At 41.1% G+C, this 48,451-nt stretch carries 76 protein-coding genes; 68 read left to right on the top strand and 8 right to left on the bottom strand.

The genetic code is table 11. The features are described 5' to 3' along the window. Positions 1-37: 37 nt before the first annotated feature. The 6 genes from LOSG293_RS04265 to LOSG293_RS04240 all read right to left on the bottom strand — a co-directional run bounded on the left by LOSG293_RS04265 (position 38) and on the right by LOSG293_RS04240 (position 4,137). On the bottom strand, positions 38-1,186 hold the full coding sequence (locus LOSG293_RS04265; protein WP_034527395.1) for a tyrosine-type recombinase/integrase: 1,149 nt from the start codon (positions 1,184-1,186) through the stop codon (positions 38-40). 226 nt (positions 1,187-1,412) lie between these two features. Further along, entirely contained in the window at positions 1,413-2,297 is an 885-nt protein-coding gene (locus tag LOSG293_RS04260; RefSeq protein ID WP_034527391.1) for a type II toxin-antitoxin system PemK/MazF family toxin, read from the bottom strand. 84 nt (positions 2,298-2,381) lie between these two features. Then, a complete protein-coding gene (locus LOSG293_RS04255) occupies positions 2,382-2,723 on the bottom strand; it encodes a hypothetical protein (protein WP_034527390.1) in 342 nt (113 codons plus the stop codon). Positions 2,724-2,747: 24 nt separating this feature from the next. Next, complete coding sequence (locus LOSG293_RS04250) at positions 2,748-3,206, bottom strand: zinc ribbon domain-containing protein (RefSeq protein ID WP_051907214.1); 459 nt, start codon at positions 3,204-3,206, stop codon at positions 2,748-2,750. A gap of 96 nt (positions 3,207-3,302) precedes the next feature. Next, complete coding sequence (locus tag LOSG293_RS04245; RefSeq protein WP_034527388.1) at positions 3,303-3,719, bottom strand: ImmA/IrrE family metallo-endopeptidase; 417 nt, start codon at positions 3,717-3,719, stop codon at positions 3,303-3,305. Further along, complete coding sequence (locus LOSG293_RS04240; RefSeq protein ID WP_034527384.1) at positions 3,712-4,137, bottom strand: helix-turn-helix domain-containing protein; 426 nt, start codon at positions 4,135-4,137, stop codon at positions 3,712-3,714. The genes LOSG293_RS04245 and LOSG293_RS04240 overlap by 8 nt, the downstream gene beginning before the upstream one ends. Positions 4,138-4,283: 146 nt before the next feature. On the opposite strand from LOSG293_RS04240, the gene LOSG293_RS04235 reads away from it, so the two are divergent. Beyond that, positions 4,284-4,556: a helix-turn-helix domain-containing protein gene (locus tag LOSG293_RS04235; RefSeq protein WP_235786805.1), complete on the top strand. Its 273-nt coding sequence runs from the start codon at positions 4,284-4,286 to the stop codon at positions 4,554-4,556. A gap of 128 nt (positions 4,557-4,684) precedes the next feature. Here the strand turns inward: LOSG293_RS04235 and LOSG293_RS04225 are convergent, their stop codons facing one another. Beyond that, the gene (locus LOSG293_RS04225; protein WP_034527382.1) at positions 4,685-4,954 is read right to left on the bottom strand and encodes a hypothetical protein; all 270 of its coding nucleotides are present in this window, start codon (positions 4,952-4,954) and stop codon (positions 4,685-4,687) included. A gap of 89 nt (positions 4,955-5,043) precedes the next feature. On the opposite strand from LOSG293_RS04225, the gene LOSG293_RS09955 reads away from it, so the two are divergent. The 25 genes from LOSG293_RS09955 (at position 5,044) to LOSG293_RS04120 (ending at position 17,847) form a co-directional block, all read left to right on the top strand. Further along, positions 5,044-5,214 (top strand): hypothetical protein, encoded by a 171-nt coding sequence (locus LOSG293_RS09955; protein ID WP_160171703.1) that lies wholly within the window; start codon positions 5,044-5,046, stop codon positions 5,212-5,214. 54 nt (positions 5,215-5,268) lie between these two features. Next, on the top strand, positions 5,269-5,820 hold the full coding sequence (locus tag LOSG293_RS04220) for a hypothetical protein (protein WP_034527380.1): 552 nt from the start codon (positions 5,269-5,271) through the stop codon (positions 5,818-5,820). Next, positions 5,813-6,076, top strand: a complete 264-nt coding sequence (locus LOSG293_RS04215; RefSeq protein ID WP_152551097.1) for a helix-turn-helix domain-containing protein — start codon at positions 5,813-5,815, stop codon at positions 6,074-6,076. Before LOSG293_RS04220 ends, LOSG293_RS04215 begins: the two co-directional genes overlap by 8 nt. 130 nt (positions 6,077-6,206) lie before the next feature. After that, on the top strand, positions 6,207-6,374 hold the full coding sequence (locus LOSG293_RS09950; protein WP_160171702.1) for a hypothetical protein: 168 nt from the start codon (positions 6,207-6,209) through the stop codon (positions 6,372-6,374). 4 nt (positions 6,375-6,378) lie between these two features. Further along, complete coding sequence (locus tag LOSG293_RS04210) at positions 6,379-6,681, top strand: hypothetical protein (RefSeq protein WP_034527375.1); 303 nt, start codon at positions 6,379-6,381, stop codon at positions 6,679-6,681. Between the two features lie 17 nt (positions 6,682-6,698). After that, positions 6,699-7,574, top strand: coding sequence for a DUF1351 domain-containing protein (locus tag LOSG293_RS04205; RefSeq protein ID WP_051907212.1), 876 nt, complete (start codon positions 6,699-6,701; stop codon positions 7,572-7,574). A gap of 18 nt (positions 7,575-7,592) precedes the next feature. Next, positions 7,593-8,387: a phage recombination protein Bet gene (gene bet, locus LOSG293_RS04200; RefSeq protein ID WP_034527372.1), complete on the top strand. Its 795-nt coding sequence runs from the start codon at positions 7,593-7,595 to the stop codon at positions 8,385-8,387. After that, positions 8,329-9,171: a PD-(D/E)XK nuclease-like domain-containing protein gene (locus tag LOSG293_RS04195; protein ID WP_034527370.1), complete on the top strand. Its 843-nt coding sequence runs from the start codon at positions 8,329-8,331 to the stop codon at positions 9,169-9,171. The genes bet and LOSG293_RS04195 overlap by 59 nt, the downstream gene beginning before the upstream one ends. Before the next feature lie 14 nt (positions 9,172-9,185). Then, the gene (locus tag LOSG293_RS04190; RefSeq protein WP_034527368.1) at positions 9,186-9,761 is read left to right on the top strand and encodes a DUF559 domain-containing protein; all 576 of its coding nucleotides are present in this window, start codon (positions 9,186-9,188) and stop codon (positions 9,759-9,761) included. Positions 9,762-9,775: 14 nt separating this feature from the next. After that, the gene (locus LOSG293_RS04185) at positions 9,776-10,678 is read left to right on the top strand and encodes a conserved phage C-terminal domain-containing protein (RefSeq protein ID WP_051907211.1); all 903 of its coding nucleotides are present in this window, start codon (positions 9,776-9,778) and stop codon (positions 10,676-10,678) included. Between the two features lie 4 nt (positions 10,679-10,682). Next, on the top strand, positions 10,683-11,441 hold the full coding sequence (locus LOSG293_RS04180) for a Rha family transcriptional regulator (protein WP_034527366.1): 759 nt from the start codon (positions 10,683-10,685) through the stop codon (positions 11,439-11,441). Between the two features lie 83 nt (positions 11,442-11,524). Beyond that, a complete protein-coding gene (locus tag LOSG293_RS04175; protein WP_051907210.1) occupies positions 11,525-12,166 on the top strand; it encodes a hypothetical protein in 642 nt (213 codons plus the stop codon). Further along, entirely contained in the window at positions 12,159-12,614 is a 456-nt protein-coding gene (ssb, locus tag LOSG293_RS04170; protein WP_034527364.1) for a single-stranded DNA-binding protein, read from the top strand. Before LOSG293_RS04175 ends, ssb begins: the two co-directional genes overlap by 8 nt. Positions 12,615-12,761: 147 nt before the next feature. Next, the gene (locus LOSG293_RS04165; RefSeq protein WP_034527362.1) at positions 12,762-13,043 is read left to right on the top strand and encodes a hypothetical protein; all 282 of its coding nucleotides are present in this window, start codon (positions 12,762-12,764) and stop codon (positions 13,041-13,043) included. A 96-nt stretch (positions 13,044-13,139) separates the two neighbouring features. Further along, positions 13,140-13,826 (top strand): putative HNHc nuclease, encoded by a 687-nt coding sequence (locus LOSG293_RS04160; RefSeq protein ID WP_034527360.1) that lies wholly within the window; start codon positions 13,140-13,142, stop codon positions 13,824-13,826. After that, entirely contained in the window at positions 13,813-14,061 is a 249-nt protein-coding gene (locus tag LOSG293_RS04155; protein WP_034527359.1) for a hypothetical protein, read from the top strand. The genes LOSG293_RS04160 and LOSG293_RS04155 overlap by 14 nt, the downstream gene beginning before the upstream one ends. A 3-nt stretch (positions 14,062-14,064) precedes the next feature. Further along, complete coding sequence (locus LOSG293_RS04150) at positions 14,065-14,499, top strand: RusA family crossover junction endodeoxyribonuclease (RefSeq protein ID WP_034527357.1); 435 nt, start codon at positions 14,065-14,067, stop codon at positions 14,497-14,499. Beyond that, the gene (locus tag LOSG293_RS04145) at positions 14,496-14,693 is read left to right on the top strand and encodes a hypothetical protein (protein ID WP_034527355.1); all 198 of its coding nucleotides are present in this window, start codon (positions 14,496-14,498) and stop codon (positions 14,691-14,693) included. The genes LOSG293_RS04150 and LOSG293_RS04145 overlap by 4 nt, the downstream gene beginning before the upstream one ends. Continuing rightward, positions 14,690-15,202, top strand: a complete 513-nt coding sequence (locus tag LOSG293_RS04140; protein WP_034527353.1) for a hypothetical protein — start codon at positions 14,690-14,692, stop codon at positions 15,200-15,202. Before LOSG293_RS04145 ends, LOSG293_RS04140 begins: the two co-directional genes overlap by 4 nt. Then, entirely contained in the window at positions 15,195-15,665 is a 471-nt protein-coding gene (locus tag LOSG293_RS04135; RefSeq protein WP_051907209.1) for a DUF1642 domain-containing protein, read from the top strand. Before LOSG293_RS04140 ends, LOSG293_RS04135 begins: the two co-directional genes overlap by 8 nt. Then, positions 15,658-15,894 (top strand): hypothetical protein, encoded by a 237-nt coding sequence (locus LOSG293_RS04130; protein ID WP_034527351.1) that lies wholly within the window; start codon positions 15,658-15,660, stop codon positions 15,892-15,894. Before LOSG293_RS04135 ends, LOSG293_RS04130 begins: the two co-directional genes overlap by 8 nt. Before the next feature lie 171 nt (positions 15,895-16,065). Beyond that, positions 16,066-16,230, top strand: coding sequence for a hypothetical protein (locus LOSG293_RS09945; RefSeq protein WP_160171701.1), 165 nt, complete (start codon positions 16,066-16,068; stop codon positions 16,228-16,230). 35 nt (positions 16,231-16,265) lie between these two features. Then, a complete protein-coding gene (locus tag LOSG293_RS09940) occupies positions 16,266-16,439 on the top strand; it encodes a hypothetical protein (protein WP_160171700.1) in 174 nt (57 codons plus the stop codon). 93 nt (positions 16,440-16,532) lie between these two features. Further along, entirely contained in the window at positions 16,533-17,009 is a 477-nt protein-coding gene (locus tag LOSG293_RS04125; protein ID WP_235786804.1) for an ArpU family phage packaging/lysis transcriptional regulator, read from the top strand. Between the two features lie 670 nt (positions 17,010-17,679). Then, positions 17,680-17,847 carry a BC1881 family protein gene (locus LOSG293_RS04120; protein WP_152551101.1) on the top strand — a complete coding sequence of 56 codons (168 nt, stop codon included), beginning with the start codon at positions 17,680-17,682 and terminating at the stop codon, positions 17,845-17,847. On the opposite strand, the gene LOSG293_RS04115 is transcribed toward LOSG293_RS04120, so the two are convergent. Then, entirely contained in the window at positions 17,844-18,053 is a 210-nt protein-coding gene (locus tag LOSG293_RS04115) for a KTSC domain-containing protein (RefSeq protein WP_034527347.1), read from the bottom strand. The two genes, LOSG293_RS04120 and LOSG293_RS04115, sit on opposite strands and share 4 nt — an antisense overlap. A gap of 147 nt (positions 18,054-18,200) precedes the next feature. On the opposite strand from LOSG293_RS04115, the gene LOSG293_RS04110 reads away from it, so the two are divergent. From LOSG293_RS04110 to LOSG293_RS03925, 42 genes are all read left to right on the top strand, one after another. Next, the gene (locus LOSG293_RS04110; protein ID WP_034527345.1) at positions 18,201-18,434 is read left to right on the top strand and encodes a hypothetical protein; all 234 of its coding nucleotides are present in this window, start codon (positions 18,201-18,203) and stop codon (positions 18,432-18,434) included. Positions 18,435-18,530: 96 nt separating this feature from the next. Beyond that, on the top strand, positions 18,531-18,686 hold the full coding sequence (locus LOSG293_RS09935; RefSeq protein ID WP_160171699.1) for a hypothetical protein: 156 nt from the start codon (positions 18,531-18,533) through the stop codon (positions 18,684-18,686). Continuing rightward, positions 18,676-18,918 carry a hypothetical protein gene (locus tag LOSG293_RS04105; RefSeq protein WP_034527343.1) on the top strand — a complete coding sequence of 81 codons (243 nt, stop codon included), beginning with the start codon at positions 18,676-18,678 and terminating at the stop codon, positions 18,916-18,918. The genes LOSG293_RS09935 and LOSG293_RS04105 overlap by 11 nt, the downstream gene beginning before the upstream one ends. A gap of 14 nt (positions 18,919-18,932) precedes the next feature. Next, positions 18,933-19,169 (top strand): hypothetical protein, encoded by a 237-nt coding sequence (locus LOSG293_RS04100; protein WP_034527341.1) that lies wholly within the window; start codon positions 18,933-18,935, stop codon positions 19,167-19,169. Between the two features lie 43 nt (positions 19,170-19,212). Next, the gene (locus LOSG293_RS04095; RefSeq protein WP_034527339.1) at positions 19,213-20,013 is read left to right on the top strand and encodes a terminase small subunit; all 801 of its coding nucleotides are present in this window, start codon (positions 19,213-19,215) and stop codon (positions 20,011-20,013) included. Next, on the top strand, positions 20,010-21,356 hold the full coding sequence (locus LOSG293_RS04090; protein ID WP_051907208.1) for a PBSX family phage terminase large subunit: 1,347 nt from the start codon (positions 20,010-20,012) through the stop codon (positions 21,354-21,356). Before LOSG293_RS04095 ends, LOSG293_RS04090 begins: the two co-directional genes overlap by 4 nt. Positions 21,357-21,369: 13 nt before the next feature. Further along, entirely contained in the window at positions 21,370-22,974 is a 1,605-nt protein-coding gene (locus tag LOSG293_RS04085; protein WP_034527337.1) for a phage portal protein, read from the top strand. Then, positions 22,916-23,869 carry a structural protein gene (locus LOSG293_RS04080; protein WP_034527335.1) on the top strand — a complete coding sequence of 318 codons (954 nt, stop codon included), beginning with the start codon at positions 22,916-22,918 and terminating at the stop codon, positions 23,867-23,869. Before LOSG293_RS04085 ends, LOSG293_RS04080 begins: the two co-directional genes overlap by 59 nt. A 127-nt stretch (positions 23,870-23,996) precedes the next feature. Further along, entirely contained in the window at positions 23,997-24,656 is a 660-nt protein-coding gene (locus LOSG293_RS04075) for a capsid assembly scaffolding protein Gp46 family protein (RefSeq protein ID WP_034527333.1), read from the top strand. A 19-nt stretch (positions 24,657-24,675) separates the two neighbouring features. Next, positions 24,676-25,068, top strand: a complete 393-nt coding sequence (locus tag LOSG293_RS04070; RefSeq protein ID WP_034527331.1) for a hypothetical protein — start codon at positions 24,676-24,678, stop codon at positions 25,066-25,068. Positions 25,069-25,082: 14 nt separating this feature from the next. Next, positions 25,083-26,117 carry a major capsid protein gene (locus LOSG293_RS04065; protein WP_034527329.1) on the top strand — a complete coding sequence of 345 codons (1,035 nt, stop codon included), beginning with the start codon at positions 25,083-25,085 and terminating at the stop codon, positions 26,115-26,117. Continuing rightward, positions 26,114-26,413, top strand: coding sequence for an Ig-like domain-containing protein (locus LOSG293_RS04060; protein WP_081919891.1), 300 nt, complete (start codon positions 26,114-26,116; stop codon positions 26,411-26,413). The genes LOSG293_RS04065 and LOSG293_RS04060 overlap by 4 nt, the downstream gene beginning before the upstream one ends. A 49-nt stretch (positions 26,414-26,462) precedes the next feature. After that, positions 26,463-26,645: a LysM peptidoglycan-binding domain-containing protein gene (locus LOSG293_RS04055; RefSeq protein WP_034527327.1), complete on the top strand. Its 183-nt coding sequence runs from the start codon at positions 26,463-26,465 to the stop codon at positions 26,643-26,645. A gap of 14 nt (positions 26,646-26,659) precedes the next feature. Further along, on the top strand, positions 26,660-27,010 hold the full coding sequence (locus LOSG293_RS04050) for a DUF4054 domain-containing protein (RefSeq protein ID WP_034527325.1): 351 nt from the start codon (positions 26,660-26,662) through the stop codon (positions 27,008-27,010). Next, positions 27,007-27,618, top strand: a complete 612-nt coding sequence (locus LOSG293_RS04045; protein ID WP_034527323.1) for a hypothetical protein — start codon at positions 27,007-27,009, stop codon at positions 27,616-27,618. The genes LOSG293_RS04050 and LOSG293_RS04045 overlap by 4 nt, the downstream gene beginning before the upstream one ends. After that, entirely contained in the window at positions 27,618-28,013 is a 396-nt protein-coding gene (locus LOSG293_RS04040) for a hypothetical protein (protein WP_034527321.1), read from the top strand. Before LOSG293_RS04045 ends, LOSG293_RS04040 begins: the two co-directional genes overlap by 1 nt. Beyond that, entirely contained in the window at positions 27,988-28,470 is a 483-nt protein-coding gene (locus LOSG293_RS04035) for a phage neck terminator protein (protein ID WP_034527319.1), read from the top strand. Before LOSG293_RS04040 ends, LOSG293_RS04035 begins: the two co-directional genes overlap by 26 nt. Then, entirely contained in the window at positions 28,463-29,560 is a 1,098-nt protein-coding gene (locus LOSG293_RS04030) for a DUF3383 family protein (RefSeq protein WP_034527317.1), read from the top strand. Before LOSG293_RS04035 ends, LOSG293_RS04030 begins: the two co-directional genes overlap by 8 nt. 16 nt (positions 29,561-29,576) lie before the next feature. Then, positions 29,577-30,002 carry a hypothetical protein gene (locus LOSG293_RS04025; protein WP_034527315.1) on the top strand — a complete coding sequence of 142 codons (426 nt, stop codon included), beginning with the start codon at positions 29,577-29,579 and terminating at the stop codon, positions 30,000-30,002. A 13-nt stretch (positions 30,003-30,015) separates the two neighbouring features. After that, on the top strand, positions 30,016-30,429 hold the full coding sequence (locus LOSG293_RS04020) for a hypothetical protein (RefSeq protein ID WP_034527314.1): 414 nt from the start codon (positions 30,016-30,018) through the stop codon (positions 30,427-30,429). A 64-nt stretch (positions 30,430-30,493) separates the two neighbouring features. Then, the gene (locus LOSG293_RS09930) at positions 30,494-30,634 is read left to right on the top strand and encodes a hypothetical protein (RefSeq protein ID WP_160171698.1); all 141 of its coding nucleotides are present in this window, start codon (positions 30,494-30,496) and stop codon (positions 30,632-30,634) included. Beyond that, a complete protein-coding gene (locus LOSG293_RS04015) occupies positions 30,634-35,391 on the top strand; it encodes a phage tail tip lysozyme (protein ID WP_051907207.1) in 4,758 nt (1,585 codons plus the stop codon). The genes LOSG293_RS09930 and LOSG293_RS04015 overlap by 1 nt, the downstream gene beginning before the upstream one ends. Positions 35,392-35,452: 61 nt before the next feature. Next, positions 35,453-36,364 carry a hypothetical protein gene (locus tag LOSG293_RS04010; protein WP_034527313.1) on the top strand — a complete coding sequence of 304 codons (912 nt, stop codon included), beginning with the start codon at positions 35,453-35,455 and terminating at the stop codon, positions 36,362-36,364. Positions 36,365-36,376: 12 nt separating this feature from the next. Then, positions 36,377-36,838, top strand: a complete 462-nt coding sequence (locus LOSG293_RS04005; RefSeq protein ID WP_051907206.1) for a phage baseplate plug family protein — start codon at positions 36,377-36,379, stop codon at positions 36,836-36,838. A 5-nt stretch (positions 36,839-36,843) separates the two neighbouring features. Further along, positions 36,844-38,082: a hypothetical protein gene (locus LOSG293_RS04000; RefSeq protein WP_152551095.1), complete on the top strand. Its 1,239-nt coding sequence runs from the start codon at positions 36,844-36,846 to the stop codon at positions 38,080-38,082. Then, positions 38,082-38,471, top strand: coding sequence for a hypothetical protein (locus tag LOSG293_RS03995; protein ID WP_034527311.1), 390 nt, complete (start codon positions 38,082-38,084; stop codon positions 38,469-38,471). The genes LOSG293_RS04000 and LOSG293_RS03995 overlap by 1 nt, the downstream gene beginning before the upstream one ends. Beyond that, the gene (locus tag LOSG293_RS03990; RefSeq protein ID WP_034527309.1) at positions 38,472-38,837 is read left to right on the top strand and encodes a contractile injection system sheath initiator; all 366 of its coding nucleotides are present in this window, start codon (positions 38,472-38,474) and stop codon (positions 38,835-38,837) included. Next, positions 38,824-39,981 carry a baseplate J/gp47 family protein gene (locus LOSG293_RS03985; RefSeq protein ID WP_051907205.1) on the top strand — a complete coding sequence of 386 codons (1,158 nt, stop codon included), beginning with the start codon at positions 38,824-38,826 and terminating at the stop codon, positions 39,979-39,981. Before LOSG293_RS03990 ends, LOSG293_RS03985 begins: the two co-directional genes overlap by 14 nt. Further along, entirely contained in the window at positions 39,974-40,675 is a 702-nt protein-coding gene (locus LOSG293_RS03980) for a hypothetical protein (RefSeq protein ID WP_051907204.1), read from the top strand. The genes LOSG293_RS03985 and LOSG293_RS03980 overlap by 8 nt, the downstream gene beginning before the upstream one ends. 52 nt (positions 40,676-40,727) lie before the next feature. Beyond that, positions 40,728-42,317: a hypothetical protein gene (locus LOSG293_RS10115; RefSeq protein WP_235786803.1), complete on the top strand. Its 1,590-nt coding sequence runs from the start codon at positions 40,728-40,730 to the stop codon at positions 42,315-42,317. Next, a complete protein-coding gene (locus LOSG293_RS03970) occupies positions 42,317-42,667 on the top strand; it encodes a hypothetical protein (RefSeq protein ID WP_034527304.1) in 351 nt (116 codons plus the stop codon). The genes LOSG293_RS10115 and LOSG293_RS03970 overlap by 1 nt, the downstream gene beginning before the upstream one ends. A gap of 125 nt (positions 42,668-42,792) precedes the next feature. After that, positions 42,793-43,248 carry a hypothetical protein gene (locus tag LOSG293_RS03965; RefSeq protein WP_034527301.1) on the top strand — a complete coding sequence of 152 codons (456 nt, stop codon included), beginning with the start codon at positions 42,793-42,795 and terminating at the stop codon, positions 43,246-43,248. Positions 43,249-43,250: 2 nt separating this feature from the next. Next, complete coding sequence (locus tag LOSG293_RS10325) at positions 43,251-43,418, top strand: XkdX family protein (protein ID WP_152551094.1); 168 nt, start codon at positions 43,251-43,253, stop codon at positions 43,416-43,418. Positions 43,419-43,520: 102 nt separating this feature from the next. After that, positions 43,521-43,625: a CD1375 family protein gene (locus LOSG293_RS10260; RefSeq protein WP_252903771.1), complete on the top strand. Its 105-nt coding sequence runs from the start codon at positions 43,521-43,523 to the stop codon at positions 43,623-43,625. A gap of 29 nt (positions 43,626-43,654) precedes the next feature. After that, positions 43,655-43,804 carry a hypothetical protein gene (locus LOSG293_RS10035; protein WP_191976213.1) on the top strand — a complete coding sequence of 50 codons (150 nt, stop codon included), beginning with the start codon at positions 43,655-43,657 and terminating at the stop codon, positions 43,802-43,804. A 76-nt stretch (positions 43,805-43,880) separates the two neighbouring features. Then, positions 43,881-44,255 carry a hypothetical protein gene (locus LOSG293_RS03955; protein ID WP_034527299.1) on the top strand — a complete coding sequence of 125 codons (375 nt, stop codon included), beginning with the start codon at positions 43,881-43,883 and terminating at the stop codon, positions 44,253-44,255. After that, positions 44,248-44,487 (top strand): hypothetical protein, encoded by a 240-nt coding sequence (locus LOSG293_RS03950; protein ID WP_034527296.1) that lies wholly within the window; start codon positions 44,248-44,250, stop codon positions 44,485-44,487. Before LOSG293_RS03955 ends, LOSG293_RS03950 begins: the two co-directional genes overlap by 8 nt. After that, positions 44,484-44,756 carry a phage holin gene (locus LOSG293_RS03945; RefSeq protein WP_034527293.1) on the top strand — a complete coding sequence of 91 codons (273 nt, stop codon included), beginning with the start codon at positions 44,484-44,486 and terminating at the stop codon, positions 44,754-44,756. The genes LOSG293_RS03950 and LOSG293_RS03945 overlap by 4 nt, the downstream gene beginning before the upstream one ends. Then, entirely contained in the window at positions 44,740-45,840 is a 1,101-nt protein-coding gene (locus tag LOSG293_RS03940) for a GH25 family lysozyme (RefSeq protein ID WP_051907203.1), read from the top strand. Before LOSG293_RS03945 ends, LOSG293_RS03940 begins: the two co-directional genes overlap by 17 nt. A gap of 86 nt (positions 45,841-45,926) precedes the next feature. After that, the gene (locus LOSG293_RS03935; RefSeq protein ID WP_051907202.1) at positions 45,927-46,583 is read left to right on the top strand and encodes a type II toxin-antitoxin system death-on-curing family toxin; all 657 of its coding nucleotides are present in this window, start codon (positions 45,927-45,929) and stop codon (positions 46,581-46,583) included. Between the two features lie 639 nt (positions 46,584-47,222). After that, positions 47,223-47,729, top strand: coding sequence for a hypothetical protein (locus LOSG293_RS03930; protein ID WP_034527290.1), 507 nt, complete (start codon positions 47,223-47,225; stop codon positions 47,727-47,729). Between the two features lie 55 nt (positions 47,730-47,784). Continuing rightward, on the top strand, positions 47,785-48,147 hold the full coding sequence (locus tag LOSG293_RS03925; protein WP_051907201.1) for a hypothetical protein: 363 nt from the start codon (positions 47,785-47,787) through the stop codon (positions 48,145-48,147). The last annotated feature ends 304 nt before the right edge of the window (positions 48,148-48,451 follow it).

The following is a 48,451-nucleotide window of genomic DNA, read 5'->3' as shown; positions in this document are numbered from 1 at the left end:
CGCCAATCTTCCGCCCGAAAAATAAAATGGCGGAAGTTTACTGATTTTTTCTCAGCATTTCTTCGAAGATGTTCACCGTTGCGGTGGACATCTTTTTTGTTACATGCGAATAAGTGTCCATAGTAGTTGCAATACGAGAGTGCCCCAAACGAACTTGAATATCTTTTATGTTAGCACCATTTTCCAATAACATTGTTGCGTGGGTATGACGCAAGGAATGGAAGTTAAATGGAAAGCCCAGCTTTTTTTCAATTCGATAGCAGGCGTACTTGATTGCATTAGGGGTAACGGGTTTTCCGTTTTCTTTTGTACAAACAAAATTTGAATCAATATAAAATTGGCCGTAGCGTATTTTTTCTTCCAGTTGATGCTTGCGATGAGCCCGAAGTATTTCCATTAGCGATTCGCCCACTAGCATCTTGCGATAACTAGATTTTGTTTTTGGGGTGCCAATTCGATAATTGCCGTTTTTTGCCTGCAGCATGTTTTGCTTAACCTCGATGGTATTATCTTCAAAGCTCACTGCGTCCCATTCGAGTCCACAGACTTCACCACGACGCAATCCAGTATTAAATGCAATCTGCAAGGGGATGTTGAACGGATCAGATGGCGGGGTGATGGCTAATATTTGTTTGTACTGCGCCATAGAAATTATTTTAAGCGATTCTCGCGTGACACGATCGTCCTGATCGTATCGGGGAAGTTGGACGTAGTGTGCAGGATTCTCTTTAATCAACTGATAAGGGAACACGGCCATTCTAAAAGCACCTTTAACAACAGTCATAATAATCTCTACTGAATGTTTTGCTAAAGGCATTTCTCCAAGCTGGTTGGCAAAATCTTGCAAAGCTGACGGGCCGATGTTTTTCATTCGGTAAATACCGAGTTTTGGAACTACGTACTTATTGATGACATTAAGGTAATTGACCTGTGTGTTTTCTTTCAAGTTTTTCATTACATAATTGTCATACCAGTATCTAAAATATTCCTCGACGTTCATATCGGTTAGCTTCATCACGTTACCGACACTGTCATATTCAGTAAGCGCGTCTCTTAGCGCTTTTTCTGCCTCAGCCCTGGTTGAGCCACCAGCACGTTCAATTCGCTTTCTGTGGCCATCTATATAGCCTACATCGAAAGCATAATACCATTTATTTCCACGTTTTCTTATTGAACCTCTTGCCATAATTATCAATCCTTTCATAGTTACATATTGATTATGATAGAAACGTATGTTCTTTTTTGAGTCTAAATAAAAGCCCAATAGGGCAATTAAAAAAGGTAGTTATCAATAAGATAACTACCTTACTCAGGTTGGCGTAAAGCCGAATCTAAGAAATATATTGGTGAGGCGCATACGTCCTCTCGATAGTTAAATTATCATATTATTTGTATACAATGTCAAGAATAACTTACTTGGTAAACTGTTTTCTAATTTCTTTATCGATCGTATTTAATACGCTAGGAGAAACTTTTATTTTACCGATAGGATCTGCTGAATTAATTCTAATTAATCGGGTTTTACTGACCGTTTGTATGTCGGAAATTTTTGCCCAAGTTTCTTTATTGTAAGACTTATATTTATTCATTGCTTCACTCACTAGGTTAACGTCGTGAATGATTTTATTAGATATATTATTATTTATAATATAATCCAGAATATTATCAGAATGTTCTGTAAGTGGAGGATAATTCTTAAGAGTCGCAATAGCAGAGTCGTTGTCAGGAATATCTTTGTTAAGCGAGTCGGCTAATCCTTGAATAACCATTTTTTCTTCATCAGTTTCTTGCTTATTAGCATTTAATAAAAATTGTTCGTAAGGTGTTTTCGTGTCTGGATTAATTTTTTTTGCTGCAGTATATAGGACATATATTAAAGCATAGTTTATCGTAGAAAGGCGAACGGCAGCTTGAATAAATTCTTCTAGGGATAAGTTTAAGATTGTCTTATCTAATTTAACCGTATTGGGATGTTCATGGGAGGTAAGCGGGATAACGGTCAATTTGTCGTTTCTTGAATTATCGTGTTTGTTAAGTATGATTGCGAAATGATTCCCAGTTAATTCCTGACCTACATTAACGCCAAAATCTACGTTGACGATGGATCCTCGTTTATAAACCTTTTTATTTCTATTTTGTGGATCGTGCTCGTGCAACAAATAGTTACTTTTATTTAGTGTCCAATCCGGTAACCATTTATATTTATTTGGCTTATTTTTGCGTTCTCTTTGTTTGCCCGCGTAATAGATTGATTTAAAGTTATGGTTAGCCTGGTTGAATTTATCAGTAGGTGACATAGTATGATCTCCTTTCATGTGCTTTAGTTATTCCCACCGCAGGAGTCGAACCCGCGCAAGCCGGGGTGGGAGAGTGAAGCAAAGTTATTTGGTGTAAGTGTGCCACATCGAATTCGATGTGAGTTTATGGTGATTAAAGTAGTGGACTAGGATGGTTCCTTGGTTACTCTTGAGATAATAGAAGTTGTTACCACGGTATTTCCACTTCACATTTTTACAAGTAGATTCACCAGAATATTTAAACGCGTGTTTAGTAATCTTGAAACTATAGCCGTAGTTTTGTTTTGCACGCCAATGAGCACGTAATTTAGCGGGGATAGCTGACGAATGCCACGAAGCGGCGTTAGCTTTGGTGTAACCCGTGAACAAGACAGTACCAAACGATAGCGTGACCAATCCTGCATACATAATTTTATTGAATTTCATTTTGATTCCTCCTGTAAAAAAATCTTAAGATCCTCTTACTCCATTCATAAAACCTGCGCCGAATCCGGTAAAGCCAAGCCACATAAAAATAATTGAAAAAATAAGTAATAGAATTCCGGCACTTTTTGCCTTGGACCCATTAATCAATGCGATACTAAATCCAATTCCTCCAAGACCGATTATTGGGATGAAGAGAGCGACCAGCGCACATGCCCAGCCAAAAAAGATAATTCCTGCAGGACTATCGTTTTCCGATTCTTTGACAGGTGTAGTTTGCGTAGAGGCTGATTGAACAGTGCTTGATGTTTCACCAGAGCTGGTTGAAGCTTTCGAATCTGCCTCATTCAAGTCAGAGGATTCGTTGCCATTCACAGTTGCTTCGCTTTTAGTATAATTCTGTTTTGCACCACAAAAACTACAGAATTCAGCTACAGCTGGTATTTCTTTTCCACATTTAATACAAAACTTTGTTTCGTTTTCCACTTTACTCACTCCCAATACAGGTACAGCTTTTAAAGTCATCAGATTCTTGGACTTAGTTATTTATAGATAATTGAAACTATTTCACATTTATAAAAATTACTCTCCAATGATAGGGAAGCCATATTCATGCACCAAATCAAACCAGTTTCTAGGCATCTCATCATGCTGTTCTACATAAAGTTCGCTGAGTAATGCGACGGCAAACTTGTCTGCTTCGACTTCTAATTCACGTTTCCAGTGATCACGTGCCGTGTAATAAGCGCTTAAGTCAGCTTGTTCAACGGCGTGTCCTAGCTCGTGCGCAACGACAAAATATCGTTGATTAGATTCTTTTATTTCATTAGATAATGCTATCACTGGTTGGTCTCCATAATTGAACGTCATGCCTTTTGGTTCTTGCTTGAATGGTGCATATACAACATCAATGTTCAATTTATCAGCTATAGCAAAAGGGTCGGCCGTATGATATCTATTAATGATCGTGTTGATATCGTTCTTTATCTTGTCATTCATCTGTGTCATCTCGCTTGCTTTGTCGTTCTGAATTACGGCGTTGCCAGAAATATCCACGAAGAAACCCTAGAGTAGCCTGAATGGCCTCATCATCTAAAACAGCACCCTCAAAGTTTTTCTTGGTATTATCATTTAAGTATTTCTCTAAATCTGCAAAATCTTTTTCCGTTGCCCATTCGGGAGCATCATTACCGTTAGATATTCCGGCCATTAAAAATATATCTTCTTTGGGGACGTGCATTCCTTTAGCAATCTTTTCAAGTGTTGCAGGCTTCGGAATGCTTCTTTTGCCATTTTCAACTTGTGATAGGTAGGAATTAGATATTCCCGCTTGAAGTGCAAGCTGGCGAACGGTAAAGCCCTTCTTATTTCTTAATTCTTTTAATTTGGACCCAAATTCAGCATTGCTGTTATCCATTGAAAACACAGCCTTTCCATGCATTCAGTATAACAAAAATGAAACACATGTATATAAAAAGTGAAACAAATTTAAGAAAAATGGTTGCAAAAGTGAAACAGATAGTTTATAGTTATATTTGTAATCGAGGAGGTGATCATTTGAAAATGAGATTGAAGAGCCCTGATTATGTAAGAAATCAGATTGCCTTAAGCGGATATTCACAGAACCTTTTTGCCCGTCATATTGGCATTACGAGTGGATATTTATCTTTGATATTAAACCAAGAAGTTGATCCGTCTCCAACTATTGCAAAGAAAATTTCTGATGGTATTGGAGAAAATATAAAGGATATTTTTTTTGCTTTAGGTGGGCTCAAAAGTGAAACAAAAGAAAAAGTTCAATTGAAGGGAGGTGAGCGGAATGAGAAAGCTAAATAAAAATGTACCAGGTAGCGATATGGACGCTAGAAAGTACATTTTTAAAGGTATTTCGTTTGATGGACCTGCTGTGAGCAAGGAAGAATACACCAAACATTATGAAGAATATGTTGCTAGAGCTAGTCAGATTAAAACAAGCGAGTCATTAAGTTCTCGCTTCGGCTTTCATTCGAAGCCCACTGACTGAATTTAAAGATTGAAATTCGTGTTTGCTTTGCTTCTTCCGCTAGGACATTGGCTACTTCTTGAATGGATAAGCTCGTTTGAATAGCTATCTGTTGTGGGAAAACTTGTAACCATTTACCGGAGCTCAAGTCTTCTAGTTTTGATTTTATGCTGACACCCAATTCTGAATTAGGCTCGTGGACGTCAGCAAACGTGATAACAAAATTATTCATACTATTTCACCTCCTTAGTAGTAATTATCCCACTAGGAAAGGTGATAGGGTATCAGATTTTCAAAGAGCAAATAAAGGAGGTGAATCACATGACTATCGAAGAGAAAATCAAGTATTTAGCCGCAACGACTCGTTGGAATGTCCAGCAATTACAACAACTACGCACAATCCATAATGATGAGTTCATCAACAATATGTTCATTGTCAAGACCAGCGAAACAGAGCAAGAGATGGAAGAACTGGCTTATGAACTATCTTAAATTTACCTTTTATGGCCGTCATAAAAAATCGGTTCATATGAAAGAAGTGGAAGTATGTCAGAAACCATTGTTTATCGTTCTTTCGCAGTCAATAGCACGCTGCCCAAGGTTATGAAGCTAAATCATAAGACTGCAACTGCTGTTGGCAAAGGGATGAACTACACTCAGTCATTTATTTCGAAGCTAGCACATGGAGATTCAAATCTTCAATTTGAACAAATTAAAAGTTTGCTTGAGCAGTTTCCAGACCAATCAGAATTGTTGGTTTTGGATATTTGCCATCATTTATCAGGCGGTTTGATTCCGCCGGTTGCAGACGGAGAAGCCATCAAATCAGATTCAGAAGCGATTGGACGTCGAGCGGTTCGGGAACTTAGCCAAGCAATAGATGCCTTAGCTAAAGCAGAAGACGAGTTCGATACCAATGCCAGTGCTGTACACGACACTACTGATCCGAAAGAGGCAGTTTGGCAGATTTGGGATGCGATTTTTATTGGTATTAATGCTGCAATATGTATCTGTCACGAATACGACTATTCATTACAAGATTTAGCGCTAAAACGTCTGAAAGTTTGGAAAAAATACAGATTAATTAGAGGTGATTGAAATGTTGAAAACTTTCGTTGTTAAACGCCAGCCAAAACCTAAAGTGTTTTCTCAAGCCGAAACGGCGCGCATGCTTAAAACTAGTGCTGGAAATATTCCTAAGTTAATTCAGATGGGGAAATTGAAACCTTTAATTTTAGGAGCTAAGACGATTCCTGAAGTAGAAATTGATCGTTTTATTTCTGAAAACCTAGGCTTGGACTTAAACCAAATGATTGAAGATTGGGAAGCAAATGGAAAGAAGGTAATCGTATGATTTGGGTATTACCACAATGGCTAGATTGGTTGATTTTTGGAGCCGTATGTTTTGGCACAGGATATGTAATTGAGTATTTCAGAGCCTATCCGGATAAGTTAAAAGAATGGTTTGACTAGGAGGTGTCTCAATGGATATTAAGCCAATTTCAATTATAGATTTAGTTTTTACATCACAAACGGAGCACAAAAAAATAGCCCTAGACGGCCATCTAGAGCTAAAAGATAAATTGCTTAATTCAAATTTTTTCACTTTTAATACTATCCCAAAAAGAAAAAAGTTGCAATGGTGGAGATGATTACATGTCGAAATTAGGATTTTGGCAAATGAAAGAACCTGTTAAAACAGATCGTCGCCAAGCAATCAAGACGGTTGCACCTGATACTACTGATTATGAGGGTGAGGAGCTTGTCCACAGTCAAAATTACTGGTGGGATGAACTATCTGACACGTTCATAATTGATGAGGACGAAGCTGTAATTAATTACATGGTCACAATGTACAACAATGCGCATCCAGCGGATTACTACGATGCAATCGATATGCTGGAAAATGAAGGATTAAAATTGGTCTTCTACCTATACAACACTATCTACAAACCATAACTACGGAGGAAAATCATATGAGCGAAACAGTCGAATTAGTAGAGTTACCTAAGTTTGGGATTCAATATTCACCTACCGAAATTGTTATTAACGGCAAGGAAGAACTAGAAGAGGCTATTAAGGCTTACGCACAAAAATACAAAGACATTGCCGTTTCCAACGAAACGGAAAGTGAAAGTAAAAAGATTCTTGCTGAGTTACGCAAGGTAAATAACGAACTAGATAGTAAGCGCAAATCGGTTAAGCGGGCATACTCTGAACCATTGAAGGATTTTGAAGCGGAAGTCAAAGACCTTCAAAGTAATCTAACTGCAGTTATTAGTCCAATCAATGACGGTTTGAAAGAACTTGAAGAACAGCACCGACTTGACCGTGAACGTGGCGTAGAGCTTCTTATTTCGGGGATGGCTAAGGAATTGGATATTGACCCTAACCGAGTTCGGATTGCTCCAAATTGGCTTAATAAGTCGATTACACAATCTAAGTTGAAGGATGAAATTACAGCCACCTTAACCGAATTGAAGAACGCAGATGACTTATTGAAAGCTAATAAGAAGCAAGTCACTGATTATGCAAAACAAAAGCAAGTTGAGCCAGACGGTTGGATTGCACAGCTAGAACAAGGACAAGAATTGGAGTACATTTTTAAGGCTATTGATAACGTAGCCGCTAAGCATTCGGTCGAAGCGATTAAAAAAACGGTTGCTCACGAATCCATTCCAGAAACTCCAGAGATTCCTCAAGCAACCGCTAATACAGAGTCTACTAAAGTAGAAGCTTCCCAACGTTCAGCAGTTCAAAGCTACACATTGAAGATTACCGGAACTATTGATCAGTTATTCGCTCTCAAGAATTACATGGTCAATAACGGATTGAAATTCGAAAAGGCATAGACGACGGAGGAAAAAGTAATGGCTAAAGAAAATACAGTAATGACAACCAATATTGAATACGAAGTTAATGGAGAAGCTGTTAAGTTAAATGGTAATACCGTACGTGAATATCTAGTAAGTGGTAATGGGGCGGTTTCAGACCAAGAAGTTGTGATGTTCATGCAACTATGCCGATTCCAAAAGCTTAACCCGTTCTTACACGAAGCTTACTTGGTTAAGTTCGGTAACAATCCAGCTCAAATCATCGTTTCTAAAGAAGCATTTATGAAACGCGCAAATTCAAATCCACATTTTAAAGGTGTTAAGGCAGGAATCATGGTTGCTCGTGATGACAAGATTGAACAACTAGACGGAGCGGTGAAGCTCCCTAAAGACGTTTTGATTGGTGGTTGGGCAACTGTCCAACGTGACGATCGTGAGGAAACCCACGTTGAATTGGCCCTCGACGAATTTAGTAAAGGACAATCAACTTGGAAGTCAATGCCCAACAATATGATTCGAAAGACGGCAATGGTTAACGCTTTGCGTGAAGCCTTTCCTGAATCACTTGGCGATATGTATACCGAGGATGATAAGAATCCAGCAGACAATACCAGAGTTGAAGTTAGCGGTAAAGAGGCACCTCACGATATTGCCGACTTAATTCCAGATAACAAGACAGAGAAAGAACCTATTGTAGAGGTAGACAAGCCAGTTGAAGCTGAATCAAAGCCAGCAGAACAGGATGCACCTGTAGAAGAAAAGGGTGAAGAAAATGCAAGATTTACGGAAGAAGACATCGACATCTTCGCTAACCCGGTTAACGGCAGATAACTATTATGACGTCGCTACTGACTGGCAGTATCTATCGCCAACCGTATATAAGCGGTTTTTGAAGTGTGAGGCTGAGGCGCTGGCTGAGTTAAAAGGGGAATGGAACCCTAATCAAGATCAGACGCCATTGCTTGTTGGAAATTACTTGCATAGCTACTTCGAGTCACACGAAGCTCACTCAGACTTCGTAGAAGCCCACAAAGACGATTTAATTGCTAAGTCAGGAAAGTATAAGGGCCAGCTCAAGAATGACTACAGAGTCGCTCAAGCGATGATTGATGCGCTTGATAATGATGAGAAATTCAACGACTTGTATGTGGGTGCCAAGGAACAGATTGTAACAGGCGAAATTGATGGAGTGGATTGGAAAGGTAAGATTGATTGCTTAAACCTTGAACGTGGCTACTTTGTTGATTTAAAGACCACCCAAGACCTGCACAAGCGTTACTACAACGTTGACTTACGTTCTTACGTACCATTCGTTACTCAATACAACTATCAGCTTCAAATGGCTGTTTATCAAGAATTAATTGAACAACAATACGGTGTGCAGTGCACGCCGATTATCATCGCAGTAACTAAGCAGGATCCACCTGATAAGGCGGCATTGATGATTCCGCCTGAGGAATTGTCTTATGCCTATTCAGAGCTAGAACGTTATCAAGACCATGTCTTAGCCGTCATTAACGGTCAGGTTAAGCCCGCTAGATGTGAAAATTGCGATTACTGTCGCGCTACTAAGTCACTTGGTCAGATTATCAACATCAACGATTTAATTAGTTAGGGAGGTGCAGGATTATGACAAAAGTTCCTATTGCACAAGCCGTTTTCGATAACGTTAGCCACACTAGTGATGATTTGATTACTGCTAACGGAATGCCAACCAATTTGCTAGACGTTTGGCAAGTTGATTTACATTACTTAAACGAGTTATTAATAAATGATTTATCAGAAACCAAAAGCCCAATAGAAAAGATATTCTTGCTGACCTATAACTACTTGAAGTTAACTGATCACTTGGACGAATTAACAAAGTTGCCTTTATCTAGTGCTTTTACGAACCTAGTTTGTCAGTATCAAGTTCCTAACAAGAAAAGTAGCTATTATGTGGATTTCATGCTTTGTGCGAGTGATCCGATAACTTCGGCGGAGCCTGTGAAAGTCTTTATAGAATTAGATGGGCATGCTTTTCATGAAAAGACAAAAGAACAAGTGACATACGATAAACAACGGGAGCGATTCTTATCCACTAAATGTGATGCTTTACTACGCTTTTCAGGTTCTGAGGTATTCAATGATACTTATGGATGCGTGAGAGAAGCCACTAAAACGTTGATGGAGAAATGGATATCCAGATATGGCAAGGATGGTTAGGGGGTGAATCCATTTTGAACAACGGCTGGATAAAGGTGCCTCGTAATCTGATGAACGAAAAGCTTTGGCTTAACGCTGAGCGTTTGAAGTTCTACTTGATGCTGCTAATGATGGTTAACCACGAAGCCGCTGACGTATACGGAGAGCACCTTGAACCGGGACAATTATTAACGAGTCGAGACAAGTTGGAGGAAAAATATAACTGCAGAAATTCACGACGAAATAAAAATTACGTTACAGCAAACACCATCTATTCGTGGCTTAGGTGGTTAAAAGATAACAACCTAATTGGATTGAAAGCAAGCAACGAATACACCGTCATTACAGTGTTTAACTGGAATTTAGATTTAAACGAAAAAGCAAAACTCAACACCGATTCAACATCGGTTCAACATCAACTCAACAACGGTTCAACATCGGTTCAACACAAACAAGAACTTAGAGACTTAGAGAACTTAGAGAATAAAGAAAAAGATAATGTCGCGCGGCAGAGCAACGACCAACTCAACGGACAAGTCTTAGAGATTATCCTTTACCTGAATTCTCAAACCGGAAAGCACTTCAAAGCCAAATCCAAGGATACGGTTAAGTTAGTGCAAGCTAGAATCCATGAAGGTTACACACTTGAAGATTTTAAGTCGGTTATCGATAACAAAGCTAGTTCTTGGCTGAACGATTCGAAGATGAATAAGTTTTTGAGACCGTCAACGCTGTTTAAGGCTGACAAGTTTGAGAATTACTTAAACGAAGGGCCGGTTAGGTCCACTAAAAAATCAGTCGAAACCTTACCCGGATGGGCAAAGGACGACTATAAGCCCGATGACAGTGCTAAGCAGACGTTGTCTGCTGACGAGTTGAGTAAGCTTAACCAACAACTGGCCGAGTTGGAAGCTAGGAATGCCAAGAAAGAGGGATGAAAGCATGGATGATCTAGTAATCATGAAAGATAAGCAAGCGGTAACTAGTAGTTTGCAAGTAGCAGAAACATTTGGTAAGCAGCATAAGGATGTTTTAGAAGCGATCAATACAAAAATTAGTACAGCGGAAAATTCCGCTCTACTAGAAAACATGTTTGTAGAAGGGCAATATACAGCTTCAAACGGCAAGGCGAATCCAATGTACTACATGAATCGTGATGGATTCGCATTTATCGTAATGGGCTTCACGGGACACAAAGCTGACGGTTTCAAGCTGCAATATATCAAAGCGTTTAACGAGATGGAACAGCAAATCAAGTTGGACGTCTCACAGTTAAGTCCTGGGCTACAAATGGTCAATGGTCTGTTACAAGAAATGGCTCAACAAGAGTTAGCAACTAAGCAACTGGATTCAAAGGTTGATGGTATTGCTGAAATCGTTGGCACGTCCACAATGGACTGGCAAAACGAAACCACACACCTGATAAACAAAATCGCTCATTTGTTGGGTGGTGGGATTGAGCGATACAAAGAAGTTCGCAATGAAATCTATGCTGAGGTAGACCGGCGAGCCGGCGTTTCACTCAAGACTAGGTTAACCAACCTAAGGAATCGCATGGCTGGTGAAGGTGCTTCTAAATCGCAACGGGACAAGATGACCAAGGTTGATGTTATCGGCAATGATAAAAAGCTAATTGAGATCTATCTGGCTGTGGCAAAAGAGTTTGCAATTAAATATAAAACCTGGAATCAGGAATATTAGGAGGCGCCGACTATGATTAATCGAGTGGTATTGACAGGGCGACTCACAAGAGATGTTGAGTTGCGATAGTGGGGGTGAATGCCTTGAAACAAAAAGAATTACAGGGAATTAGATTCGGACGACTTGTTGCAACTGAGTGGATTCCAGGAAATAAAAATAAGCAAACCAAAGGAAAATGGCACTGTATTTGCGACTGCGGAAATAACTGCTATGTCAGCACGACGGATTTAACTTCTGGTAAAACTAGATCTTGTGGTTGTCTACGTAAAGAGACGACGTCAATTCGTTTTAAAAAATATGCATACAAAGATAAACGTCTCTATGCCATTTGGCTGGGAATGAAATCAAGATGCCAAGACTTACACAATAGTTCGTTTGGTAATTATGGTGGCAGAGGAATTTCTGTTTGTGATGAGTGGAAGGACGATTTTATCGAATTTCAGACTTGGTCTGTAAAAAATGGATATTCGGATAAATTGACAATAGACAGAGTTGATGTTGACAAGGGATACTCCCCTGAAAATTGTCGATGGGCAACGATTCTAGAACAAAGCAGAAATAAAACGAACAGTAAATGGGTTGTAATTGGCCAGGCAAAACGAACCTTTTCGGAATGGTGCGAGATATTTCAAATTAAATATGACGTTGCTTACGGAAGAGTTAGATGGGGATGGACTCCATTGAAGGCATTAACAACTCCCGAGGGGGAAAGAAAACATGCTTAATAACGTAACACTGACAGGTAGGCTTGGAAAAGATGTGGAATTAAAATACACCGAGAGTGGTTTAGCTGTTGCTTCGGGAACTTTGGCAGTTAGTAGACGGTTCCAAACAAAAAATGGCGAACGTGAGGTTGATTGGATTAATTTCGTCATTTGGCGAAAAGCTGCAGAAAACTTCGCTAACTTCACCCACAAAGGGTCACTAGTTGGACTAGAAGGACGTATTCAGACTCGAAACTATGAGAATCAAGAAGGCACACGTGTTTACGTGACTGAGGTTGTCGTTGAGAACTTCTCATTCCTTGAGCCAAAGGGGGCTGTAAGCAACTCACAAGCGCAAAGCAGTGCACCACAATCTACTGGCACTGCAAAGCAGACGAATCCGAAAAACGATCCTTTTGCTAATGGCAACTCGTCGATAGACATTAGCAATGAGGATTTACCTTTCTAAAAATAAAAACGGAATATTTGGGAAATCATTGTGAAAAATCTTAAACAACAAGAGAAGACGATTACGGATTTAGCATGATGTGCAAAATTGCAGACACGTTAAACATTAGCTTAGACACATTTAGAAAATAAGTCGGAAGGTGACAGTATGAATCAAGCAGTATTAGATAAAATCCAAGAACTAGAAAACCAATATGGCAGTGTGGCCGAAGCGCCTGCAGAGAAAGTTAAGCAATTAAACAAGCTAGCTAACTCGGTCCCCAGGCGTGAAGACAGCATTGAACATGAACAATCTTTAGCAAGAGTTAAGGAACTTTGGGAACAAGGATTGTCACAGAAACGGATTGCGAAGCTGACTAAGCATACTCACTCGACCATCCACAACATGGTTGAGGAAATTAAGCAGTTGGAACAGGAGGGCAAAGCATGAATCCAGATTACTACCAGCAAAACGGAAAAGACTTATTTTCCCGATTTGAGGACGGACTGCTCACAGAAGATGAGTACCGGGCAAAGAGGCGGGCAGATGCAACGGGCAATGGCGAAAATACTAGACAACGGCGATATTCTGATTAGGCCAAAGACGGCAGTCAGCCTTGATCACATTGAAACGCTATACGGCTCTGATGAGCTAATGTGGTTGGACTTCGAACTAGTCGATAAACGAAAGGCTAGAGCACAACAACGGCGTTTGTTCTTCGCCTTGCTACACGATATCGAGGAGCATTTCATTGTCCCACAGGATTTTTTAAAGCAGATGTTCTACACGCAATACAGCATTTACACTGCCGGCAAAGAAATCAGCCTGTCAGACAGCACGAAATCGACTGTGAGCGATGCAAATGTATTACTCGACCTAGTTATCGATTTCATGTTTGAGTGGCATGTGCCGTTTAAGGCAGGCTATGAGTTGTTGCCACGTGACCAGGAGTACTACGCGTTTCAATGTTGTCGCCACCGAGTGTGCACAATTTGCGGTAGAGAGCGTGCAGACATTCATCATGTGGACGTCCTTGGATCGGGTATGAATCGTAATCACGTTGACCATACTAAGCGACATGTAATGTCTCTCTGCCGGGCTCACCATTCGGAAATCGAGCAGATTGGACCACAGGCGTTTAGCGAAAAGTATCATGTGCCAGTTAACGGCATCAAGCTAGACGTTGAGACACTCAAAAAGATTGGAGTGATAGGAAACTATGACGGAGATTAAATCTGGACTTGTTTTCTGGGTTCACAACGCATATCCCATCTACGACAAGCTATTTGGCGTGAGAATGCTGCAAATTTACGTTGCCTATCACGTTGAAGAAGTTCTGAATATGACAGTTAAAGTGAGTTATTCAAACGGTGGGCTAGAGCATTATATGTATTTTGATGCAGATAGTTTGCAAGAGGTTTTTAATTCCCCCAACACAGTAGTTTTTACAAAGGAGCATGGTATTTAGAAAATGACGAATAGTATCAACATAGTAATTAATGGCGAGCCAGTGCCTCAACCAAGACCAAGATTTGCAAGGCGTGGTAAGCATGTGACCGCGTATGACCCGATTAATTCAAAAGGTTACAAAGTACTGGTAAGAGTTAGTGTACGCAATCAATATCACGATGAACCCCTTACTGGCCCACTTCACGTCGAGCTGGATGTCTACCGGCCGATTCAAAAATCCCTAAGTAAAAAGGAACGTGCTAAACGGCTGTCAGGAGCCCATAGACCAGTTGTTAAAGGTGATATAGATAATTACTTTAAAGCAGTTACAGACGCCTGCACAGGGCTCCTGTGGGTAGATGACGCCCAGATAGTGAGCACGCGAAGCAACAAATATTACTCGGACAAGCCCAGGGTGGAGTTGTCAGTGACCGAAATTAAGGAGATTACGCGATGAGTATGTGGATTCTAGATGTGATTCTGGTGTTACTGATTGTGTTAATCATCCTGACCGTACTGTTTGGTTTTCTGGAATGGAAAAGTGATCCAGTAGAATTTTTCGAGCCAGAGAAAAAAGTGAAATATGATGTGCCAATTTTTACAACTGATGTACCTAGCAAATTAGACAAATTATTGGGGTGTTTTGAATGACAACGAATGTAAAAGAAGGACTTGTGTTTTGGGTAACTAATAAACGAGCAGTCAGAACCAGCGATGGTTTCGGCGTTACTGCTTTCCATCCAAGGACGGCTTATCACATCGTTTCGATAAATGATCATGAAGCCAAAATTAAATATAAGTCCAAAGATGCGGAAGTTACTGTGTACGCAGATTTAATTGAGTTGGATTTATTGCTGAATTCAGAAGGTGCGGCCTTGTTTGATGCATCTCTTGATTATCTCGTTGGTTTAGATACAAAAAAGCCGACCACTGGCGGTAGTCGACTGTTCACGGGTGAAGACGTTGAACTAGTAGAACCTAAGTTCCGTGTTCCAATGCCGGGAATGGGTATGGATGGTGAACCCCAATATCTTTGCCGCTTTTCAAAAGACTACCTCGGTACGGCTACCTACATTCCGGATGGCAAAAATTTTGAATTCACTTTAGACGAAATCCCCGAAGAATACCGCAAGTGGGCAGTGGAGGTAGAGGATGACTGAAAAAGTAAAAGTTCCAGCTTGGTTTGATGATTTTTATAAACAAAAAAGTGACTTGGGTAAGAATGATATTCAACTCATTCACGGATTAGCTGATTTACAAAACAGAGACCTTAGGTGGCTCGATGAAGAATCGTCAGTAATCAAAACTCGACCAATCAACAATCAAGACCGCTTTAGATTTATTAAAGCGATTGTTAACGGATATGAAGTTGAAGAGCAAAAGTATGTGCTGCCGATGGAAGGAACTGTTGAAAAATTTCCAGGCGCTTATAGAGGAGAAACGGCACAAGAACAATTGTATGCGTACAACGATGGATACAGATGGCGTATAAATTATCATTTAATCCCGAAACCAGCGTCCAAAGATAAAGTCGAAACTGTCACCCAATCTCAAATTGACAATGCACCCGCATGGGTTAAAGCAATCAACCCAGTACCTATTGAGGAGGCTGACGATGACTAAAAAGTATCGCAAAACAGCCATTATTGAGGCTGAGCAATTCGACGGGTCAAAAGAGATGATTGAGAAATATGAAATCTTGAAAAGATCGTGGGTTTATAAAATTAAAACCTTAGAAGGCGATGAATATTTTACCCTCGGAGACTGGATTGCTACAGGTATTGAAGGCGAGCATTGGCCCATCAAAGATGAGATTTTCCGTAAGACTTACGAGGAGGTAAAGGATGAATAATCGTTGGCGAAGAGTTATGCGACTCAATGGTATGAGCAAGAACGATAGGCTTGCCTGGAATGGGCTTGAAAGGGCTATGACAAGGGTTGTAAAGATTGGAATTCCAAAAACAATAACAAAAAGGGAAACGGATACTTTAATTAGGATTTTAAGGGATGAGGGCGATAGGTTATGAGTAATCGTTATGTAGTAAAAATTGGCAATGGTTGGTACGCCGGAGTAAAACAGCTTACGTTTGATTGGACCGAGGCGAAGGTTTGGAATGGGGATAAGATTCTATTCGATAATTTCACAGCGGCCAAAGCGGTGGAAAAATATGGTGGATCAGTTTATTGATTGAGAGAGCCAGAACCATATGATGGGTATACAAAATGAGCGCTTGGACTTTCGTGTTAATTAGCGTTGTGCTTGCGGTGTTTATCTCAGGTACGTTTACGATTCTGATTGGCAATTTTATTTTTAATGTATTTAACCAAAAGATGGGTGAGTACAGTGACGTTATCCTGGAAGCTTTTCATGAGTTAGTTACGAAGATCCGTAATTAAGCCCATAAAAAAATCGCCCCGGCAAGGACGATGGATTGCTGACGCATTATTCGGATGTGTTAATCGTAGCATAAAAATCAGCAATCGCAAGGGGTGGACGGGTTGAATCATAACGAATTTTCTATGGAAAGTCTCTTTCCTGAATTGGATAGAGAAGCGACAATTAATCGGTGTAAACATTTTTTGGCAGTGACGTTCCCCGCAATGGTACGCAACAGCGGACGTTCGATTAGCGATTTGAAAGCGGTGGAGATGGATGGAATGCCCAAATCGCCAAGTTCAGAAAACACGGCCGATCGTCGTATCGTACAGAGACTTTTTGCAGAACAGGTAGTTAAGCGGACTATCGAAGCATTTAGCCATGTAAGCGACCGTAGCAAGCAGGTTCTCAGTATGCTGTATATTGAGGAGTTTACGGACGGGATGTGCTATCGAGCTATTGGTTATGAAAAAACGCAGTACTTCGACAAGGTGAAGCCTCATGCATTGTTGGAATTTGCGGACGCATACCTATTAGATGATCTGCATATTTACAAGGAAAGGCAGGATTCGAAGAAAACCGGAGTCTGACCGGAGTTTTGCCGGACTATGACCGGTCTCCATGACCGCTTTTAAGTGATAAATTAGTACTATCGAAAGATTTAGAGATGTAGGCGTAGGTCAGTTCGATTCTGACCATCTCTATTGTCCCTACGTGGGACAGCCATTACTTTCCGTTTATTGCCTTTGGTTCACTAGTCTGGGACGACATGGAAGTGTTGCGGGTTCGACTCCCACTGGTGAATTTGCCTAGAGATAGGCTGACAAACATCTACTCCTCCAAAGTAGTTAGTATTGTAGTGTATCGCATTCGGAATACAGTAGGTTCGACTCCTACGGGCGATATTGACCGGGTACGCGACCTGGTCATAAATAACTCCCTTAAGAAACATGAATAGTAACGGTATCGCAGTTGGCTAAATGCAGGTTCGATTCCTGCATGCGATGTTAATTTGGTGAAGCAATGCGGTTAAGAATGGGTCGGATTTGCTTCAAAAAGTACGTCACGGTGCTAAGCGTGGGCGTGAAAACGGGGACTGGAAACCTCCCCCCGTAACATTCAGTCGATTGTGGCGGAATAGGTAGACGCAGTCAGGTGCGCGTAACGGGCAGTGGGTGACTCCATTGTGACCACACACCATGTGAGGTGCAAATCCTCACCAATCGCATTGCAGTAAATAAATTTAGCGAGGTGAAGCAGTTGGAATTAAACCAAGTTTCAACGAAAGATTTATCTGATGAATTGCGTTCTCGGGTTGGAATTCAATCTATTATTTTGGACCCATATGAGAAATCAAAAATCACCGTTGGTAACAAGGAAGTATTTAACTTCGATGGTCCAGCGGTGATTCTTGTTAATATTGATTAGCCTATTCTAGTAGTAGGATAACCTTTAATAAAAGCGTGAAAGTATCGGCCCTTTGAACCGGCATTCAATAGGCCTTCATACACTGAACTAGGAACGCCACTATAAAGATAAGTACCACCACTGTTGAAGACGATCTCCAATTGTTGGTTATATTCGTCATAACCAATAGCTGATAGGTCGCTAGAAACTACAGAAATTAGTTCCATAAATATCCTCCTTTCCTTATTTAGAAAGTATACACCGGATAGCAGGTACGATATTTACTGGTTGGGTCAGTCAGAGATGGCTGGCTTTTTTATACATAAAATTCAACCTGATCGATTTCGACCAGTTTGAAAGAAGGATAACTAACTATGGACATTAGGGACACTAGTCAACTGAAACCATATACATTGCAATTCTGGGGATATGATCCAGAACATATTGGTCAAACGCAGTTGCTAAGTCGCGATGTGTTGGTTTCGGAAGACACCGTTGCCGCCATGACAAGCAAAAAGGTTCCCAAGTATTTACGGTTTGTAGTTAAGGATGGGCAAGCCCTGGTGATTCGTGAAGACTGCGTTATGTCGTTATGGGAACAGATATAGAAAGGAGACGAGCCACATGAACGATCGAAGAGACGTACCAACTGAAACAGTCATTGGAATAGCTCTAATTTTTATCATGCTGGTGGTGAAAGCAATATGGGGATGAAACATACAGGATATGGCTACGTCAGCAATACTGAACAGCAGTGTTTAGGCGACTTAGAGCATTGGCTGAGTGAAAAGCGTAAGCAAGAACGATTGAAGAAGCACAAGTCGGACGATGATAACGGAGGGAAACCTAATGGCAAATAAAGATGCCTTTTTAAAGATGTTTGAAGACCAGATCAATGATGTTGCTAACCAAGATGCCGTACGTCTTGCCACGTTACAGCAGGAGCGTGAAGAAGGAACTTTAAAAGAATTGGTCAAGTCACAGGTTTACATGGCACACGTCGCATATGAGGAGGCTCTTCGACAAGGCTTCGATGACAAAAAAGCATTTGCTGTTGGATGTTACCAAGCGGGGTACATCACGACAGAGTAGTGTGGAGGGATTATATGTTTACTTTTAACCAAGGCGGAGCAGAAAACGGTGTCGTTTTATCACATGTTGTTTTTACTCAACAGAGATCGGAAAGAAAGCAATATCGTGTTTGCTTATCTGATGGCAACTACGTGGATATTCCTTGGGACATAAAGGATGATTTTATCGCTGAACTGAATAAGTATTTTGGATTAGTTGAGGTCATTAACGACCCCGGTAACAATGAAGTTACGTTGGACACAACAGATTAAACATTTAAAAAAACAGCATTGACTGGAGGCGTGGTGATATGTAATGGGTGAGCATATTGAGGATGCATACAAAGACTATGTATCGGGTATGAAGTATAAGGATATTGCAGCTAAGTATGGCGTGACGCTCAATACGGTTAAGTCATGGAAACAGCGGAATGGTTGGACTCGTGACGGTACTGGTAAAGTTGCATCTTCTAAAAAAGAGGGTGCACACAAAACCAAAAAGGGTGCACACAAAAATATAGAGGTTGCAGTAGATGAATTAGCCGAAAATGGGGACTTAACGGAGAAGCAAAAGTTGTTCTGCTTGTACTATTTGCAACGTTTTAACGCGACGTGGGCATATCAGCAAGCTTATGGTGGTGACTATGATACGGCACGCAACAGTGGTCCCCGATTGATTGCAAATGATTGCATAAAAGAAGCTTTGGACAAGTTGCGTAGGCAACAGCAGTCCGAATTGTTTATCACTGCAACCGATATTCTAAAGGAATACATTAAGCAGGCAACTGCCTCGCTAGGCGATGTTCTAGACTATGAGTCGTATGAGCAAGTTGCTACAGACAATGATGGTAATCCGGTATTTGATTCTAACGAGCGGATGGTTAAGTTTCATCAAGCTGATATTCATTTAAAACCAAGCAGTCAGATAGATTGGTCGACGGTGGAGGAATTGCGTGTTGGACGTGATGGACTGGTTGTTAAGCTCTATGACAAACAAAAAGCCATGAAGGAACTTCTTGACCGCTTACCAGAGCCTCAAAATGACGATGTAAGCCAAGATACGTTCTTGAAGGCAATTATCAATGCTAAGCAGAAAAAAGGTGGTGAGGAGCAATGAGAGACAACCAGTTTGATTTTGTACCTTTCTCGTCTAAGCAATTAGATGTGTTGAATTGGTATTTAGATCCTAAACTTTTTGAAGCTCAGTCTTTTAGAAATGCGATTGCTACTCATCCCCAGTGGACCAATCGAAGAGATTACGAAGCAATTATCTGTGATGGATCTGTTCGTGCTGGTAAGACGCTCGTCATGTCTATGAGTTTTATTGAGTGGGCCATGATGAACTTTGACCAAGAGCAATTTGGTGTTTCTGGCAAGACAATCGGTTCGCTTAGACGTAATGTTATTCGACCTTTAAAGCGCATGCTCCAAGGACGAGGCTATCAGGTTAAGGACAAGCGGGCAGACAACTTACTTGAAGTAAGCCGTGGTAGTCATGTTAATTACTTTTTTGAGTTTGGTGGTAAAGATGAAGGAAGCCAAGACCTAGTGCAAGGTATTACGGTCGCGGGCTTCTTTTTTGATGAGGTGGCATTGATGCCTCAGTCGTTCGTTAACCAAGCAACCGCGCGTGCTTCTGTTGATGGGGCAAAGTTTTGGTTTAACTGCAACCCTGCCGGTCCTTATCACTGGTTTAAGACTGAATGGTTAGATCAGTTGGAAAAGCATAAGGCACTCCATATCCATTTCAAAATGCCTGATAATCCATCGTTATCTGAGGAAACTAAAGAACGATACGAGCGGATGTACACAGGCGTCTTCTACCAACGTTTCATTGAAGGTAAGTGGGTACTGGCTGATGGTGTTGTTTATGATAATTTCGACAAAGAGACAATGGTGGTTGATACTCCAGATGTCAATTCGATAACTAGATACGTTGTGTCATGTGATTATGGTGCTTTAAACCCTACGGTATTCCTGCTGTGGGGTTTTTCTAATGGCGTTTGGTATTGCTTGCGCGAGTACTATTTTGATGCCCGTCAGGCTAGCAAAACAGGTGGTAGTCAAGCGCAAAAGAGTGATGATCAATATGCCAACGACCTAGAACAATTTTTAGGGCGCATTAACGCACCCATTATCTTGGACCCATCAGCGGTTCATTTTGCAATCAAGCTACAACAACGTGGACATCAAGTCATCCCCGCTAATAACGATGTGTTAGATGGCATCAGATTAACGCAGTCGCTTATGAGCAACGGCAGAATTAAATTTGCTAAGGGCTTGAACAATCTGTTTAAAGAGTTGGCTAGTTATGTATGGGATGACAAAGCAACACAGCATGGAGAAGACAAAGTGGTAAAAGAGCACGATCATGCTATGGATGCAATGAGATATTTCTGCATGAAGATATTAGCGCCTAACAGTCATAACGAGGGCGTACAAACATTTAGCAATTACTAGGAGGTGGGAAGTATTGAGGACGGCTAATTACTTTAAAAAAAGTAATCAAGACTTTATTTTAAGTGGCACTCCGCTTCATAAGGAACTATACAGCGGTGATCAGGAGATACATGTTAACGAGCACGTCATCATTAATGACGATGATGTGTTTCTATATCCGGCAACGGCTAATATCTTGGAAAACTTAGAAGATGTGTTCAACATTATCAACTACCACCAAGCGTGGATTGCACCTAAATATAAATTGAAGCGTGATTACTACAAAGGGCGACATCATGAAATTATTGGGCGTGAAAAGAAGCCGTTGAACAAACCGGACGCAAGGCTAGTTATCAACCTACCTAAGAAGCTGGTTAATACGTTTAATGGCTATTTTAGCGGTGACCCCGTCCAGATTAAACATCAATCCGACGATACTAATGACGATGTATTGAACGATAAGATTCAGGCGTGGCTTAATGATAATGACTATGCTGATGTGTTTAGTGAATGGGCCAAGCAAGCTGACATTTACGGACGCTCATATTTGTATGCATACTTTAACGATGGTGCCTTGCAAATTACAGCCTGCTCGCCACGAGATACTATTCTGGTTTATGACAACAGCGTGGTGCACAGACCGCTGTTCGGAATTAGATACAGTCCTGACGCCGACGTTGCTACTGCTACTTTAATCACTCCGAAGGCAGACTATGAGCTTGTCAGAGAAAATGGAAAAATAGTGGTTACCAATGCTGACTCCGATGATCCAAGCGTTGTCAAAAAAAGCTCGGTGCACACCTTTCCAATAACTCCACTATTTGAGTTAGCAGAAGATGATGAACGCACCGGAATTTTCGATGACACTATGAGTTTGATTGATAGCATTGATGATGTGTTCTCAGCTAAAGCGAATGACATTAGTGCTTTTTCAGATTCGTATTTGGTTGTGACTGGTCAAAAGTTATCACCTCAGCAGGTAGAAGACATTGTTACTAAGCGATTGATTAATCTATACACAGAGATTAATACCAACTTTAATAACGAAACTCCAACGCCACCTGACGTGAAGTTTCTTACACCTAACCCAAATGACGAGACACAAGAGAATTGGCTGAATCGAGCGATTGATTTGGTATATCAAATATCTCAAGTGGTTAACTTGAATGACTCTAACTTTGGAATGTCCGCTCAATCGATTAGTGGTGTTGCACTTTTACAACGCTATCAACCTATGCAGGCTAAGGCCAGGACTAAAGCGCTCAAGATGGATAAGGCTTTACGCCAACTATTTACCTTGCTGTTTGATTTTTGGGGAGACAAGAGTCTAAAGGTGAGTGATCTCACGTTTGAACACAAACAAAGCATCCCACATAATCTCAGTGAGGAAGCGGGCATTATCACTAAGCTAAATGGTCAGGTTGACGATGTTACCAAACTTAGCTTCTTTAGTGGGATTGATAATCCACAAAAAGCTGTCGATCGGTTACACGACCAGGAAGACGAAGAAGCAAAAAAGGGGGATGCATCCCTACAACAATATCTTTCTGACCAGCAAAAGCAGAAGGGTGGTGTGAGCGATGACGCCAACCTTGGAGCGGGCCAAGCACAGAATACAAACTCTGCTCAATCAAGATAATCAAAGTGATAAGCGGAATGATGAGTATTTTGAAGAATATTTGACCTACATTAAAAGTCATTTAGTAGACTTTATTACCAAGTATGCAGATGAGAATGGATTATCTGTATCACAAGCCAGTAAGTCGGTAACTACTTGGGACAGAGAACAGTTTGCTAGCGCCTTAGATGGTATGGATACTTCTGATTGGCCTGAAGAAGCGACAGATAGACTCGGTTTTTATATCTCAAGATACAAAGATATAGACAAACGACACATGCTTCTAGCTATCCTAGGCATTGGTGCCATTCGTTGGGCTGTCAAAGCTCAAAAACAAATTGATATTACTGCTCAAGCTGATGGACAGGAGCAAATTGAACATCAAAAAAAGCTGTTTAAGCTCACTGCAAAGCCTAAGCAACAGCGAAAGAAGTTTCCTGCCAAGAAAACATATTCGTTCATTACAGACCCACAAAATACCGCTAGTTGGTCGAGTAGACTTTGGGTAGATAGTGATTCGATGGCTAATGATGTTGAGAATCTGGTTAACAAGAACATTAAACATGGCTTGGGACCAGATGACTTAACTGAATTAATGAAAAAACACATTAAAAAGAGCCAATTTAAGCCAACCGCATCGATTGCTGACAGAGCAAAACAGATGGATTATATCGTTAAGAGGTTGGTTCGTAGCGAATCGGCTAAGATGATTGACCGTGTGAACGATGCAACTTATCGGCAGATGGGTATTGAGAAGGTCGACTGGGTGACTGAGCCTAGTGCCTGTGATATTTGTGTTGGATTAGCTGGCGGTGGTCCTTATACATTAGATAAGGCACCCAAAGTGGTTGAAGATTCACATCCTTCATGTCGATGCATCAAGATTCCTCATGAAGAAATAGAAGAAGTTGAATAATTTTAATTGAATTGGTACCCAACTTATGTTGAGTGCTTTTTTTGTGTCCTTTTCCGTGTGTTGCGGACGTTAAAGAACAATCTGAGAGCCTCCCATGGCTTTAAATGCGAGAAAGGAGTTTTTTGAAATGAAACTATATAGCAATGCGTTACCAATGCTATTACAGTATTTTGCGGAACAAACCAATTCTAACGATGGGAGCCCAACCGACCCCAATCTGAATAATGCAAGTGGTTCGGAAGGCGGAGAGGGCAATGGCACTCAAGCTGGTTCAACTAATTCCAACGATGACCTAACGGACGACAATCAAGCAATCATCGAAAAACTTAAAGGTCGCATTGGTCAGGAACAAGGGAAAAAGAATGAACTGCAGGAAAAACTTGATCGTGCAAATACTGAAATTGAGAAGTTAAAGAACGGAGGCAAGGATCCTAAGGACAAGCCTCTTACACCTGAGCAAAAGGAAAATAAAGAGCTGAAAGCACAACTAGAACGCCGTGACATCTTGGACGCTACAAACAAGGTATTCCAAGAAGCTGGAGTGACTGTTGATAACAGCCTAGTAAATATGCTCGTTACCAATGATCGTAACCAGACAATCGACAATGCTAGCACGCTTTTAAACTTTATTACCAAGTTGCAGAAGGACACAGAGGCTAACGTTCGTAAGGAATACCAACAAGGTGGCATCCCCAAGGATACTACTGTTAACCAGTCTCTAGATAACTTTGGGAAACACGTTGCTGAATCGTCTCAAGGATTGAACCCATTAGACAATTTCAAATAAACCACAGGAGGGTTAAGGAATGAAGAAATCAATTTTCGGCGGTACTGATATTCTTATCGACGACCGCAATGCGACCACTTTATCGGGCATGGTAGACGATCCAAGTTTAACTGCAGATGCGGATGGTCAAAAGTATTTACGTGCAGGTACCTTGCTCACGTCAAATAAGGACTTTGCAAATACAGATGACGGTAGTGCGGTTTTAACACCAACAACTGATGCATCAAAAGCACAAGGTATTTTGCGAAACGACTACAACATTGTTGAAGGGGCCCAACCAGCTTCAATCATTGTTGCCGGAACCGTAAATATTAAACGGATGGATGATGAGACGGCAAAACTATATACTGCTGCATTACAAACAGCGTTGAAACCCGTTTTACCAAAAGTCACATTCATCACGAGAGATTAGAGGAGGAATATTAAATGCGTACTTTAGCGGATATTGAAAATCCAAATGCAATTATTGGATACTGGAATCAACGTGCAAATGAGCGCCAACCATATCTATATCAAAGCCTATTTAGTACTGTCTACAACAGTACAGATGAGGTTGAATTAATCTATGGGGAAAACGAGCCAGCTCGTATGCTGACTGCAACTACTGATGACGTTAAAGCTGTTAAGCTTAACAACATTGGTTTTGAAAGCGACAAATTTGGGTTAATTCCATTCAAGAATTACAAAGGCATGGATGAAAAACGTCGTAGCGATATTAAAAACGCTTTGGCAAATAATGCCAGTCAAGCGCAAGTAGAGGCTATTACTAATACCCAATATCAAGACCCAGCTACTTTATTGACTGACGCAACCTTTACGCGTGAAGTATTGTCAATGCAAGCTCTAACGACTGGAAAAATCTCCGTAACAAGCGGAAATTTACTTTACAAGCGCGACTTTGGCTTGCCTGCGGAACATAAAGTTGAAGTTTCCACTGAGTGGGGAAATATGGATTCGGCTCCATTGGCTGATATTCAAGAACAAATTGACAAAATCAACGATGACAACGGAACGGTTATCGCACATGCTCTGATGAATGGTCGTACTTTCCGGAAAATTGCTAAGTCTGGAGAAGTGATTAACTCCTTAGCTATCGACAAATCAAGTAACAACATTGCGATTGCTCAACCAGCTGTTAAGCAACTCATCACAGATACGCTTGGAATTGACACACTTATCTATAACAAGGGTGTTGGCTCTGACCGCTTTATTCCTGATGACACAGTAATTCTGTTGCCAGCTGGACCGGTTGGACGTTTAGCTTGGACGGATACCAACGAAGATTTAGGACTTCAAGGTGAATCAAGTGTTCAACTTTCTCGGACTACAGACGGTATGACGCTTTATACTGCACGTCAGTTTGATCCAGTTGGTACTTTTGTTCATATTTCACAAAAAGTCTTACCAGCATTCGATAAGGTTCGCAACGTTGTGATTATGAGTGTAGGCCCAAAAGCATAACGCCATCTGAAAATGATGGCGGTAAAGAAGTAAAGGTACCCGTATCGGGAATTGCCTTAAGCCAAGCGACAGCCACTGGTGATGTAGGCAAGACGGTTGAATTACAAGCAACTGTTACACCTGCAGAGGCTACTGATAAGACGGTTACCTGGACTACTAGCGATGCAACGGTTGCAACGGTTGCAAACGGTACTGTAGCCTTTGTTGCTCCAGGAACTGCTACGATTACCGCAACTTCTGGTGACCAATCAGCTACCACCAAGGTAACAGTAAAAGAACCTGTAGTTGAGGATTAAGAGCAGACTAGTGATGCCGAATAATTTTCCTTAGAAAGGAGGAATTGACTTGGCTAAACAAGCAAAAGCTTCTAAAAAAGCTAATCCCACGACTTATGTTGTCGTTGAAGGGGATAGCGAATATCTGGTCTCAAAAAAGCTGGGTGTTTCGGTTGGTAGTCTTCGTGATGCCAATACACGTTTCCCAGCACCATATTTAAAGGTGGGGCGCAAGATTAATGTCCCTCAATAAAGGAGGGCATAATCATGATAGAAAATCTTAAAGAAACGGTTCAGAAAAAGCTTACACAAACCTACCCTGAATTGTTTGATGACGAATCGGCAAATAACAAGCTGGATTTGTTCATCCGACAAGCTGAGATCAAGTGTCGCAGTTACAATGTATCTGATGATGATATGGAGACGTTAGTCACGTTATTTGTAGCGCACTTACTACATCAGTCAGAACAAGCGGATGGAGTAGCAACATCAGTTAAAGCTGATGTGTTTCAAGTTAACCTATCTGATACTAACGGCACAGACGTGTACTTTGACCAGTTCAATGACATGTTGAACGCGCTTGGCTTGAATGATGGATGGAAGGTGCAATTCTTATGAGTGAAGCCGATGACTTTAACCACTTGGGACGAGCAATCGAGATTCTTTCTGAATTACAGCATCACACGGTCTTTGTGGGTGCGCTTAAGCAGGAAGGTGATCGTTCAATCGATTTCATGCAAATGCTAATAGGTGTTAGTGAGACGGGAGCTACTATCCAACCGTCGCACAGTAAGTACTTGACGATTCCAATGCCAGTAGCTGGTAAACGAAAAGCTCGTGAAATTGACGGGCTTTTTTTCTATACCACAAAGGCCGGAAAGCCAAGTCTTGCTCGACAAGAAAATGGCAAATTGGTCGTTTATTTTCTGTTGGCCGAACAAGTTAGAATCCCAGCTCGACATCTGTTGACGAACACAGTTAAACGCATTCGTCCCCACGTAGCGAAGATTGCAGCAGAAGAGGTTAGCAAGGTTCTGAATGGAACATCAACTTCTTGGAAACCTATTCTCAATGCTGTTGGCGAGTACGTTTCCATTCAAATGAAACGGGCTATGGCGAATGCCAGCCCTAAGAACGCACCTATTACTGCAGCTAATAAAGGATTCAATAATCCGCTAATTGATACTGGTGCAATGCAACGTTCAATCAGCTGGGTGGTGATCTAATGCCTGCTAAGGTCCAACGGCTTATGAGTCGCAATATTAACAAGATATTCCGATTAATGAGCGTTGATTTTGAATATGCGATTCCCACAACCACAGCTGACGACCATTGGGGTGATCAGAGTAAGGAACCACTGGAATGGCAATCTATCCGAGAACCAATTATCTCAGTCGGCAATAGTGCTAGTACGTTAGTGAAACTACCTGGTGGGGATGCAAGCTCATATTCATGGGAGTGGCTTTCTCACTTGGAAGTTCCCGAAAAGACAGTCGTACGGTATAGAGGTCAACAGTTTTCGGTTACACGTTACGGTGACAGTCAAGATATTGTTGGTGCCTATTTGTACTTCCTTCAAGGAAGGAGTGATCATATTGACGTACAACGCAAAAACCTTTGATTACGGTGAAAAAGTGGAGGCATTCCGTCAGATTATTACGAATATCACGGGATTGTCTGTTGTGCCGATTAATCGGGAAAAATTGCCGGAATATCCTTATATCACTTTTGATTATCCTAACGGAGGTGTTCCGGAAACGTGGAATAATTCCCGTGAATTGGAGATTTTCCGTTTTCAAATCACATTAAATTGCTATGCCGAAAAGCCTCAAGAGTCGATGCAAATTGCAAATGACATTGAGGTATTACTTAAGGATCCAAAGTATCACGAACAACTTAGAAAAGCTGGAATTATCGTGGTTGACGCTGTACCAAACAGCATTACTGCCAACGATTTTACCAGCCTTTTTAGTATCTACGTTCAGCCCGTAGAGGTAACTCTCAGGCTATTGCGTAGCTATGTATCAGATTTTCCACGAATTAATTCAACTGACTTAGGAGGTCACTCAAATGTCTGAAAAGATTATCGATTTATCGCCAATCCACATTGTGACAACATACGACCGTCCAATTCTAGCGAATGGGATGGCTGGTGTTGCATTGATTGAGGCTGGTGCAAAGGAAGGCTTAGAAACTTATCGCAATGTTGGACAAGTTGAACCAGTGCACGAAGTTGACACGTATGAATATAACTTCGCTGAAAAATATTTTTCAAATGAAAACTCACCATTATTTCAAATCATTACTTATGCGGCTTCTGATGCTGTTCCAGCTTCTGAGGGTGCTGCAGAACAACCTACTGTTAGTGCGGCTGATGCTGCAGTTGCTGCAGTTAAGAAGTACTACGAAGCTGGTGCTGAATATTTCGTCATCAAAGTAGACAAAAGCAATCAAGATGTTGCTATTGCAGTTTCTAACTTCGTTGAAGCTCAAGACAACAAGGTATTAATTTTGGATATTCCAACGGCTGATAGTCATCCAGACTTTAGCTATCTGACACCAATCAAGGGCAACAAAGCAACCTTGGTTCTTTCTCTAGTTAAATATGGTGAAACAGATGCGGACTATCAACTAGCAGCCACATTCTTGGCAGAATATGCCAATAGTTCTGTAGGTCGTGACCCTGAATTCATCCACAAATTAGATGGGCTTACACCACAAGACTTATATGAATTTAATGCTGAGACGTTGGCTAAGTATTACACGCCTTACAACGTGGTTACCTACGAATATCGTAATGGAGTTCCTATGTTTAGTGGAAATAAATCTCAATCCGGAGATCAATTTGCCATTATGTTAATCAGAGACGCCATTGCCAATGACATTACAGCTAAGTCGGTTAACTTATTCATCAATAATGGACGTATTCCATATGACCAAACTGGAATCGACATGTTCTCAGGTCAGATTAAGCTGACGCTTGATTCATACGTACAACGTGGATTGATTCGGGATAATTACACGATTGTCACTGTTAATTCTGATGATGTACCAGATTACAAGAAGGCTAGCGGTAAGTTGACGGGTATGGGCTGGAAGTACCAACCGGTATTTTCTATCGACGATGTCACTTTTGCACAAACACTTGTGCTACCAGAACAAGCTTAATTAGGAGGAAGAGAATATGGCAGGATCAATTAACGATTATACAAACGCCCGTTGGGACATTGCCGACATGGTTGTCCAAATTGACGGTATCAAACCAGTGCTGTTTACATCAGGTGATATTTTCACGTTATCGTTCGCAGAAGATAACATCACTATTTCATCTGATGCATATGGGCATGGTATTACGGTTATTAACCACAATGGGCAAGCTGATTTAACAATTAACATTTCACGATTGGATCCTATCTGGACAAAAATCCTGAAAGAAAAGGAATTTAAAGAACAATCGCATGAAATTATTATCTACACGCCGGTTGAAATCATCAGTACAACCTCAGCTTCGTTGGCTAAGATTCCTGATTTGAACGGTAACAAGGAAGCGCCAACTGTTCCATTGCTATATCACTGTGTCAGTGCATCAGTAGACCCTAACGAACAATAGGAGGACCATAAAAATGGCTGAAGAAAAAGTAACTGAAGAAAAGACTGAAAAGAAAGATTTTACAAAAGTTCCACTGAAAGAACGTACCGAAGTGAAGGATATTGATGATAAGACTCGTCAATATCTTGTTACTGAAACTGACGGCACAACGATTAATGTGAACGTTACTATGCCTAACTTGCGTGTTGCCGAATCAATCGATGATACGCGTAGTCAAGTGGTAGTGACTGACGATGGTAATGCCATCCAAGCGACGTCATCTCGTTTCCACCAAGCACTATTTGGCTTGTTTAGTGCGGTAGTTGTCGATAATAAGCCAGCCGGTAAGATTGACTGGGACTTTTTCGACAAACACGAAATTGCAACATTCCGCTGGTTGATGAACGAAGCGGCCACGTTTTTTGACTCAAAGTTTAACGCCGATTAGTGATTTTGCAGTAAAGAGGTATCTGGATGAATTTCCAGATGCCTATTTTAAATGGAGCGCATTTATGGACGGTTCTGCAACGTTATCTACTCAAGAAATTCAACAGATGACAGCACCAGAATTATCGGTTTTGCGTTACGCAATGATGGAACGCGATAAGAATCGTCATGCGCTTTATGAGTCTATGTTGGGAGGTATGTCGTAATGGCAACTGGTGGTGGGACGCTACACAATACGATAGCTTTACCCGTAAAACTTGATCTCAACAAACTCAGAAATGCTAAATTGCTAGTCGATAAAATCAACAAGAGCGTGACATCAGCTAATAAGTCCCTTGAAAGTATGGTCAAACAGTTAGATAAGGTATCTAACCAACTGTATCGAGTAGCCGACCATGCTGAGGATATGAGCACTAAGTATCAACGCAATATTGCGGGGATGAGTTCAGCCAATCAAGTGGCAGCTAAATCTGCTAAGGAATATGCGCAGGCAGCTGAACAAGCAGGGCGAAAGGTTGTACAAAGCAATTCGGGTGCTGATAAGCCAATTAATCAAACTCGAGAAGCCTATCGTAAGGCAACGCAGGAAACTAAACTTTTTGGGCGAGCACAGAGGTCTATCAGTGGTTCGACTGGTGGTTTAGGGAAGTCTAGAACGCAAGTTGAGCGCTATGGAAATTCAGTAGCCTCAGCAACCAAGAAAACGCACAAGTTTAAAAGCATCATGCTTGGCGTAGTAGGTGGTGCGATAGGTTTTTCGGGCCTAAATACTATTAGTGGTGGCATCCGGTCTATGATCAGTGAACTTGACGAAAGTAGTAAAGCTTGGCAAACGTTCGAAGGCAATCTTAAAATGAACGGATATTCTGATAAGCGAATTAAGAAAGTTCAGGGCGACTTACAGAAGTTTGCTCAACAGACTATCTATTCTGCTTCGGATATGGCTTCAACGTACAGTCAGCTAGATGCTGTCGGGGTTAAGGATACTGAGAGACTGGTTAAAGGCTTCGGTGGATTAGCAGCTGCAGCTGATGATCCTGCGCAAGCAATGAAATCCTTAAGTCAACAAGCCGTACAAATGGCGGCCAAGCCAAAAGTTCAATGGCAAGACTTGAGAATCATGATGGAACAGGCACCAGCTGGTATTTCAGCAGTTGCTAAAGCAATGCATACCACGACCGGTGGCTTAATTCGTGACGTACAGGCTGGCAAGATTAGCTCTAAGGAATTCTTAGATATGATCGGTAAAGTCGGCACCAACAAGAACTTTGCTAAAATGGCGACGCAATATAAAACTGTTGGCCAAGCAATGGATGGACTACGGGAAACCGCAGCCAACAAGTTGCAAAAGACCTACAACAAGCTGGGTAAAGCCGGTATTGGTGCGGTCAGTGGCATTACAGATGCGATTGGTAAAGTTGACGAGGATAAACTTGCAAAAGCCATCCAACCTACAATCGATAATATGGAATCATACGTTAAATTCATGATAAAAAATGGATCGACGTTTGGTTCCATTTTTGGTTCCGTAGGTAAAATAACCGGGACCATTGCAAACGGTGCGTGGAATACTTTTGCTGATACTTTATCTCTTTTGGCAGGACATTTGCCGGGAACTAAAACCAACCTAAAAGATGTTGCAAAATATCTGGACGATATTTCTAAGCATAAAGAAGCCTTGAAAATTATTGGTGGTACTTTAGCCGGTTTCTTTTTAGTTTCCAAAGCTACTCAATATGCCCTAGCACTGAGAAAAGTAGCAGTTAGCATTGGGTTGATTAAAGCGGCTAATGGTTCAAAAACAGGAATCCTAAGTAGTTTTTCTCAAAGCCCTTCTGCTTTAAAAAAACAGACTATGTCCGTTGGAACAGTTGGAACAAGTCGGAATGCTACAAATTTTGGTAAAAAAGCAGGTACTACCTTTGGTACTTATGCAAATGCTGGAAGTAGAAGAGCTGGTAATACTGGTGGAAAGCATTTTGCTCAGTATGTTAAATCAGCTGGAAACACGGCTGGAACAAAGGGCGGTTCGAAATTTGTTCGAGCAGTTAATGGATTGAGTTGGGCTATCTTAGGTGTAGAGGTTGGTTCTCATGGAGTTTCTGCCTTTAAGCATGGAGTAAATAGCAAAAAGGGTGGTAAAGAACTTTGGGCTGGTGCTGGTACAGCAGTTGGTGGATCAATAGGTATGCTTCTTGGTGGATCAACAGGAATGATGATTGGTGCCACAATCGGTGAAGGTATTGGTAAATATCTTTCAGGATTAAAAATCTTTAAGGACGTATCCAATAAGGTAAATAAAAGCTCATCTAGTTATGACAAAAAGCATGGGAAAGGTTCCATGCAAAAAATGCGTACTGGATATAATGAACTTCAAGGTGGCGACGCTAAAAAGCTTCAAAAAGAAACTAAGAAGTTGGGCGGATATAAGAAGCAGCACTTCAACCCTAATCAGCAATACGCTGGTTTTGCGACTGGTGGCGCTATTAAGAGAAACCAAATGGCGTTGGTTGGTGAGCAAGGTAGTGAGCTAGCCTATAACGCCCGTACTGGACGAGTTAGAGTCCTTGGTATTAATGGTCCTACGATGGCAAAACTGTTCGCTGGTGAGCATATTCTCAACGCTCGTGATACTCATAAGGTATTGCGTGGTGGTGCAGGTGCTGGAATGGTCCTGCCGGGATATGCTAGTGGAACAACGAAGCTTAAAAAGGGCTCTGGAGCCGTTGCTTCTGTCAACTTGGATGTGTCTAAGAGTACTAAATCGCTTAAGAAGTTAAGCCGAGGTTCTAAGCAACAATGGACTTCCATTAGTCGCGACACTGATAAGAGCACTAAGAAGCTTCAAAAGAATACGGTCAACAGCTTCGACAAGACCCAGAAAGATTCTCTCGTACAAATGAAGCAGATGCACAAGGGAATGAACGCAGTTACCAAAGATATGGTTGAAGATTTCTACAAAATTTTCAGCAAACTTGATAATTACGCACACAAGGCAATGTTGAATGCCATTAAGCAATTAAATGGTGGTATCCGTGGCATTAACACAGTTCTGAATAAGTTTGGTGGCGGTGGTGATGTACTGCCATTGATCCATTACGCTCAAGGTTCGAAAGGGCCCATTAGCAAGCACACCATGGCAGTCGTTAACGATGCCACGTCAGGTCCTCGACAGGAAACGATTGTGGCACCTAACGGACGCGCTTACATGCCACAAGGTGATAATGCTGTCGTACCATTAGGACCTGGCTACGAGGTTCTAAACGGTACAGAAACAGCACAGTTGCAAGCCGTTGGAGCTTTGCCACACTACGCTAAAGGTACTGGTGGTTTACATCGTCTTATTGAGAACAGTAATAAGAATCCTAAGAATGCTTGGAAGCGAGACTTTACAAGTAATCTCAAGGGGAACTTAGCATCTTCATTAGGACGTGGCCTTGCTCAGACTTCCAAAATGGCATCTAACTCCGTTGGATTGCCTTGGAATGCCGAGGTATGGTCACAACTGCAGAACGCTATGAGTGGCGGTGGTGCAGGTGGGCCAGTTACACATTCTCCTGGTTCAGGATGGGGTGTTACGTCCGGATTTGGTCATCGTAGTAATGTTGGTGGCGGATATTCTAGCCATGATGGTGTTGATTACTACGGCGCCAAGACAGTCCACGCCATGAATACCGGTAAAGTTACTCATGCCGGGGGTGCTCCGAGTGGTTGGGGTGGTCCACGAGGTATTGGTGAAAATATTGTTGTCGCTGGTGGTGGATTGAGTTACATCTATCAAGAGTTAAACGGCAAGAGCAATAGCGGTGCGAAGCTTCTCGTTGATGTCGGCGATACCGTCAAGGCTGGTCAAGCCATCGCTAAGTTGGGACCTGCTGGGACTCATGTCCACGTCGGTGCTACTCATCACAAGATGTTTAGCATTGGTGGTTCATCGACTGCGGGTTGGCTAGATCCACGAGAAGTAACAAGCAAGGCGATTAAGACTAGTAAAGATAGCAAAAAGTCTAAAAATCCAGCTCTAACCAAGCTCGTTAAGTCTGAACTTGGCAAGAGATTGAGTTGGGTATCCGATAAGCTAGGCGAAGACGCTATTGGTAGTATCGGTAGCCTGGGGCTCGCTGGTGGTGTGGGTTCACGTGCTCGCACGTTAGCTGATGCCCTCAGAAAGCTTTATCCAGCTGCAACTACCCAAGGTATTGCCGCAATTCTTGGAAACTGGAGTTTTGAATCTGGGCTAAACCCAGGTGCAGTTAACCCGGGTGGTGGTGCTTCTGGTTTGGGGCAATGGTTAGGCGGTCGGAAGACGGCGCTAATCAACTTTGCCAAAAAGCATAACCAAAATTGGAAGAGTGCTGGCACACAACTTGAGTTTGCACTTAAAGGAGATGGAGCTAACAGCTCAATTTTCAAACGGATTTTGAGTGGTAAAGGGTCTATCGCTTCTTTAGCAAGTGCTTTCTCAACTCAATGGGAACGTGGCGGTTATACTGCTCAACACGTTGCTGGAGCTAGAAAGGTTGCCTCTGCTATTGCTAAACATGCAAATGGTGGATGGGCTAAGAACGGCAAATTAAACGTCTTTGGTGAAGTTAAGGGTGAGCCAGAAGTGGCAATTAACCCTAAGCGAAATTCAGCAGATAGTCTGATTGCTCAAGTCATTGGTGCAAGAGCTGCTGCAAATAGTCAGTCTCCATTTAGAGGAATTTTAGACTCGTTTAAAGCAGCCAAGTCTCGTAAGAAGTTGAAGCAAGACATCGTGGGCGGTCATGGCAGAAAGACTAGTGGTGATAGTCACGGGCGATCCATGCCTAAGATTGAAATCCACAATACCTTTCAAATCTATGGCAATCCAAGTGACGATCAAATTAACGAAACTACTTCAAAGCTTGAAGAATCAGTGGAGCAAGCAGTTAATAGAATCGCCCAAAAGATTTTCAACAAGTTCGAATTTGACTCATAAGAAAAGACCGTCACTGGACGGTCTTTTCTTATACATAGAAATTTACTTCAACAGAAAGGAGTTGGTTATTATCGCAAGTAAGAAAACAGCTACCAGTAAATACGACAGTATGATAGCAGGCTTCAATAAAACTATTAAAAGTACCCAGAAGAAAATTACCAAGCTAAAGAAGAAAGTTGATCCGAAGGGCAAGAGTAGCAGTGTTATCAAGGCACTAACCAAGAAACAAAACGATGCCAAGAAAGCGAAGGATAAAGCTGCGTCAGCTAAAAAACGGGCAGACGAAGAGGAACATAAAGTGACTATTTTAAACTCGGTAAAAGATGATGATCGGTTTGAAAAGGACGCCTATGTCATGCCAAACTATCCCCGAGCAGATGATTCTTACGTTTTTATGTTTGTGACGGATGAGAGTGAACCACATAGCACTAATGTAGCTACACAGGCAGTTGAGCACGGGATGAATATGGTTACGACAACCCAGATGAACGCGCCCACTATTTCTGTAACTGCAGTTCTTGGTGGCGAAACCATTGATGATATGGACCAGATTAAAAAAGATTTAGTTAAGCTCAGGCGTTGGACTGATCACGGTACCGATATTCGCTGGAACAGCGAGGCAGGGTATCAAGAGCATGTCATCATGAGCGACTTAACTTCCGATTTTAACCGAGCTTCTGGTGGTACAGGCATTAATACCTGCAACATTACTTTTACTCTTACTATCGCAACATATTTTGATTCAAACGTGAAAAAGAAGGCTAAGAAAACAAAAAAGACTGGTAGTAAACCTAAAAGTAAAGGAACGGGTAAGGGTAAGTCTAATAGCAAACACAAATATATTGTGGCTAAGTCAGGATACACGTATTGGTACGTTTCACAAAAGACAGGAGTAAAACTCAGCACAGTTGAGAAGTTGAATAAATATCCTGCACGTAAAATTCCAATTGGTGCCAAAATTTATTACTCGTAGGAGGGAAATGCTATGGAATACGATTATTTAGATTTTAATATTGATGATTTCCCTCAAGAGTTTGAACACGACTTTAATGGTGTTAGCTTTACGCTGAAAATTTACTATAACCGAGTTGGTGACAGTTTCCACATAGACATCAAGGATGAATATGGGGTCGATATTGTATTGGGTGAAAAGCTTGTTTATGGACAAGCGTTATGGATGTCAGTTAATGATCAACGATTGCCGGTTGTTGTTTTAACACCGATTGATGAAGATGGTGAAGAGACTGAGGTAAGTGCTCTCAATTTCCCAGTACGCGTTAAATTAGCGTTTTTAGGTGAGGAGCAAAATGATGACATCGTTGTAGATAATGACGATTTGGCTCTGACTGATGAAAGCGATGAAGAGACTGATGACGCCGATGACTCAACAGACGCCGATATGAATTTGTATGGCAATGATTCGACAGTAGGCGGTGAGCGTGGATGAAAATGGTGCACTTTTATCAACGGATAGAACTCGATAATGGAAAAGAAAAGTTTGTCCTCAAGACAACGCACAGACAACCTTTCACTGCGCAGATTGAAGTAACGATGAATTTTAGCAACGACGATACGCCTTCTACTACTGAATTTACCATTCATGGATTGCTAAAAGAACATAGTGATTTATTTAAAAAGGGAAATCAAATCGATTATTACGCTGGTTTTTTTAATGCAGACTTTTCAGAGCATCTCATTCGACACGTGGTGCATGGAACAATCACGACTATTCAACCACGTAAGAATGATAGCGGTGATTGGCAACTGTCCTTTACGATGCAAGACGGTGAGAAATACGACAAGCTAAAGCCAATTAAAGTCAAAACTAGTAAGAAGATTCGACAAGTCGCATCACAAAAGAGCCTAGAATCTAAAATTAGCGCTTATAACAGTAAAACCAATAAGGCATTTAATTATTGGCGTGACACACATCCACACGCTTCGGATAAAGAAGTAAAGCAGAAGCGAGCGCAAGCTACTAAGAAAAAGAAGCAGGCACGGACGCAACTCAGTTCTTCATGGAATAAGCAACGCAAGTACCTTGTTAATCACAAAAAATATCAAGTGAAAACCGCATACAAAGCCTTGAGTTTTAAACCAGGAACCAAAGGATCCACGATCATAAAAAAGATTGCTAAACTGGCCGGAATCAAAATTCAAACAGTCAAACTAGTTTATGACCGTAAGTACCTTAAGGGATATACGGCTAAGAAAAAACCACTAGCCTGTATTAAAGAAATAGCTGCTGATTGCAACACAACCGTGTATTGGAAGCATGGCTTTCTTCAAGTACAAGACTTTGTTAAGCAGAAGAAGCTGGATTATGTGGCGACGAGTACCACTGGACTTCTTGACCCTCCTGAATATCAAGAGGATAGCGATGTCGGTAAAAGTTGGCAGTTAAATTTATTATTCAATCCAGATATTAGTTCAGGATCAGTATTTCAGGTTAAACATGAAAGTCTAAGCGGATGGATGATTGCTTTATCCGGGTCATCAACAATCTCGACTGGAAGTACGTCTATCACCTCTGTAGTGGTCCAACCGTTCGATGAGTATAAAAAGAAACAACAAAAATCAATTTCAAAAAAGAAGAAGAGTGATAAGGCAGCCAAGGCGAAAAAAGATAAAGCAGATCGAGAAAAAGCTAAAGAAAAACGAAGCAAAAGAAGTAAAGGGGGTAAGAAATAATGGCAGCTGAAAAAGATTGGACCTCAAAACTGGTCAAGGCAATGTTAAATAATTCGACTGAGTCCATCTCAGTTGCCTATCTCGCTAAAATCAATAAGCTGAGCCCCCCAGAAGCAGAATTACAACCCCTTGCGGTGATTGGTGGCAAGAAACAAAACGTCGTCTCTAAGGCTCGTTTTTTAGTTTTGCCGTTGGTAGGAAAAGACGTTTCGCTGAACCTAGATTATCGGGTGGGGGATAACGTTGTTGCAATCGTTTTGGATGATGACGATATGTATTTTACTAACAAGAGCACGTTCAAGGTGGATTCTAATCGTAAGCACGCGATTGATTTTGCCTATGTTATCGGTAAAGTTGCTGATGCTACAGATTTTAAAGGTGGTGGTTAGATGGCAGAAGACTTTGCGTACACTCAAGATGGAGATTTAGCCTGGGTAAATGGTGGACCAATGCTTATTTCAGGGACGGAAGAATTGAAACAAGCGCTGATGAGCCGAATTCAGACGCCTTTGGGTGTTTTTATGGATGAAGATGTCGGGATGTCTTTCGAATGGTTTCTGGGAGGATTTGACGAAAATGCTTCGAAAGTTGCAATTGAAAATGCAATTAAGCAAGACCAAAGAGTAGTTAATGTTAATGAGGTGACGCCGATTATTAGTGAAGATGGTCGAACAGTTACCTTTCATATTGTTGTAGCAACCACTTTAGGAACCATAGATTTCGACAAGGAGGTGACAATGAATGGCACTGAGTGATTATGGGTTAACCGAAAACGGTTTTGTGTTACCGGAATTTGACGCTTTACTTGCGGAAATTAAAGCTACGGTTAAAAACCGTATGGGGAGCGGTACCGATGTTTCTGATGGTTCAAATATGGGTAAGTTAGCCTTTGTGTGGGCGGACCAACTGCTAGAAATATATGAGCATATGCAGGATGTACATGATAGTGCATTTAAGCCGTTTGCAACCGGAGTTTCGCTTGATCGCTTAGCATCAAACGATGGAATCCAGCGTATATTAGCTCAACCAGCTCAAGCAACTTTGTTGATTACCGGGAAACCGGGTTATCTGGTTGAAGAAAACTCCGAGTTCATGACTGACAACGGTGATAGCTTCTTCACTGCCGAAGATGTTCAGATTGATCAAGATGGAAAAGCAAACGTCCTTGCTTATAGCGAAGATAGTGCCAGTTATGCAAATGTTGATGCCAATACAATTATCAATCCAGCTAATCCAGTAGACGAAATTGAGGAAGTAACGAATCCTGAACCTGCCGCTGGAGGCGTCGATTTGGAAACAGACTATGACCTCCGCAGACGTTTATTGGTTGTTTCGGATGCTAGTGAAGGGCCCACACCATCTGGTCTAATAACTGCCATAACCAATGTTCCAGGAGTTACAGGTGTTACTCTTCAAGAAAACTTAGAAAATGTAGTAGATAGATACGGTAACCCACCACTATCACTACATTTTTTTGTATCCGGAGGAGTACCGGGAGATATTGCGCAAGCTATAGCTACTAACATTGCGGCTGGAGCTATAACAGTTGGAGACCAAGAACATCATGTCATAGTTGATGGCAATGATGTCGAGGTACATTTTGATACAGCTCAGGTGGTTAAGTTATCTTTCAAAATAAATTTGTCCCAGTCAGAAGGATACGATGAAGGTGCTGTTAATGAAGCTGTTTCAGAATTTTTAGATGAGTTCGATATGGGACAAACTATTATTCTGAATAAACTATATAGCTACCTGTACGGACTTGATGGTGTTGCAGAAATTTCAAATATCCAAGCTAGTTTAGATGGAACGAATTTTTCAACAAATAATATCAGTCTAGAAAGGTATCAGACTGCAGCGACGACTGATGACCTGATAGAGGTGATCGTCGATGAGTGATGAACTGCAAAACGGACAAACTTTTGATCAATATCATAGAATGCAAAACGCTAAGTATGTCGGATTTAGAGCTAACCATAAAGGCACTCATTTTGATGACTTAATACAGTTTGTTGATGAGCTAGTATTTACAACCAGGATGCAATTAGATGAGCAGGATAAAGCACTCAGTATCAATTATGCCCACGGACTTGAACTTGATGATATTGGTGACAATTTTTCGATTGATCGTAATGGTTTAGATGACGAAACGTATCGATTTTTACTAAAATCTCATCATTTAAGCAATAAATCAAAAGGTACCTGGCATGATGTTTTATCCATAGCAGCTAATTTATTGGGGTGCAATCCAGAAGACGTTACTATTGTTCCTAGTCGCAAAATTATTGACGGGAAAGATACAGGTGACCCCAATACGGTTGAAATTGTTGATGTTGATATTGGCAAAGTCACGCATGCAAACTTGCTACCAATGCTTACTGATGAGCTTCAAAAAGCAATGGCTGGAGGATTCAAAATTAAACAAATTGGGTTCTCTACCAACATCAAAACAAATGCTTTCGTAGGAATTAGCACGTCCGGACATTTAGAAGCTGATATTAGTATCCCAGGATACGTCGAAGTACCGGTTTCAGTTGCGCCGACCGTGTATACCGGGGTAGCACTCAAATTTGATTATGATGTTTCTATTTAGTGCAGTGGGCACTGGGCTTTTTATTTTGCCAAAAATTTAAGGAGGGATGAAGTTGCAATATAATTCGAAAAGCTTAACTCGAGACGGAGCGACCATTTTCGCACAAGCAGACGCTACGAAGAAAGCCTTGATTGTGGACAAGTTAGTTGTTTCTGAAAGGGTGATTCCAGAAGGAACAGATATTTCGACATTATCATTAAATGATTTCACCAATGCAAAACAGTTTGATGCGAACAACGTATCACAAAGCAACAACACCTTTACGGTTACATCTGTTGTTAGCAATGAAGGTCTTACAAAAGATTTTTCGTTATCAATGATTGGGGTTATGGGACACATTGACGGGGACACAACCCAGAAAATTCTCGCAGTTGCATTAGGTATTGACCCATTTGTGTTACCTGCTGACCAAGGAACACCTTTTAGATTCTTGCCATCTGTAAGCATCGGGTATTCAGCATCTCAAAATGTGGAATTACAGGTCAACGATGATGTTTACATTACTCAAAAGGATATTGATAGCATCCTAGCTTCAAAAGGATATGTGACTCAAGAGAAGCTTGACGAGCTTCTTCCCGACGACATCGCTCGCACCGGCGCAGACAACAAGTTCACGGGGGCTAATTCATTCGAAAAGCCAATTACAATGCAAGGTAAGACGGTGGCGACCACGGCGGATGTTAATGCTAAGCAAGATAAAATTGGTTACACACCTGCTGATGATAGCAAAGTTTCCACATTGCAAACTCAAGTTAATAACAGTGCTGTTGGGACTAACTTGTTACTAGGGACTGCAACTCCTGCATCTATTACGGGTAATGCTTCTGGTAATCAAGTTGCACGTACTTATGACCTAGTTGGGGGTATGAATGCTTATAACTTGTATCAAAAATACGGGAGTTGGTTTACCTTAAGCTATGATTGGTCTGTTACAGATACGGCTAGTGCTTACACAGGGGATATGCAACAACAGTTTTATGGGAACCCTTGGGGTTTTGGTGATATTACTACGATTTCAAGCAGTAACACATCAGGGCATAAGGTTACTACTTTCACTCTGTCAAACAGCTCTAGCAATAAAGCTAGTTTCTTTGATTTTCACCTAAATAATGTGCCAACCACGTCAAAAATTACAGTGTCTAATATGAAGCTGGAAAAAGGTAGTGTAGCTACTGATTGGTGTCCTAATCCATCAGAGATTTTGACGGAATCTGACGATAGCAAAGTAGCTCACCTATCTGGAGCAAACAATTTTGACACTGTCCCAACGGTTAAAAATAACCCATTACTTCTCGCAAGCAGTTTACCGTCTGACTTAGCACGAAAGGGTCAGGATGCTAACTTTACTGGTAAGCTTCAAAAATCTGGTGTCGATGTTGCCACAGCCGCTGATTTATCCAGCTATATCACAAAAGACCAGCTCACCGCTATCCTCAAGGACTACATCAAGGTTGACCCTAACACTGGTTTCGTTAACAAGAAGGTTAACTTCCACTATGGTGACGCTATGATTGAGGGTCACACATTAGGCTGGACTGAATGGGTCTACGATGAGGCAACTGCAAAAGCGCAAACGGCACTATATCCAGCAAACATCTATCTTGTTGGTGACAAGCCATCGACGACTGGAGGTGCTAGCTAATGAGCAATGCAATACCAAAAGCACATCAAGGATTTAATGATGGAAAAGAGCTGTTTGATAACTCGGTGACATGGAGAGACATGACGTGGAAACAAAACGAAGATTCGTATACAGTTAAGTACTTGATAACGGCTGAGGGATTTGTCCTGTTTGATGGTGAATTAATACCATCAGGATATTCAGTCTTTATAACTGCTGAGCTACCTCCTGAAATAGCCGCTTTGCCTAACTTAAGATTTTATGCCAGTAACTTCATGAATATGCCGAGTTATGATTCTATTTCACAAACAACTTTAAAATTAACCAACCCTCACTCAATAAGAGAACTTATTTTACAATACGATATTTAGGAGGAATAACTATGTATAAACGTTGTTATACCTGCATTTTGTCGAGGAAAATTTTGGCAATGACATTTACTCGATAGCACTCAAATTGAATATTTTTTAATCCAAACTTTTAAGGAGGAATCACAATGGCAACATACTATGTAAAAGCAAAAGAGGTCGATACTGATGGTCGACGCTACTTCACAGACGACCTACCAGTATTAGATTCAGCAGACGGATTAACCGAGGTGACGGTACCGGATGTAGATCAATATCCACAATATTTTCTGTTGTTCTGGAACAAGGGATATTACTTAGACGAAAATGATCAGATTGTATCGCCTGGCAATTTACCTGATTTAACTATTGGCTATCTTCGTGACGTTATTAATCGTCAAGGCATTCAATTAGATAGTGCCATCAGTACCGCTAATGATTTGAAGAAGCTGACAAGCAACTTGACGTTGCAACAAACTCAACTTAATTCAACATTGACCGAAGCACAAACGACAATTAAGAAACTTCAAGGTATGGCAGGTAGTTTGACGCTACAAATTGCAACTCTGCAATCAAAACAAACCACTGGAACGGAGGCAAAATAATTATGACATTTCCAGATATTGACACATTAGAACTACTTTTCTCATGGGGCACGGACATTAAGCCTTATGTAAGTTTGAGGGTTATCACGGCAGACGATTACAAAGCTATCACCGGCGAAGCATATGTAGCACCAACAACTCAAGTAACGACCACAAGCACCACTAACTAGCTTCTACTCAGCCAGTTAGTCAGTGTTTTTATTTTACCCAAAATTAGGAGGGGGCGCATATGAAACATCTGCTGACGCTAAAACAGATGGGAGTGAATCCTAATGAACGCACTCGCACAGCTTTATGCTAACTCAATCAAAGCTAAGCAACGTAAGCTTGAGGATGTACCAGAACGACTAAGAGAAGCCGTTTCTAAGTTAGTTTAATTATTAAAAATAAAAGGAGATAAATTATTATGATGAACAAGAAATTTTCAGCTTTAACTATGTTATATGTTGCTAACGTACTAGACGGTGGACGTACCGTTGAAGAGTGTCCTGCAGTACTGCAAGCCGACATTCAATCCATTCTCGCTTCTGCAAAAAACGAAGACGGCGCCGAATAATCTACTGCAGTTTAGTGATTATTGGCGCTTTTATTTTGGGACTGCTATGTAGCGGTCTATTAATGGGGTGAGGAAAATGTGGGATTCGCTTAAATGCAATCCATTCCACGCTCTTCTAAGCTTAGCGCAAATTGGCATTGGCCTGCATCTGATTAGCCATGACTCCTATTTCGTGTGGCCACCTTATGTGGCGGGAATTGCTAACGATGACATCATAGGCGGTGTATTCGTGCTTGTCGGATTAGGCATGATGTATTGGGTATTTGACCGCCAACGATCTGTACGATTTGACCACGCATTACTAATCATCTCAGCTGGGGTCATGACTACACTAACGTTTTACCAATGGTTACACTACATCGTTCTAGGAATTGAAATGCCTTGGATTAGCAATGCCGCGCTAACCGGGGTCATTTTAATCTTAGCGGAGCGGAGCAATTCGAGTGATTAGCTACCTTGGTCCGCTTTTGCGTGACCTACTAAATCCGTTTATCGCAGTTATCCCTGGTGTACTGATGGCATATTTCACTTATCGTTTGGGGAAGAGAAAGTCCGCCAGAGAAGAGCGAGAGTCGTCCAACGAAGAGTGGCGGAAACTGTATCACGAGGCTAAGGATCGCAATGCCGAATTGCAACATGAGCTTGATGAAGAGCGTGATAAGAAGGGGGACAAACGTCCATGAAGAAATTGAATTTTAACATTTATAGCAAAGCAGACTGGCTAGCTTTAGCCGGTGTTTTGGTACTGGTTATCCAGTACGTAGCACAGTTATTTGGCTTTAAGTGGGGTGACACCGCGCAACTGATGAATGGCGTAAATACCATCATCATGCTGTTTACATCGTATGGTTTGGTACGAGATACCACGCCTACACAAACCGATAACGAGATTGCGGAAGCAGTCAAAAAATCTGAAAACAAGGGGGATTCAACCAGTGCAAAAACTAATTAAACACATCTGCTTAACTGGTCTAGCATTCGTTGCTGGGCTTTTTATTTACACTAATGCCAGTGCTGCTAAGCTACCTATTTATGACCTTTCCGAGTGGCAAGGAAACATAACAGCTACGCAAGCCAAGCGTCTTAAAACTGAGGTCGGAGGCGTTATCCTACGGACTGGTTATGGTGCCAACTATAAGGACAGAGTAGTTGATCACAACATCGCTATGGTCGAGAAGTACAATATCCCCTATGGTGTGTATCAGTTTGGGCAGTATTCTAGCGTAGCTGACGCACGTACTGAAGCCAAGTATGCTTACGCACGTGCCAAGCGGGCACTCTTCTACGTTAACGACGCCGAGGAGCATACGACTACAAGCTTTAGCAAGGCTACGCAAGCCTGGGGTGCAGAGATGCAATCGCTGACTAAAAAGCCAGTGTATCTGTACTCATATCGCTACTTCTACAACGCTTATATTGGCACCAAGAAGAACTATGATGGTTTCTGGTTAGCCGCTTACCAATCTAGTCGGCCAGTCCCTAACGATTACCAGCTATGGCAATATAGCTCAACGCACTATTCTAGTGCACTAGGCAAGGCATTAGATTCTAATACGCAAATCTCTGGCAACTGGTTTGGTAAGTCAACAACCGTGTCGGCCAACTCGTATCCTTACGGTGGTCGCTTCAATGGCGAGACGGTTCAAGTACGCAAGGCAGCCAATTTCTATTGCAGTTCTTCTAAGCTGGCTACTAGTCTGCAAAACAAGAATCTTACCATTAAACAGACTAAGACGATTAAGTCTGGCAAGTCTCGCCAAGCAGTATTGCTATATAATGGAAAGACAGTCATCGGCTGGTTCAAGGCAGAGGACGTGCAACCTTACTACCACGCTGATTACGTGAAGAAGTTGAAGGTGACAAACAGCAAAGGGATCTACACTTACCTAAATGGTAAGCGTGCCGTTCATTACAAGAAGGGGCAAACGCTTAAAGTCGGGAGCTTTAAGCTAAGCAACGGTACTTACAAAGCGGTTCATGCTGGTCATACTACAACGTTTACTGCTAATAAGTATTTTGTGAAATGGATTAAGTAACTGAGAACTCCTGCTCTTGTAGTGGGGGTATACATAGATATGGTATTATTAATTTAATAATTGCTGGAGTTAGGTGGTTAACTCAAATGAATCTTGACGTACTATTAATTACGAACTATAAGGCAAAACAACTTAATGAATTTAAGCTTTTGCTTGCTAGAACAATGAAATTAAGCAAAACGGACGATTGGTCTATGCATGTTCGTACGGTTAAAGATAAGCATTGGCTCACTATTCGTTCAGGAAATAAGAAAGCGCGATTACTACTTCTTGCACTGCCACTCATGTTTAGTGATAAAACTGAATTTTATAATGATCTTAATTTCAAAGCGGAAAAGTATCTTTTTACAGAAGAGTGGATTTATGGTTTGAAGGATAAGCCAGGGTTGGAACAAGTTATAGGTTCCACAAACCAAGAATTTTTTGGAAGGGATGTGCATCCTACCGTAGTTGATAAGGCTACTCACCTTTGGTACTCTATTGCTACTAAACAGCTTTTTCATAACGGAAACAAGCGGACGGCCTTGTTGTCGGGCATTACATTACTGAATCTTAATTTTATTGACTTACCGAATGTTGGAGCTAAAGAACTGTATAACATTTCACTAAAACTTGCTGAAAAAGAAATGAGCGAAGTGCAGTTGAAGCAATATATTTTGGCACATGCAGTACTTAGTACCAAGTTCATGAATCTATATTTAGATCAATTTAGCTATGTTAACGAATCAAGGGGTAATGATTGACAGTTATCTAAAATCAAAGTAAACTAACTAAAGTTAACTAGGAGGGATAATATGCAAATGATAAGTGTGTCGAAAAAGAAGATGTCAAAGCGCATGTTGTCATCTTTAAAAATAGAGAATACTCAAAGACCCAACGAGCGGTTTGAGAAACAGACTGTAAAAAAAGTATTTGACAACGATAACATTAAACAAGCATTAGAAATGCTAGCCAAAGTATAATAATCGGTGTATATACCAAAGCGCACCTGATCTCTTAGCTGAGATTGGGTGCGCTTTTTTTGCGTACAATAAAGCAAATTAAATCGAATTAATTACTACAAACGTATTGATTAATTAGTACATATGTAGTAATGTATAAATATAGAAAGGAGGTAGCCATGAGGAAACGGCAAAAGAAAAAGCCTACCGATTCAGATATAAAGGTTCTCACGGTAATCTTACTCATTACCCAAATCATACAAACCATCATATCTATATTCGATAAGCTTTTAAAATAATCGAGCAAGGGGCTTGCCCCTTGTTTGCTGTACACATTATATCATGGCTATAATATTATGAAAACTATTAAAACATTATTGATTGTCCTTATTGTATTGTCAGTGATAAACATCTTAATACAGTTATTATAGGAGGGGTATTTTGACAGAATATTTTTTGAAACGGTATATTAATGAAGACTTGAAGATGTCTGTGAATGAGTTTTCTAAACAGTCGGGCATCAAGCAAGTTACATTAAATAGCTGGATTAACCGAAATCATAAACTAGCATTAGACTTGCCAATAAGAGTTTATACGGCGCTTAGTGGCATTAGTCGTACGTTCATCAATGACGTTTTATCGAAAATGCAGGATTATGAAGAAGAATGGTTAGCCGTTCCTAAGAATCATCTATATTTTGTATACACTGGACGTTTGGAACCTATCAATATTGCCGAAGAGGTTTGTTTGAAAATTGGCGATCGTAGCATCTCCTTTGAAACCACGAGTGATGGACTAGGCTATATTTTCGATAGTTTCACTTTATTAAAAAAAGAAGATCGGTGGATACTTTTGAATAATGACACTGATACAGTGGTCTATGAACAGGTTAAAGGGGAGAATGTTGACGTTGATAAGGTAGCTAGGTTTATTGGAAAGACACAATAATTTATACGAATGTACGTTCTGGTTCTGTGGTAGAATGTTTCCGAGGTGATTAACCATGGAAAATTTTACGGATCCGGAGTATATTCGCAAACAGCTCCCAGAAGACATAAAGATTTTGAACGAACGAATTGGTGCAGCGTTCAAACGTTTGCCAAAAACACAGTACAACATCATGATCGTGGACTTTAAGTTGCAACCGCAAAAGTACAATATCTTCGTCAATGCCTTCCCAAAAGGCAGAAGAATTAAGTCCACACCAGTCCACTCAATCGATATTCATGATTTAGATTATCTAGAAAAAGTTATCGACGGTATTGAATTTCAACTGACAAAGGTCTATCGTGGCTTTGATGAAACTGCTAAGTGGCCATCGACAGGAAAACCAATCATAAATCTGAGGGGCGATAATATAAGATAGGTAATTTCTAAAACGCATTCTGAGCCATTTTCAGAATTATGGGTGGTCAAGTTATCGAGTGTGTTGTGAGAATCTTCCTATTAATATAGAAATATTGTCTAATTATGTTTTTGACGAATTTTGTTCTGTAACATAAGCAATTAGCTACACTTTTGGACTTTAATCTAGTACTATAGAGCTAGTGGGAACTTCCTCCGAACGAAGAAGTTGAGACGACATGTCGCCATTCTTACTACGAAAATCCAAACCAGTACAGAATAATCTAGATTCATCTAGAACAACCTGGAGTTTTTACTACTTATGA

The sequence above is a fragment of the Secundilactobacillus oryzae JCM 18671 genome, assembly GCF_000740055.1.
Classification (GTDB): Bacteria; Bacillota; Bacilli; order Lactobacillales; family Lactobacillaceae; genus Secundilactobacillus; species Secundilactobacillus oryzae.
The sequence above is the reverse complement of the archived record's forward strand: the minus strand, read 5'-3'. Positions and strand labels throughout refer to the sequence as shown.

Bases quoted from the DNA above. Each gene is read 5' to 3' on its own strand.
- LOSG293_RS04265 (WP_034527395.1), bottom strand. From the start codon at position 1,186: ATGGCAAGAGGTTCAATAAGAAAACGTGGAAATAAATGGTATTATGCT.
- LOSG293_RS04260 (WP_034527391.1), bottom strand. From the start codon at position 2,297: ATGTCACCTACTGATAAATTCAACCAGGCTAACCATAACTTTAAATCA.
- LOSG293_RS04255 (WP_034527390.1), bottom strand. From the start codon at position 2,723: ATGAAATTCAATAAAATTATGTATGCAGGATTGGTCACGCTATCGTTT.
- LOSG293_RS04245 (WP_034527388.1), bottom strand. From the start codon at position 3,719: ATGAATGACAAGATAAAGAACGATATCAACACGATCATTAATAGATAT.
- LOSG293_RS04240 (WP_034527384.1), bottom strand. From the start codon at position 4,137: ATGGATAACAGCAATGCTGAATTTGGGTCCAAATTAAAAGAATTAAGA.
- LOSG293_RS04235 (WP_235786805.1), top strand. From the start codon at position 4,284: ATGAGATTGAAGAGCCCTGATTATGTAAGAAATCAGATTGCCTTAAGC.
- LOSG293_RS04225 (WP_034527382.1), bottom strand. From the start codon at position 4,954: ATGAATAATTTTGTTATCACGTTTGCTGACGTCCACGAGCCTAATTCA.
- LOSG293_RS09955 (WP_160171703.1), top strand. From the start codon at position 5,044: ATGACTATCGAAGAGAAAATCAAGTATTTAGCCGCAACGACTCGTTGG.
- LOSG293_RS04220 (WP_034527380.1), top strand. From the start codon at position 5,269: ATGTCAGAAACCATTGTTTATCGTTCTTTCGCAGTCAATAGCACGCTG.
- LOSG293_RS09950 (WP_160171702.1), top strand. From the start codon at position 6,207: ATGGATATTAAGCCAATTTCAATTATAGATTTAGTTTTTACATCACAA.
- LOSG293_RS04210 (WP_034527375.1), top strand. From the start codon at position 6,379: ATGTCGAAATTAGGATTTTGGCAAATGAAAGAACCTGTTAAAACAGAT.
- LOSG293_RS04205 (WP_051907212.1), top strand. From the start codon at position 6,699: ATGAGCGAAACAGTCGAATTAGTAGAGTTACCTAAGTTTGGGATTCAA.
- bet (WP_034527372.1), top strand. From the start codon at position 7,593: ATGGCTAAAGAAAATACAGTAATGACAACCAATATTGAATACGAAGTT.
- LOSG293_RS04195 (WP_034527370.1), top strand. From the start codon at position 8,329: ATGCAAGATTTACGGAAGAAGACATCGACATCTTCGCTAACCCGGTTA.
- LOSG293_RS04190 (WP_034527368.1), top strand. From the start codon at position 9,186: ATGACAAAAGTTCCTATTGCACAAGCCGTTTTCGATAACGTTAGCCAC.
- LOSG293_RS04180 (WP_034527366.1), top strand. From the start codon at position 10,683: ATGGATGATCTAGTAATCATGAAAGATAAGCAAGCGGTAACTAGTAGT.
- ssb (WP_034527364.1), top strand. From the start codon at position 12,159: ATGCTTAATAACGTAACACTGACAGGTAGGCTTGGAAAAGATGTGGAA.
- LOSG293_RS04165 (WP_034527362.1), top strand. From the start codon at position 12,762: ATGAATCAAGCAGTATTAGATAAAATCCAAGAACTAGAAAACCAATAT.
- LOSG293_RS04160 (WP_034527360.1), top strand. From the start codon at position 13,140: ATGCAACGGGCAATGGCGAAAATACTAGACAACGGCGATATTCTGATT.
- LOSG293_RS04155 (WP_034527359.1), top strand. From the start codon at position 13,813: ATGACGGAGATTAAATCTGGACTTGTTTTCTGGGTTCACAACGCATAT.
- LOSG293_RS04150 (WP_034527357.1), top strand. From the start codon at position 14,065: ATGACGAATAGTATCAACATAGTAATTAATGGCGAGCCAGTGCCTCAA.
- LOSG293_RS04145 (WP_034527355.1), top strand. From the start codon at position 14,496: ATGAGTATGTGGATTCTAGATGTGATTCTGGTGTTACTGATTGTGTTA.
- LOSG293_RS04140 (WP_034527353.1), top strand. From the start codon at position 14,690: ATGACAACGAATGTAAAAGAAGGACTTGTGTTTTGGGTAACTAATAAA.
- LOSG293_RS04135 (WP_051907209.1), top strand. From the start codon at position 15,195: ATGACTGAAAAAGTAAAAGTTCCAGCTTGGTTTGATGATTTTTATAAA.
- LOSG293_RS04130 (WP_034527351.1), top strand. From the start codon at position 15,658: ATGACTAAAAAGTATCGCAAAACAGCCATTATTGAGGCTGAGCAATTC.
- LOSG293_RS09945 (WP_160171701.1), top strand. From the start codon at position 16,066: ATGAGTAATCGTTATGTAGTAAAAATTGGCAATGGTTGGTACGCCGGA.
- LOSG293_RS09940 (WP_160171700.1), top strand. From the start codon at position 16,266: ATGAGCGCTTGGACTTTCGTGTTAATTAGCGTTGTGCTTGCGGTGTTT.
- LOSG293_RS04115 (WP_034527347.1), bottom strand. From the start codon at position 18,053: ATGGAACTAATTTCTGTAGTTTCTAGCGACCTATCAGCTATTGGTTAT.
- LOSG293_RS04110 (WP_034527345.1), top strand. From the start codon at position 18,201: ATGGACATTAGGGACACTAGTCAACTGAAACCATATACATTGCAATTC.
- LOSG293_RS09935 (WP_160171699.1), top strand. From the start codon at position 18,531: ATGGGGATGAAACATACAGGATATGGCTACGTCAGCAATACTGAACAG.
- LOSG293_RS04105 (WP_034527343.1), top strand. From the start codon at position 18,676: ATGGCAAATAAAGATGCCTTTTTAAAGATGTTTGAAGACCAGATCAAT.
- LOSG293_RS04100 (WP_034527341.1), top strand. From the start codon at position 18,933: ATGTTTACTTTTAACCAAGGCGGAGCAGAAAACGGTGTCGTTTTATCA.
- LOSG293_RS04095 (WP_034527339.1), top strand. From the start codon at position 19,213: ATGGGTGAGCATATTGAGGATGCATACAAAGACTATGTATCGGGTATG.
- LOSG293_RS04090 (WP_051907208.1), top strand. From the start codon at position 20,010: ATGAGAGACAACCAGTTTGATTTTGTACCTTTCTCGTCTAAGCAATTA.
- LOSG293_RS04080 (WP_034527335.1), top strand. From the start codon at position 22,916: ATGACGCCAACCTTGGAGCGGGCCAAGCACAGAATACAAACTCTGCTC.
- LOSG293_RS04075 (WP_034527333.1), top strand. From the start codon at position 23,997: ATGAAACTATATAGCAATGCGTTACCAATGCTATTACAGTATTTTGCG.
- LOSG293_RS04070 (WP_034527331.1), top strand. From the start codon at position 24,676: ATGAAGAAATCAATTTTCGGCGGTACTGATATTCTTATCGACGACCGC.
- LOSG293_RS04065 (WP_034527329.1), top strand. From the start codon at position 25,083: ATGCGTACTTTAGCGGATATTGAAAATCCAAATGCAATTATTGGATAC.
- LOSG293_RS04050 (WP_034527325.1), top strand. From the start codon at position 26,660: ATGATAGAAAATCTTAAAGAAACGGTTCAGAAAAAGCTTACACAAACC.
- LOSG293_RS04045 (WP_034527323.1), top strand. From the start codon at position 27,007: ATGAGTGAAGCCGATGACTTTAACCACTTGGGACGAGCAATCGAGATT.
- LOSG293_RS04040 (WP_034527321.1), top strand. From the start codon at position 27,618: ATGCCTGCTAAGGTCCAACGGCTTATGAGTCGCAATATTAACAAGATA.
- LOSG293_RS04030 (WP_034527317.1), top strand. From the start codon at position 28,463: ATGTCTGAAAAGATTATCGATTTATCGCCAATCCACATTGTGACAACA.
- LOSG293_RS04025 (WP_034527315.1), top strand. From the start codon at position 29,577: ATGGCAGGATCAATTAACGATTATACAAACGCCCGTTGGGACATTGCC.
- LOSG293_RS04020 (WP_034527314.1), top strand. From the start codon at position 30,016: ATGGCTGAAGAAAAAGTAACTGAAGAAAAGACTGAAAAGAAAGATTTT.
- LOSG293_RS09930 (WP_160171698.1), top strand. From the start codon at position 30,494: ATGGACGGTTCTGCAACGTTATCTACTCAAGAAATTCAACAGATGACA.
- LOSG293_RS04015 (WP_051907207.1), top strand. From the start codon at position 30,634: ATGGCAACTGGTGGTGGGACGCTACACAATACGATAGCTTTACCCGTA.
- LOSG293_RS04005 (WP_051907206.1), top strand. From the start codon at position 36,377: ATGGAATACGATTATTTAGATTTTAATATTGATGATTTCCCTCAAGAG.
- LOSG293_RS03995 (WP_034527311.1), top strand. From the start codon at position 38,082: ATGGCAGCTGAAAAAGATTGGACCTCAAAACTGGTCAAGGCAATGTTA.
- LOSG293_RS03990 (WP_034527309.1), top strand. From the start codon at position 38,472: ATGGCAGAAGACTTTGCGTACACTCAAGATGGAGATTTAGCCTGGGTA.
- LOSG293_RS03985 (WP_051907205.1), top strand. From the start codon at position 38,824: ATGGCACTGAGTGATTATGGGTTAACCGAAAACGGTTTTGTGTTACCG.
- LOSG293_RS03980 (WP_051907204.1), top strand. From the start codon at position 39,974: ATGAGTGATGAACTGCAAAACGGACAAACTTTTGATCAATATCATAGA.
- LOSG293_RS03970 (WP_034527304.1), top strand. From the start codon at position 42,317: ATGAGCAATGCAATACCAAAAGCACATCAAGGATTTAATGATGGAAAA.
- LOSG293_RS03965 (WP_034527301.1), top strand. From the start codon at position 42,793: ATGGCAACATACTATGTAAAAGCAAAAGAGGTCGATACTGATGGTCGA.
- LOSG293_RS10325 (WP_152551094.1), top strand. From the start codon at position 43,251: ATGACATTTCCAGATATTGACACATTAGAACTACTTTTCTCATGGGGC.
- LOSG293_RS10260 (WP_252903771.1), top strand. From the start codon at position 43,521: ATGAACGCACTCGCACAGCTTTATGCTAACTCAATCAAAGCTAAGCAA.
- LOSG293_RS10035 (WP_191976213.1), top strand. From the start codon at position 43,655: ATGATGAACAAGAAATTTTCAGCTTTAACTATGTTATATGTTGCTAAC.
- LOSG293_RS03955 (WP_034527299.1), top strand. From the start codon at position 43,881: ATGTGGGATTCGCTTAAATGCAATCCATTCCACGCTCTTCTAAGCTTA.
- LOSG293_RS03945 (WP_034527293.1), top strand. From the start codon at position 44,484: ATGAAGAAATTGAATTTTAACATTTATAGCAAAGCAGACTGGCTAGCT.
- LOSG293_RS03935 (WP_051907202.1), top strand. From the start codon at position 45,927: ATGAATCTTGACGTACTATTAATTACGAACTATAAGGCAAAACAACTT.
- LOSG293_RS03925 (WP_051907201.1), top strand. From the start codon at position 47,785: ATGGAAAATTTTACGGATCCGGAGTATATTCGCAAACAGCTCCCAGAA.